The sequence below is a fragment of the Mogibacterium timidum ATCC 33093 genome, from assembly GCF_000525775.1.
In the GTDB taxonomy this organism is placed as follows: domain Bacteria; phylum Bacillota; class Clostridia; order Peptostreptococcales; family Anaerovoracaceae; genus Mogibacterium; species Mogibacterium timidum.
The window spans coordinates 173,015-219,031 of sequence record NZ_JALU01000016.1 but is presented as its reverse complement, the minus strand read 5'-3'; the positions used below and the strand labels follow the sequence as shown (position 1 = coordinate 219,031).

The 46,017-nt window shown below is 46.9% G+C and carries 42 protein-coding genes (1 of these 42 running past the window's edge); 6 read left to right on the top strand and 36 right to left on the bottom strand.

Annotation, left to right across the window (positions count from 1 at the left end; all coding sequences use genetic code 11):
- Positions 1–281: 281 nt before the first annotated feature.
- Together HMPREF0581_RS04660 and HMPREF0581_RS04655 are read right to left on the bottom strand one after the other, a co-directional pair.
- A complete protein-coding gene (locus tag HMPREF0581_RS04660) occupies positions 282–965 on the bottom strand; it encodes a helix-turn-helix transcriptional regulator (RefSeq protein WP_036380732.1) in 684 nt (227 codons plus the stop codon).
- 9 nt (positions 966–974) lie between these two features.
- Entirely contained in the window at positions 975–1,892 is a 918-nt protein-coding gene (locus HMPREF0581_RS04655; protein ID WP_051426937.1) for a YitT family protein, read from the bottom strand.
- Positions 1,893–2,217: 325 nt separating this feature from the next.
- Between HMPREF0581_RS04655 and pepT the strand changes: the two genes are divergently transcribed.
- Entirely contained in the window at positions 2,218–3,429 is a 1,212-nt protein-coding gene (gene pepT / locus HMPREF0581_RS04650) for a peptidase T (RefSeq protein ID WP_036380730.1), read from the top strand.
- Positions 3,430–3,570: 141 nt separating this feature from the next.
- On the opposite strand, the gene HMPREF0581_RS04645 is transcribed toward pepT, so the two are convergent.
- The 15 genes from HMPREF0581_RS04645 to fba form a co-directional block, all read right to left on the bottom strand.
- Complete coding sequence (locus HMPREF0581_RS04645; protein ID WP_036380728.1) at positions 3,571–5,142, bottom strand: phospholipase D-like domain-containing protein; 1,572 nt, start codon at positions 5,140–5,142, stop codon at positions 3,571–3,573.
- 21 nt (positions 5,143–5,163) lie between these two features.
- The gene (gene nrdG / locus HMPREF0581_RS04640) at positions 5,164–5,685 is read right to left on the bottom strand and encodes an anaerobic ribonucleoside-triphosphate reductase activating protein (protein WP_036380726.1); all 522 of its coding nucleotides are present in this window, start codon (positions 5,683–5,685) and stop codon (positions 5,164–5,166) included.
- Between the two features lie 110 nt (positions 5,686–5,795).
- Entirely contained in the window at positions 5,796–6,545 is a 750-nt protein-coding gene (locus HMPREF0581_RS04635) for a M48 family metallopeptidase (protein WP_084645340.1), read from the bottom strand.
- A gap of 27 nt (positions 6,546–6,572) precedes the next feature.
- Positions 6,573–8,744, bottom strand: a complete 2,172-nt coding sequence (gene nrdD, locus HMPREF0581_RS04630; RefSeq protein ID WP_036380722.1) for an anaerobic ribonucleoside-triphosphate reductase — start codon at positions 8,742–8,744, stop codon at positions 6,573–6,575.
- A gap of 563 nt (positions 8,745–9,307) precedes the next feature.
- Positions 9,308–9,949, bottom strand: a complete 642-nt coding sequence (locus HMPREF0581_RS04625; RefSeq protein WP_051426936.1) for a C40 family peptidase — start codon at positions 9,947–9,949, stop codon at positions 9,308–9,310.
- A gap of 98 nt (positions 9,950–10,047) precedes the next feature.
- On the bottom strand, positions 10,048–11,640 hold the full coding sequence (locus HMPREF0581_RS04620; RefSeq protein ID WP_036380720.1) for a DUF438 domain-containing protein: 1,593 nt from the start codon (positions 11,638–11,640) through the stop codon (positions 10,048–10,050).
- A 250-nt stretch (positions 11,641–11,890) separates the two neighbouring features.
- Positions 11,891–14,155 (bottom strand): homoserine O-acetyltransferase MetA, encoded by a 2,265-nt coding sequence (gene metA / locus HMPREF0581_RS04615; protein WP_036380718.1) that lies wholly within the window; start codon positions 14,153–14,155, stop codon positions 11,891–11,893.
- Positions 14,156–14,173: 18 nt separating this feature from the next.
- Positions 14,174–15,160 carry a 50S ribosomal protein L11 methyltransferase gene (prmA, locus tag HMPREF0581_RS04610; protein WP_051426935.1) on the bottom strand — a complete coding sequence of 329 codons (987 nt, stop codon included), beginning with the start codon at positions 15,158–15,160 and terminating at the stop codon, positions 14,174–14,176.
- Positions 15,157–15,981: a deoxyribonuclease IV gene (locus tag HMPREF0581_RS04605; RefSeq protein ID WP_036380716.1), complete on the bottom strand. Its 825-nt coding sequence runs from the start codon at positions 15,979–15,981 to the stop codon at positions 15,157–15,159. The genes prmA and HMPREF0581_RS04605 overlap by 4 nt, the downstream gene beginning before the upstream one ends.
- A gap of 22 nt (positions 15,982–16,003) precedes the next feature.
- Positions 16,004–18,649, bottom strand: a complete 2,646-nt coding sequence (locus HMPREF0581_RS04600) for a translation factor GTPase family protein (protein ID WP_036380714.1) — start codon at positions 18,647–18,649, stop codon at positions 16,004–16,006.
- A gap of 15 nt (positions 18,650–18,664) precedes the next feature.
- The gene (locus tag HMPREF0581_RS04595; RefSeq protein WP_178978436.1) at positions 18,665–19,672 is read right to left on the bottom strand and encodes a serine O-acetyltransferase; all 1,008 of its coding nucleotides are present in this window, start codon (positions 19,670–19,672) and stop codon (positions 18,665–18,667) included.
- Between the two features lie 50 nt (positions 19,673–19,722).
- Positions 19,723–20,205 (bottom strand): zinc-ribbon domain-containing protein, encoded by a 483-nt coding sequence (locus HMPREF0581_RS04590; RefSeq protein WP_169731145.1) that lies wholly within the window; start codon positions 20,203–20,205, stop codon positions 19,723–19,725.
- Positions 20,206–20,314: 109 nt separating this feature from the next.
- On the bottom strand, positions 20,315–21,019 hold the full coding sequence (locus tag HMPREF0581_RS04585; protein ID WP_051426934.1) for an HAD family hydrolase: 705 nt from the start codon (positions 21,017–21,019) through the stop codon (positions 20,315–20,317).
- Positions 21,019–22,395 (bottom strand): nickel pincer cofactor biosynthesis protein LarC, encoded by a 1,377-nt coding sequence (gene larC / locus HMPREF0581_RS04580; RefSeq protein WP_036380708.1) that lies wholly within the window; start codon positions 22,393–22,395, stop codon positions 21,019–21,021. Before larC ends, HMPREF0581_RS04585 begins: the two co-directional genes overlap by 1 nt.
- Positions 22,396–22,526: 131 nt before the next feature.
- Positions 22,527–23,468: a class II fructose-1,6-bisphosphate aldolase gene (gene fba, locus HMPREF0581_RS04575; protein WP_036380707.1), complete on the bottom strand. Its 942-nt coding sequence runs from the start codon at positions 23,466–23,468 to the stop codon at positions 22,527–22,529.
- 156 nt (positions 23,469–23,624) lie between these two features.
- Here fba and HMPREF0581_RS04570 point away from each other — a divergent pair, with 156 nt between their 5' ends.
- The 3 genes from HMPREF0581_RS04570 (at position 23,625) to HMPREF0581_RS04560 (ending at position 25,312) form a co-directional block, all read left to right on the top strand.
- The gene (locus tag HMPREF0581_RS04570; RefSeq protein ID WP_036380705.1) at positions 23,625–24,227 is read left to right on the top strand and encodes a hypothetical protein; all 603 of its coding nucleotides are present in this window, start codon (positions 23,625–23,627) and stop codon (positions 24,225–24,227) included.
- A gap of 76 nt (positions 24,228–24,303) precedes the next feature.
- On the top strand, positions 24,304–24,792 hold the full coding sequence (locus tag HMPREF0581_RS04565; RefSeq protein WP_009644373.1) for a hypothetical protein: 489 nt from the start codon (positions 24,304–24,306) through the stop codon (positions 24,790–24,792).
- A 1-nt stretch (position 24,793) separates the two neighbouring features.
- Positions 24,794–25,312 (top strand): hypothetical protein, encoded by a 519-nt coding sequence (locus HMPREF0581_RS04560; RefSeq protein ID WP_036380703.1) that lies wholly within the window; start codon positions 24,794–24,796, stop codon positions 25,310–25,312.
- Between the two features lie 124 nt (positions 25,313–25,436).
- On the opposite strand, the gene hypB is transcribed toward HMPREF0581_RS04560, so the two are convergent.
- From hypB to HMPREF0581_RS04540, 5 genes are read right to left on the bottom strand one after another with little or no spacing between them, the layout of a single operon-like run.
- On the bottom strand, positions 25,437–26,105 hold the full coding sequence (hypB, locus tag HMPREF0581_RS04555; RefSeq protein ID WP_036380701.1) for a hydrogenase nickel incorporation protein HypB: 669 nt from the start codon (positions 26,103–26,105) through the stop codon (positions 25,437–25,439).
- 1 nt (position 26,106) lies between these two features.
- Positions 26,107–26,457: a hydrogenase maturation nickel metallochaperone HypA gene (locus HMPREF0581_RS04550; RefSeq protein ID WP_036380699.1), complete on the bottom strand. Its 351-nt coding sequence runs from the start codon at positions 26,455–26,457 to the stop codon at positions 26,107–26,109.
- A gap of 8 nt (positions 26,458–26,465) precedes the next feature.
- Positions 26,466–28,877 carry an FAD-dependent oxidoreductase gene (locus tag HMPREF0581_RS04545; RefSeq protein ID WP_084645345.1) on the bottom strand — a complete coding sequence of 804 codons (2,412 nt, stop codon included), beginning with the start codon at positions 28,875–28,877 and terminating at the stop codon, positions 26,466–26,468.
- 5 nt (positions 28,878–28,882) lie between these two features.
- Complete coding sequence (locus HMPREF0581_RS08970) at positions 28,883–29,017, bottom strand: hypothetical protein (RefSeq protein WP_276324510.1); 135 nt, start codon at positions 29,015–29,017, stop codon at positions 28,883–28,885.
- A 45-nt stretch (positions 29,018–29,062) separates the two neighbouring features.
- Entirely contained in the window at positions 29,063–30,100 is a 1,038-nt protein-coding gene (locus tag HMPREF0581_RS04540; protein ID WP_036380697.1) for a DUF5692 family protein, read from the bottom strand.
- A gap of 178 nt (positions 30,101–30,278) precedes the next feature.
- Between HMPREF0581_RS04540 and HMPREF0581_RS04535 the strand changes: the two genes are divergently transcribed.
- Complete coding sequence (locus HMPREF0581_RS04535; protein WP_036380695.1) at positions 30,279–31,193, top strand: LysR family transcriptional regulator; 915 nt, start codon at positions 30,279–30,281, stop codon at positions 31,191–31,193.
- Between the two features lie 45 nt (positions 31,194–31,238).
- On the opposite strand, the gene HMPREF0581_RS04530 is transcribed toward HMPREF0581_RS04535, so the two are convergent.
- On the bottom strand, positions 31,239–32,117 hold the full coding sequence (locus HMPREF0581_RS04530; protein ID WP_009644301.1) for an Asp23/Gls24 family envelope stress response protein: 879 nt from the start codon (positions 32,115–32,117) through the stop codon (positions 31,239–31,241).
- 115 nt (positions 32,118–32,232) lie between these two features.
- Between HMPREF0581_RS04530 and HMPREF0581_RS04525 the strand changes: the two genes are divergently transcribed.
- Complete coding sequence (locus tag HMPREF0581_RS04525) at positions 32,233–32,400, top strand: DUF362 domain-containing protein (protein WP_009644219.1); 168 nt, start codon at positions 32,233–32,235, stop codon at positions 32,398–32,400.
- A gap of 301 nt (positions 32,401–32,701) precedes the next feature.
- Here the strand turns inward: HMPREF0581_RS04525 and HMPREF0581_RS04520 are convergent, their stop codons facing one another.
- From HMPREF0581_RS04520 to ftsH, 13 genes are all read right to left on the bottom strand, one after another.
- Positions 32,702–33,355 carry a redox-sensing transcriptional repressor Rex gene (locus HMPREF0581_RS04520; protein WP_009644335.1) on the bottom strand — a complete coding sequence of 218 codons (654 nt, stop codon included), beginning with the start codon at positions 33,353–33,355 and terminating at the stop codon, positions 32,702–32,704.
- A 36-nt stretch (positions 33,356–33,391) separates the two neighbouring features.
- Positions 33,392–33,619 (bottom strand): acyl carrier protein, encoded by a 228-nt coding sequence (gene acpP / locus HMPREF0581_RS04515; RefSeq protein WP_009644380.1) that lies wholly within the window; start codon positions 33,617–33,619, stop codon positions 33,392–33,394.
- A gap of 67 nt (positions 33,620–33,686) precedes the next feature.
- On the bottom strand, positions 33,687–35,609 hold the full coding sequence (abc-f, locus tag HMPREF0581_RS04510) for a ribosomal protection-like ABC-F family protein (protein WP_036380693.1): 1,923 nt from the start codon (positions 35,607–35,609) through the stop codon (positions 33,687–33,689).
- Between the two features lie 2 nt (positions 35,610–35,611).
- Positions 35,612–36,628: a tRNA (adenosine(37)-N6)-threonylcarbamoyltransferase complex transferase subunit TsaD gene (gene tsaD, locus HMPREF0581_RS04505; RefSeq protein ID WP_036380691.1), complete on the bottom strand. Its 1,017-nt coding sequence runs from the start codon at positions 36,626–36,628 to the stop codon at positions 35,612–35,614.
- The gene (gene rimI / locus HMPREF0581_RS04500) at positions 36,615–37,103 is read right to left on the bottom strand and encodes a ribosomal protein S18-alanine N-acetyltransferase (RefSeq protein ID WP_009644302.1); all 489 of its coding nucleotides are present in this window, start codon (positions 37,101–37,103) and stop codon (positions 36,615–36,617) included. Before rimI ends, tsaD begins: the two co-directional genes overlap by 14 nt.
- The gene (gene tsaB, locus HMPREF0581_RS04495) at positions 37,097–37,840 is read right to left on the bottom strand and encodes a tRNA (adenosine(37)-N6)-threonylcarbamoyltransferase complex dimerization subunit type 1 TsaB (protein ID WP_036380689.1); all 744 of its coding nucleotides are present in this window, start codon (positions 37,838–37,840) and stop codon (positions 37,097–37,099) included. The genes rimI and tsaB overlap by 7 nt, the downstream gene beginning before the upstream one ends.
- On the bottom strand, positions 37,828–38,259 hold the full coding sequence (gene tsaE, locus HMPREF0581_RS04490) for a tRNA (adenosine(37)-N6)-threonylcarbamoyltransferase complex ATPase subunit type 1 TsaE (protein WP_009644314.1): 432 nt from the start codon (positions 38,257–38,259) through the stop codon (positions 37,828–37,830). The genes tsaB and tsaE overlap by 13 nt, the downstream gene beginning before the upstream one ends.
- A gap of 14 nt (positions 38,260–38,273) precedes the next feature.
- Positions 38,274–39,701, bottom strand: a complete 1,428-nt coding sequence (gene pepV, locus HMPREF0581_RS04485) for a dipeptidase PepV (protein WP_051426932.1) — start codon at positions 39,699–39,701, stop codon at positions 38,274–38,276.
- A 106-nt stretch (positions 39,702–39,807) separates the two neighbouring features.
- The gene (locus HMPREF0581_RS04480; protein WP_036380687.1) at positions 39,808–41,091 is read right to left on the bottom strand and encodes an ABC transporter substrate-binding protein; all 1,284 of its coding nucleotides are present in this window, start codon (positions 41,089–41,091) and stop codon (positions 39,808–39,810) included.
- The gene (gene dusB, locus HMPREF0581_RS04475; RefSeq protein ID WP_009644340.1) at positions 41,084–42,049 is read right to left on the bottom strand and encodes a tRNA dihydrouridine synthase DusB; all 966 of its coding nucleotides are present in this window, start codon (positions 42,047–42,049) and stop codon (positions 41,084–41,086) included. The genes HMPREF0581_RS04480 and dusB overlap by 8 nt, the downstream gene beginning before the upstream one ends.
- Before the next feature lie 2 nt (positions 42,050–42,051).
- The gene (locus HMPREF0581_RS04470) at positions 42,052–42,855 is read right to left on the bottom strand and encodes a type III pantothenate kinase (RefSeq protein WP_009644257.1); all 804 of its coding nucleotides are present in this window, start codon (positions 42,853–42,855) and stop codon (positions 42,052–42,054) included.
- A gap of 1 nt (position 42,856) precedes the next feature.
- Positions 42,857–44,428 carry a PucR family transcriptional regulator gene (locus HMPREF0581_RS04465; protein WP_009644338.1) on the bottom strand — a complete coding sequence of 524 codons (1,572 nt, stop codon included), beginning with the start codon at positions 44,426–44,428 and terminating at the stop codon, positions 42,857–42,859.
- A gap of 15 nt (positions 44,429–44,443) precedes the next feature.
- Positions 44,444–46,017 carry the 3' portion of an ATP-dependent zinc metalloprotease FtsH gene (ftsH, locus tag HMPREF0581_RS04460; RefSeq protein WP_036380686.1) on the bottom strand. It continues 553 nt past the right edge of the window, so 1,574 of the gene's 2,127 nt are visible here — the last part of the coding sequence; its start codon lies off the right edge, out of view; its stop codon occupies positions 44,444–44,446.

Here is a 46,017-nt window from a genome sequence, read left to right as displayed (position 1 = left end):
CTATCTTCTTTCAAAAAAGACAAAACCGCTATAGCCATTGAAATTTCAATGGCTATAGCGGTTTTGTAACACGTTTTTTGTCCTATAAGCCTGCTTGTTATATTTAGGTACTCAAAAAGAGCGAGCAGACAAGGTCACTCGCCCATTTCATCAATAAGTTTATTGCTGCGATGCTGAGCGGTTAACCGAGTATCTGCAAGCAAATAATATTTTTTCAACAACACCTTATTACTATAACATATGTTAGCAGAGCTGCTCTGATTCCCTGCTCAGATTAGTCTTTATCTGAGCTTGAGCTCATTGTAAGGCTCTCTGCCTTCTTCGTCTCTGATCTCTCGCAGGTAATTGTACAATGTCGCCTGTGATATAGATAGGGTTTCGCAGATAAAAGGAACAGCTTCCTTCACTGAGAAGACCCCTTGAAACTTGAACTTGCGCAGGAGCATCAGCTTGCCTTCCTTAGTGTTGATATAGCCCGGATCAAGCTGTTTGACCGATTTGATTATCGCATCCTTCATTATATTCTGGATATAGTCCTCATCGTTGAATGAATAAGATGTATCATTCACTGCTGTCTCATCTACATCGCGAATCTTAATTGACTCACTGAGGTAGCTTATTATCTCCTGAATCCTGGATGGATCCTGATTGATGCAAATCATAGCTGCCGGGTTGTTATCCTCATCCATGAACATAAAGTGCGAGGCACGAAGCTTCTTGCCCTGTGCCGACTTGCTGGCATATCCGATAAGGTGTCCTTCTCCATCAGCCAAATTGCTGATAACATCATATACAGTGGGATTAATCCTATAATTCCTCTCCCTTCCTGTAATCTTGCTGTTATGCATGAATACGATTTCTCGCTTCGTTAAATCGTGCAGCACGACCTCCGTGTCATCTCCTAACACCTTAGCAATTCCACTGGCAACCTGTGCCAGTATATCCAAACGTTCTTCCTGAGTCATAGCTTACCTTCACTCCTCTTTCTGCGTGAGCTCAATTCCTTCATGTCGTTCAGTGACCTTAGGTTCGTATTCCTCGTCATTGAACCACGTCGTAAAACCATTGCCGTTCACCTCACTCACGTTGCTGATTGTAATAAATGCCGTACTGTCAATTGCCAGGGCGGCCTGCTTAACCCTGTTGAGATTTCTGTTGCTGACAACACAGAACACCAAATCCTGTGGTGCCTGCATGTATCCGCCTGTGGCATGCATAACTGTCGTGCCGTAGCCGAGCTGCAGCAACTTCTCGTTAATCTTCTCTATATCCTTGCTGAATATCATCAGCTGTACTCCACCCTGCCCCATGACGATGATTTTGTTCATGACAATGCTGTATATAAGTGCATAGAGTATTCCGAGTATGATTCCGTTAGTCTTGGTTACAGGAATCTGAATCAGAAATATGCCTACGTCGATAGCATACATAACGGGAGCAATTTTCACTCCGAGCTTCTTATTCAAAATAATCGGAGGTACATCGATCCCCCCCGTAGAACCGCCAACTCTGAGAATCAGACCCAGTCCAACTCCGTCGATTATCCCGGCACAGACAGATGCGAGCAGAGGATCATTTACAAGATGATGAAGCATCGTTGCCTTCTGGAAAATTCCCAGAAATATAGGGAAAGAAATAGTTCCTATTACAATCGAAGCTGCAAATTTTTTGCCAAGTATCCATGATCCGAGGATAAACAGGATAATGTTTATAACCAGAACGGTTCCCGACACGCTGAGTCCAAAATAATGATTGGTCATACGTCCGACTCCTGTAAGTCCTGATACAACCATATCGTATGGAAGCGCAAAACAAGCAATTGCAAAAGCGCTAAGCGCATTACCAAGGATCATCTGGATAACTTCAAAACCCAGCTTAGATGTCGCTTTCATAATACACCTCCCCGAGCGCATAAGCACCCGTCCATCATTTCTATGCTAGTCAAAACACAGTTACACTCTAAGTAAATTCGTGTGCAAAATGTACGAAAATAAACCGCACACAACAAAATAATATACCATCAGAACCCCGAAATTGTCAATAAATCAACGTGTTTTTTGTTTTCATTTTTTGATTGAAACAATTGACTTATTGTCAACTTTATGCTTAGCCTGTATGTACTATTTTAGTCTCTTGATTATTGGAACGTCGTGTCTTTTATGGTAGTATGGAGCATATATTTGATAATTATATTCGGTTTCACAAGGAGGATCATCCATGAAAGCACATGAAAGATTGCTAAAATACGTTTCGTACCGCACTCCTAGCGACGAGAACAGCGATACATCTCCTTCCAGCCGGTGCCAGTTTGAACTTGCGCACGAGTTGGTTAACGAGCTAAAGGCTCTGGGAGTCGCTGACGCTGAATGCGACGAATATTGCTATGTATACGGGCATATTCCGGCAACTCCGGGCAAGGAAAATGCGACTGCTATCGGATTTTGCGCACACATGGATACAGTAAGTGATTACTGCGACCACGATGCTAATCCACAGATTGTAGAGAATTACGATGGTGAAGCTCTCCCGTTAGGAGACAGCGGTCTTGTTCTTGACCCGGAAGTATTCCCACATCTCAAAGAGCTTAAGGGGCGTACTCTCATCACTACAGACGGCACCACGGTACTCGGGGCAGATGACAAGGCCGGAATTGCTGAGATCATGACCGTAGTAGAGCACATCAACGAATTTGAGCACGGACCAATTTCAATCGCCTTTACACCGGATGAGGAGATAGGAAGAGGAACTGCGCACTTCGATGTTGCGAGATTTGACGCAAAATACGGATATACACTGGATGGTTCTACTGAAGGCGAAGTTCAATATGAGACTTTTAATGCTGCAACGGCTAAGGTGTATTTCAAGGGAGAAAATGTCCATCCCGGTTCAGCCAAGGATGTGATGATTAACGCAGCGCTGGTTGCCATGGAGTTTGACTCGCTCCTTCCCGCCGCCGAGCGTCCGGAGAGAACTGAGGATCACGAGGGCTTCTACCATCTTACCGCTATGAGCGGAACCGTCAGCGACGCAGCTCTCACTTATATAATCAGAGATCACGATGCATCTAAATTTTCCAACAGACAGGACACCATAAAGATGGCAGCTAAATTCCTCAATGAAAGATACGGCGAAGGAACTGTAAAAGTCGAAATTAAAGAGCAGTACAGAAATATGGCTGAAGTGCTCGAAAGCTGCCCTGATGCCGTCGAGAACGCCAAGAAGGCTTGCCACAAGGCCGGGATCGAGCCGATTGTAATCCCTGTACGAGGCGGCACCGATGGCGCTAATCTCAGCTTCATGGGACTGCCTTGTCCTAACATTGGAACAGGCGGACATGCATTCCACGGTCCTTATGAACACATCAGCATTGAAGGTATGGAAAAGGGTGTCGAGGTGATAACCGCATTGATAAAGGAGTTTGCAAAGTAAGCACAATCTATCGGATTTACTTCCTATATTATAATGGTAAATTTCAGAATGCCGATAATTTACTGACTTACCGTTTGCGCTTAGTATTCAAATCGAGAAGGTTAGGCCGGTCCTAACCTTTTTTGCATGCACGTATTTTTACTACATCAGCACTGAAAACAGCCTCAACACCTGCCTAAATATATTGATGGAAATCTTGCCTTCCATATACCTGTCTGTGACGTCAAGACACTTCCCGAACACAGTTTCGAAATCCTGCTTTATATCCCGCACCGCCCGGCAATTGTACATCACCACACCATTTTCGAAGTGATGGTACAGGCTACGATAATCCAGATTAATTGTCCCGCATGTTGCAATTTCGTCATCCGCTACACACTGCTTGGCATGGCAGAATCCCGGCACGTATTCGTATATCTTGACACCATCTCGGGCAAGTCTCATATAATGAGATCTGGTAACAGCATAAGCCGCACGTTTGTCAGGGATCCCCGGCGTGACAATTCGCACGTCGACACCGCGAGCAGCTGCCAGTGTAAGAGCTCTGTTCATCTCATCTGAAATGATCAGATACGGAGTCGTAAACCACACATATCTGTCAGCGTTGTTGATTATGCTGAGGTATACGTTTTCCCCCACATGCTCGTGATCCAACGGCGTATCACCGTATGGCTGAATGCAGCATCCCGGCTCATTGCGGTCGAGCTTGATATCCGGCATATAACACTTATAGCTCGCATCCTTGAGTCCTTGAGTCTTTGTTGCATTCCAAATCTCGAGGAACATCATCGTCAAGTTGTGCACGGCATTGCCTTCGAGCTTAACACCGGAGTCCTTCCAATCACCGTAAGGTCTGGTCAAATTGAAGTACTCGTTGGCCAGGTTGTATCCGCCTGTAAATCCGACCTTACCATCCACTATACATATCTTGCGATGATCACGGTTGTTGAGAAATACATTGGCAATAGGAACAACAGGATTAAACACCCTGCATCTGATACCCAGAGCCTCAAGTCGCTTGATAAAACTGCTGTCTATGAATCCAATACTCCCGACATCATCGTAGATAACACGAACTTCAACCCCATCCGACGCCCGCTCAGCCAGAATTTCCTTAACGCCCGCAAATGCAGCCGAGTCCTCTATAGCGTGATACTCGAGGAATATGAAGTGTTCCGCCTTGCGCATGGCTTCCTTCTGCGCATCAAGCGCCACCCTTGCCTCGCTGTAAAATTCGATATTGGAATCATTATAGACAGGGAAAAATGCATTGTTAGAAACGTATCGGAATATGTTGGCTATTCCAAGATCACTCTCTGCGATTTCATCGATTATCTGTTCGTCATCATGAAGTAAAGGAAAAAGCTCGTTATCAACCTTGAGAAACCTGGCTCTCATCCTCCTCGTCGACCCGCCCAGACCTACCATCAAATATACAGTCACGCCGATAATCGGGTTGAGCAGAATCATCACAACCCAAGGCAGCTTAACTGACGCGCTCGTAGATTTTGTCGATATGCCGATAACGACAACCAACGCGAGGATACGGGAAAGTGCAGCTAAAATAGTGTATTTTTCATTCAATGTAAAAATCAGCGTTGTAATGAGGAGAACCTCAGCCGCAATCGCAATTACCGCAAGCATCAGCCTCCCGATGCTGTTTTTAACCTGTTCCTTCTTTTCATATGTTGCGAATGTCCCGGAAACACTCATCTAGCTCTCCCCCTGCTAACTCTATTCATCCCAGAGTACAATCTTTCCTGCTTCTCTTGTCTTGTTCATATCTATAAGCCTTTGATTTTCAGAGCCTCTAAACCTCAGCTGGATATTTTTGAGCTCCTGCTCAAACCTGCCATCGATAAGCACATCGAGCATGCCGAGCATCTCCTCTGTTACGTCGGTATGGCAGCGAGCTCCCTCCTTCATGAGATCTTCCAGTACAAAACCCGTGAACGCCCAAATCGTCTTGTCCGGATAAGACGCCTTAACTCTCCGCAAAAAAGGCATCAGCACCTGCTGATTCCCCGGTTCAAACGGTTCTCCGCCGAGCACCGTAAGTCCGTTTATATAGCCGGGCCGCATCATCTCAATTATCTTGTCCTCGGTCTTCCTGGTGAACTCCTGTCCATAGTTGAAGTCCCATGTCTGCGGTTGGAAACACCCGGGGCATCTGTTGGTACAGCCCGACACAAACAAGCTGATTCTAACACCTACGCCATTGGCTACATCGCAATCCTTGATTTCTCCGTAATTCATATCCAAGCTCTTTCCAGTCTCTGAACTCCTGCTCATACGATTATATCGCATTAGTTAAACTAATTTAAGTTCTATTTGTTACATTAAGGAATTTTATGTATTATCGCGAGTTACCATTTAGTGGGCAGGCTCCTGAGCTGCTGCCTCCGCAATCTGTATTCCGGCTCAAATCCGGCAACTATTCTCCAAAAGTCCTGCGAGTGGTTTGGCTCTATAAAATGTGCAAATTCGTGCACTACCACATACCTCAGCTCATCATACGGTGCCGTTACCAGCAGAAGGTTGAGCGTAATCTTGCCCAATGCAGGTCTGCATGATCCCCACCTTGATTTCATCTGCCTTATAGTCACATGCGGGAACGGTACGTGATATGTACATCTGAATTCTTCATATACCTCTCGTACGACATTCATAAATATCTGCTCGGCTTCCCCGGCATACCACCGCTTCACCACATCTACTCGAGCACTGACGTTCTCCGGGTCAGGTATTTGCAGGAACAGGTAATCGCCTTCCCTCTTGATGTGCGTTTCGGGACCCATGGATAGTCTGACTGTGAGCTTTTCCCCCAGATAATAGGCATCCTCTCCATCATCGTACAGGCTTCGCTCCGCATGTGAGCTCTGAATCCGCTCTAGCGCATCCATAATAAAAGAACCCTTGCTGATTATAAATCGCTCAATCTCAGCTAAGGGCACTCTATGAGGCGCTGAGACGTATATCGAAGCATCAGGTCTAATCCGCAGATTAATATTTCTCACACTTTTGCGTTCAAGCGTATAGACCATAGCCACACCTGCCACGCGTACAGCATGAGTTTCCTCGTGCACCTTGCCTTTCAAGAATCGTCTCCTTGCCATTATTTATTATCTACCGCAGGGCACATCCTACAGGTGAAGGACTCTGTCCTTGATCTCCTGTGTTCGTCCCTGATTCCAGAACTGTGTTCCGATATATCCGCAGGTTCTTCTAGCCACAGACATCTTGTCCTGGTTGCGGTTCCCACAGTTAGGGCACTCCCATACGAGCTTACCCTCATCATCCTCAACAATCTCAATCTCACCGCTGTAGCCGCACTCCTCGCAGTAATCGCTCTTAGTGTTGAGCTCAGCGTACATGATATTATCGTAGATGTACTTCATGACGTCGAGCACCGCAGGGATGTTGTTCTGCATATTGGGAACCTCGACATAGCTGATAGCTCCGCCCGGCGACAGCTTCTGAAAATCCGATTCGAATTTGAGCTTCTTGAACGCATCAATCTCCTCCTCAACATGGACATGGTAGCTGTTGGTAATGTAGTTCTTGTCTGTAACGTGAGGAATAACTCCAAATCTTCTCTGCAGAGCCTTTGCAAACTTGTAAGTTGTAGATTCCATCGGAGTTCCGTATACAGAGTAGCTGATGTTCTCAGCAGCCTTCCACTCAGCGCACTTGTCGTTGAGCCTCTGCATAACCTTGAGTGCAAATTCTCTTCCCTCTTCAGTTGTGTGGCTCTTGCCTACCATGCGGTAGCACATCTCGCAGAGCCCGGCGTACCCGAGCGAAATTGTCGAATATCCATTGTACAGCAGTTTGTCGATTGTCTCACCCTTCTTGAGTCTGGCAATTGCCCCATACTGCCAAAGGATAGGGGCAACATCCGAAGGTGTTCCGAGAAGTCTCTCGTGACGGAGCCTCAATGCACGATGACACAGCTCCAGTCTGCCATCCAGGATCTCCCAGAACTTATCCATATTGCCATATGATGAACAAGCTGCGTCGACAAGGTTAATCGTTACAACACCCTGATTAAATCTACCGTAGAACTTGTAGCTGCCATCCGGATTCTTCTGGCTCTCTTCCACTGTCAGGAACGATCTGCAGCCCATGCAGGTGTAGACGCTGCCCTTCTTGAGCTCCTTCATGACCTTAGCGGAGATGTAGTCAGGAACAAGTCTCTTAGCCGTACATTCTGCAGCAACCTCTGTCAAATACCAGTAAGGTGCATCCTCGCTAATATTGTCTTCATCAAGCACATAGATGAGCTTAGGGAATGCCGGTGTAATCCATACACCCTTCTCGTTCTTAACTCCCTGCATCCTCTGCTTGAGGACCTCTTCAATACACATAGCTAGGTCGTCTCGTGTTCTGCCTTCGGGAGCCTCCTCGAGATACATGAACATAGTTACAAACGGAGCCTGCCCATTACATGTCATCAGAGTGATAAGCTGGTACTGAATAGTCTGGATCCCACTCTTTATCTCGTCTCTAAGTCTATCCTCAACCACTGTACTGAGAGCTTCTCCGGTTGTAGTAATACCGGCATCCTTGAACTCCTTCTCTACCTTTGCATGAATTTTCTGTCTGCTCACGTCAACAAATGGAGCGAGATGCGCTAGTGAGAAGGACTGTCCACCATACTGGTTGGAAGCAACCTGAGCGATAATCTGTGTAGTGATATTGCAAGCTGTATAGAAGCTGTGAGGCTTCTCAATAAGAGTCTCGCTGATTACCGTTCCGTTCTGCAGCATATCCTCCAGATCGATGAGGTCACAGTTGTGTTCCTTCTGAGCAAAGTAATCAGAATCATGGAAGTGGATTATTCCGGCATCGTGAGCAGCGGAAATCTCCTCCGGAAGAAGAATTCTCTTTGTCAGATCCTTGCTTACCTCTCCCGCCATATAATCTCTCTGAGTGGAGTTGATGATAGGATTCTTGTTGGAATTTTCCTGTTTAGCCTCCTCATTGTTAAGCTCAATGAGGGACAGAATTTTGTCGTCTGTGGTGTTGGATTGGCGAACGAGAGATCTGGTATATCTATATGTGATATATGCCTTAGCCACCTCATACGCACCATGCTGCATGATATGCTCCTCGACCATATCCTGAATCTCTTCTACCGCCGGTGAACGTCCGAGATCCTCGCAAGAGATGATTACACTGTCAGTTATTCTCTTAATCTGCACAGGTGTGAGTCTAACAGCCTCTTCAACAGAATTATTCGCCTTAATAATAGCGTTCTCTATCTTTACCTTGTCAAAGATTACTTCCGAGCCATTTCTCTTGATAACATTCATTGCTTCTCCTTAACCGAATACCCAAACATATTGATTTATGCCAGCTATTTCTTTTAAATTTAATAATTTCCATTCGGCGGAAACACTATATCTTGTTTGCCGCCTTGACATTATATCCCATATAATGGGGATTAGTCAATCAGTTTTACACTATATTATTGGGCGCAATCTCAAGCTTAAAAAGCAGATGTTTCAAGACTTCTGTGCTAATACTTATGAAAACAGTGCTAAAAATTTTATATATTTTTTGTTTTATATATTTACATGCCGACACAAGATATTGGCGGCCATCACACGGGGATGTGCTAAAGTGCTGTATTCAAGAAGACTTCAAGGCTATATACAGGATTGTATATCAGGAATAGCTGCTGAAAATCGCTTGGTGAAGTATACCTTGAGTATTAATATGAGGCCGGAAATTCGGTTCCGTAAGCTGAAAAAATTAAGCCCTCTGCACACGCGGCGCACCTACGGTACCGCCTTGCAGAGGACTTATTTAATCTCATCAGCTTCATCAATATAATGCACACCCATAAACTCAACAATGAATGTGAGTAACGCGGTTATCCAATAATTCTCCGTATAGATAATATGGATCTGCCGCTGTATGTAAGCTTGGTTCCCGGTCTATAGAGGTTTATCTCGCAGACACCATGAGCTCGGTCCATAGCGTGAATGATACGACCATCGCCGGCGTAAATAGCGACATGCAGCTTCTTGCCGCCTCTACCAAAGAATATGATATCACCCGGCTTCATATCATCTGCTGAGACCTCTCTGCCGCCGCAGTTATCGTAAAGAGTGCTAACAGATCCCATCGGCCAATTGTAACCGAAATTCCTGTATATAAGGGTTATGAACGAGGCACAGTCACTACCCTTAGTCAAACTCTGACCGCCTAATACATACGGTCTGCCTATGAACTGTCTGGCATAGGCGATTATCTCATTTCTCTTATCGTCTGCCGCCTTTGCCGCCTTCTCAGCTTCAACAGCATCGATATTAGACCTGGCATAAGTCGCTACATCAGACTGCCTCGTGCTAACTGTCTTGACAGAAATCCTAGCGAGCGGTCTGTCCGACAACAGCTCATTGATAGAACCAGCCTTAACGACAACCGTCGTTACCATCGCTATCATAAGCAAAACTTCGGTAACGACTATTATCTTGATATTCTTGAAAGCTAGTCTGAGCTTAGACATCATACGATAATCTTCCCCTTAATTCAATATATATTCAACTCTTATTAAGGGTTATTATCTCAAAAACTTCACCTATGCATGTGTAGATTGTATAGAGATTTCTATTTGTTCTGTTCCTTATAGTGCTCCTTGATGTCGTCCATAATCTGTACACATTCCAGCGTTCCCACGTATGCACCTTCCGCGTCGCGAACCGCCCTGTAGCTGACGAGAACTTCGCTTCCGCCCTTGTTCATCCACACCTCAACCTTATCCTGCGCCCCCGATTTGAACGAGGATATAATACTGCGAACCATAGGTTCAATCGTAGGCGGATGGCAGGTGTATACTTCACGATCCAGTGAGCTTATCGGCCTCTTGAACAGCTTCTTCTCCCCGTTGTCGTTATAGAACCTGTTCATATCTACGTGATCGACGAAGGTCAACTCCATCGGTATTGTGTTGAACACTGCCTCAATCTGACGCGGCGTCATGTGGCCTCCTGCAAAAATTATTTCATCGTCATTTGCAGCTGCCTCGCTCTTGCCTTTCTTAGCGGCTCTATGTGTATAGTCCTCTTTAGATGCCTTTTCCCACTCTGCAGGCTTGTCCTTGAGCAGGCAATAATCGTATTCCCTGAGATCGCGTCCTACCTCTTCCCACTCTTCAGCCTTGAAGAACTGAACGCATATTGGGAATAAGATATTTGCCTCCTTAAACAGCATCTCATCGGCTCTCTTAACCACCGCCTTGGATCGTTCAAGCCATTCATCATCGGCAAGAGATCCATTTACGACTTGTCGCAGCTCGTCCCTTATCTCATCATCAACCGTCCACATCACATCGGACGGTCCGGTTACATCGTATCTGCTCTTTAATATAGTGTAGAGGATGTCGCCCTTCTTGGCATAATGGATAGAAACTGCACGCAGCTTATCAAGCTCTGCTGTAATGGCTTCACGGGATGCTCCGTCTCCGAAAAGCCGGTTAATCACAGCAATCTGTTCAGCAATGCCTTCGTTTTCCAGCGTTAGTACATTTAGGGGATGTCCCGGTTCCGCAATCAAATCCTGAACCTTGAACTCAGCCTCCTTGCGGTCAGCTGCTCCGTTCATGCGCCTCTTTGCTGCTTGCTGCGATGCGGACACTGCCTTCTCGGCATTTGCAATCTGTTCCTGTTTGGTTGCGCCGTGGAAGAGTGCAGAATGTACATCGCACAGCTTCTGCACCTCCTGATAAGGAACTCCACTCTTTATGAGGTGTTGCTCAGCATTTGCAATCTCCAGTGCATCGACCTCCTTAAAATTCTCTACAAAATCAGTGCGCACTGCCTCGAGATCCTCGCCCTTAGTCAGCCTCTCTACATAGCTGCGAAGAAGAAGCTCTCGCTCGCTGGCGTTTGCAGGCTTTGCAGCCGCCTCTGTCTGACTTGCTGCGCGCGATTTAACAGCAGCTTCTGTTGACTCTGCATGCTCCGACTCCGGTGCGTTGATAATCTCAAAGCCTTTGTCTTCAAACATCGCGATGACAGACGTCATATCAATGCCCTTAATTTTCGAACCCTTTGGTATGGTCATCACCCTGCCCATTGTATTTAGAGCAACCGGATTCGATATATCCCTAAATCCAAGCGTCACCATGATATCTATTACCTCCGGGAACTCTGTCGCCAAATCGTATACACTCTTCTTCATGTCTAAAATCTTTACAGCCATGCCTAATCTCCTCTCGAAATATTTTTATCTTCTACCGTTCACAGACATCCTGTCTGCGAACTACAATCTATCCGGTAATATTTTACTGTATATACATTATACATTAAACGCCTCTAATCTCCGTAACAGATGTTACAGAATTGAAAGATTTACAAAATACACAAAATAATACAAATGGCAGACACAGCATCTCGCCCGGCTGGCGCAATAATGCACCGTTACCACGCAAGATGCTGCATCTGCCGTATCGTTACGATTTTACTACAAAGGCGTTGTAGATAGCCCTGATTGCCCGTTGATAATCGGATTCCGAAACTCCGACCTGCACGCTGATACGTTCAGGGGCGTGATCGATGAACCTGACGTTGACATGTGCATTTGACAGAGCTTCAAATATCTTCATCGCTACAGAGACTTCTCCGGAGATATTTCTACCGACAACTGCAATTGCAGCAATTCCCGTGGAAATCGTTATCTCGTCAGCATCAGTAGCCTCGTGCAGCTTCTCTGTCAGCTCATCCTCGCAGTTAGCAGTGCTTTCGGACTCAACGATGATCGAAAATGAATCGAGTCCGAGCTGCTCGCCCTCAACAGCTATGCTGAATTCTTCTAATATATGCTGAATCCGTTCTCTGTACCGCGGGTCATCGTTGAGCTTTTCTCGTTCGATTAGAATCGATGTATATCCCTTTTTGCCTGTGATGCTGGAAATCTCGAGGACATTTTCATACGAATCAATATTCTTGACAATCAGAGTTCCCGGCTTGTCCGGTTCAAGAGAGCTCTTGATGCTTATAGGAATTCCGCATTGACTTACCGGCCTTACAGCATCCTCGTGCAGTACCTCAGCGCCTCGAAGCGCAAGCTCTCTCAATTCCTTGTATACTATTACAGGTACGCTGAGCGGATGCTTAACAATCCTTGGATCCGCCATCAGCAGCCCGGGCACGTCGGTCCAGTTCTCATAGAGGTCAGCCTTGGCCGCCGCCGCAACAATTGAACCGGTGATATCTGAGCCGCCCCGCGAGAATGTCACGATCTTACCGGTCTTATCGCTGCCATAGAAGCCGGGTAATACAATTCTATCATGCGACTTGATAAGGGCCTGTAAATTCTGTCTCGTCTCATCTGTCAGAAGCTCACCCGACTCGTCAAACGATATCACGTCTGCCGCATCTACGAACTCGTAGCCTAGCTGCTCTGCCATAAGCTGCGCAGAGAGAAATTCGCCTCGGCTAATCAGATAATCTCGTCTTCTACCATTGCTCTCATACGTTTCTATTATATTGTCGAAGATTTCATCTATATTAATTTGGGAATCTAATTCAAACGCCAATGTCTTGAATCTTGTTCTAGCCAGCTCCACCTTGTCCGCAAATCCGGACTGCCCCTCATGCGCTGAGATCAGCAGATCCGTAACCTTGACCTTCTCCCCGCCGTGAACCCCGGGAGCTGATACAACAACGTATTTGCGAGCTTTGTTTTGACGAACTATCTCAGCTGCGTTCCTGATACGCTCTGCAGTTGCCAGTGAAGATCCTCCGAATTTTGCAACCGTGAGCTCCGACCTATTGCGCAGCACCGGAGCCAGATCCTCATTGTGAATCAGCTTGATATCGTAAGGCGTCGATTGATATACAAAGTAGTTCAGCCAGTTGGAGAACAGCAGGCTGCCGGAAGACCTCCAGCGGACGATCGGCGTCTTGGTATCGTCATCGCCCGGAAAGTAATTTGCGGGCTTCTCCGGGTTGAGACCGGCATCCTTGTCCCTCACGTACTCCTTGAGTAGCGTATTCCAATCATACTCTGTGTGGCCGGTAACGAAAATCTGCCTATCGTTGTCGGACTTCACGCAGAACACTCCCGCAGCTTCGGAGGTGGAAAGGATTGAGATACCGGGCGTGTTCTCGATATCCTCTGCTTTTACTGTAGTGTTTCTGGACTGAGGTACATAAAACTCGTCATCAAAACCGCGGAACAGCATGCTGCGTTTAGTTTTGAGCGTATGCTTGAACACTCCGGACAGCTTCTGCGGAAGCTTGTGCTTCCGGATGCCGTAGTGGTAGTAAAGACCTGCCTGCGCACCCCAGCAGATGTGGAAGGTGCTGTGGACGTGAGTCTTGGACCACTCCATTATCTCGCAGAGCTCGTCCCAATAATCGACCTCTTCAAACTCGAGCAGCTCGATAGGCGCGCCCGTGATAATCATTCCGTCGTAGTATTCGTTTCTGATGTCGTTAAACGTCTTGTAAAAAGCAAGCATATGCTCCTGCGATGTGACATGAGGCTTGTGGGTTGCCGTCTGCAACAGCTCCAGCTCCAGCTGTAACGGCGTATTACTGAGCATGCGGGTTATCTGCGTCTCAGTATCGATCTTGGTAGGCATCAAGTTGAGGAGCAGGATGTGCAGAGGACGCACATCCTGCGTCATAGCTCTAGTATCGGTCATTACGAACACGTTTTCATTGGTCAGCGTCTCTATCGCCGGCAAATTATTAGGTACCTTAATCGGCATTGAAATCTCCTCCTGTCCCTATTTCTTCAGCTGAGCAGCGATGCCGCACCATTCGCCCTGTTCAGCAATCTCTAAGCATTTAAATCCGTTTGCCCTTAGCATCTCCAGCACCTTCTCCTCCTGTGAGATGAGAATGCCCGACATGATGTAGATTCCTCCATCATTGAGATGTTTACGGACGTCTGCAGTGAGGCGAATAACGAGATTGGTAAGAAGGTTGGCTACGACTATGTCAGCCTTGTAGTCCAAGCCTTCCGTCAAATCGCCCTGCTTAATCGTCACATTCCGAACATCGTTAAGCTCCAGGTTTTCGTTTGCCGCCGCTACAGCGTCGTTATCTATATCTATCCCCAGCACATCGCTAGCCCCGAGTCTGCTGGCAATGATAGACAATATGCCGGTACCGCAGCCGACATCGATGACCCTAGCGCCTTTCTCTGTATATGCCAAAAGCAGGTCAGCTGAAAGTGAGGTCGTCTCATGCAGACCGGTTCCAAACGCCATCCCGGGGTTGATGCTAATCACCTCACGGCTCTGCTCGAACTCGTCAGCATACTCGTTCATATCTATCCATGGAGGTGCAACTACAAAGTCACTGCCAATACCGGCCGGCCTTATAAACTCCTTCCACCTGTCTTTCCATTCGTCATCATCGCGGACCTCTGCTATGATATCCAAGCTGCCCAGGTCCACCCCTTCGCCGTACACACCGTTGGAAGCATTGGTACACACAGCAGCTACTGCCCTCTTGACGGAAGCAAACACCTCTTTACTCGCATCCTCGCTGTCAGCCGGTGCATACACTACAATGCTCGGCTCCTTGCCGGATTCCTTATCGAAATCCTCCGGCGCAAGATAGTCCGTCTCGCCGAGCATGTCGCTCATGAAAGCCGCGTCAAGCGGATCATTTACCTCTGCTGTATCAATACCCTCGCATATAAGCGCAGCGAGCGTCGGTTCGATTCCTAACTCTGACACCATAATTGTTATCTCGTAATATTTCATCTCAATTTCTCGATCTCCGCTGCATAGCCGGCCAGGCTGTCCTGCGGTGTTTCAAGTATGCATGGGAGCCCTATCACGTTGGGATTATTCACTACGGTCAGCATCGCCTCGAGCCCTATTTCTCCCTCGCCAATCTTCTCGTGTCTGTCCTTCGCGGCTCCCGTCGGGTTCTTGCTGTCATTGATATGCAACGCCTTCAGCCTATCTATGCCTATAATTCTATCAAACTCGTCAAGCACTCCCGCAAAATCATATTTGACATTGTAGCCGGCATCGCTGACATGGCAGGTGTCCAGGCACACGCCAAGCTTATACTTGAGCTCAACTCCGTCGATAATCGCACGTAATTCTTCAAATTTTCTGCCCACTTCACTACCCTTACCAGCCATAGTCTCAAGAAGAATCACCGTTTGCTGATCCTCCCACATGACCTCGTTAAGAGTGTCCACAATCAGCTGAACACCGGCCTCTACACCCTGTCCAACATGACTTTCAGGATGAAAATTATAGTAATTTCCCGGCAGATATTCCATACGCTTCAGATCATCAGCCATGCAAGTGCGTGCAAATTCTCTGACGCTTTCCTTCGCCGAGCACGGATTAAATGTATATGGAGCATGTGCCACGAGCTTTCCGAATTTATTATCCTCCATCAGCTTGATTAACGCTTGAATATCCGCCTCATCGATGGACTTTGCCTTGCCGCCGCGAGGATTTCTGGTAAAGAAAGCAAAAGTATTTGCACCGATCGATAACGCCGCCTTACCCATAGCCTCAAATCCATCTGATGAAGACAGATGACAGCCTAAATATTTCTCCATCCCTATTCCCTCTTTCCTGTTATCAGCTCTTATTATCCGCTAGAAATTCTCTGATCTCCTTAATCGCGATTTCGATATCCATTATAAACTCTCGAGACGATATTCTGAGCGCCCCGTGGCCAAGTGACATCTCCTGCACCAGTGCGTCAGATGACACAACCGTTACACTTTCACTCTTGCCAAGCTCCTTGGTGAGCTCAGCTATATACGCATCGGCAGTCTCATTCTCTTTGGTATAGATGACCTCCGTCCCATTTTCCGTGTGCGAGCGCACCTCGCTGTAAGGTACACGATATGCGTCGAATACAACAGTCATCCTGCAGCCGAGATAGCCGCGATAATTGGCAAGGATATTTACAAGATGCTCGCGTGCAGCACCGATATCCGTGTGTGCAAGCTCCTTCATGTGTGGCTCGGCATTGATCAGGTTGTACCCGTCGACCACAAAATGCGTATCCGGCGAAGCAACTCTATCGAGTCTGTGAAGCGATTGCTTGCGCTCCTCCATCGCCCGGTATTCGGATTCAGAGGGCTTCGCCTTGCGCTTCTTGCCCTTGTCCTTGTCGATACTTCCGTAAGTTCTTTCAAAAATCGCGAGCAGCTCCGCTTCGCTCGCCAGCTTACGTCCGGCCGACATGGTCCCGGCTCTCACATCGGAGCTTTGCCCCGAACAGTTCTCCGCATCAATATCCCTGAGCATTGCTGGAATATGCATATGCTCCTTCACTTGGTCCCATCTGATGATACGACCTGCGCCGTGGCAGCAGAATACCGAGTCACCTGTCTCAAGCTCATCATGATCCGGATCGTAGGCAATCTGTTTGATGATTTCATCCTGATTGTGACAGGTATCATAGCCTGCGAGAACGCAGCTGATGTGCCCCCTTCCGCCGGTATACGATGTCAGCTTGCGCTGATAATCCAGAAGCACGACTGCCGGAGCTCTGCCCTTTAGAATTGACAGTTCACCATCTACCTGCGGTTCACCGAATGAACCCGCACCGTTCTTGATATCTGTCATAGCCATGCCTATATTTGCACCGGGCAGCTTAATCTCAAATTCAAACCATGGCTCAAGTATTCGGCTTTCCGCCAGCAGCAATCCATTTCTCACAGCCCTGTACGTCGCCTGTCTGAAGTCACCACCCTCGGTATGTTTGACATGGGCACGACCTGCAGCAAGAGTTATATGTATATCTGTAACAGGTGCACCGATCAGTGCACCTCTAAAGCTTCTCTCATCCAGATGTGACAGGATGAGGTTCTGCCAGCTTCTGCTAAGCTCATCCTCCGACACCATACTATCAGTAACGATTCCGCTGCCACGTTCACCGGGGCGCATAATCAAATGAACCTCAGCGTAATGCCTGAGTGGCTCAAAATGTCCGACCCCCTCAACTGCACTGCAGATCGTCTCCTTGTAGATGATACCGCCCGACTCAAAGCGGACTTCATATCCGAACCTGCTCATTATCTGAGCCTGCAATATCTCCTGCTGCACATCTCCCATCAGACGAATGTTGACGCCTCTAACAGAATTAGCACTATCTATGTGCAGCTTAGGATCCTCCTCTTCAAGCTGAAGCATATCCGCAACAAACCTGTTTTGATCTATATCATCTGCCGGGATTATCCTGTAAGTGAGAAACGGTTCAATCACGCCATCGCTCATATCTTGAGCTGCCAGCGAGCCGATGCCCGTGCCTGCCTTCGATGAGCTGATACCTGTTACAGCACAGATTTGTCCTGCCGAAGCAGATTGCACCGGTAAGTATTTCTGCCCTGAATAAATCCTTATCTGATTGATCTTTTCAGTTATCGGTTCTCCGCTATCAGTTATGACTGACACACTGTCCTTGACATGAAGCGTTCCGGTAATCACCTTCACAAAGGATAGTCTCTCATCCCGCTGATCCCTCGCTATCTTATATACAAATGCCCCCGGTTCAGCTGCATCCTCCGAGGAATCCGTGTGGAGTTCCGAATATCCGTATGCATATCCAGCTATTGAATCGAGCAGTCTATCTACCCCGTCCTGATGCAGAGCCGAACCGAACAAGCATGGGTATATACTGCATGCTCTGATTGCGTCCTTGATGCTTTGCTCTGACAGTTCCATATTCTCAAGGTAATAATCCGCAAGCTCCGGCGCATACAGAGTTACCTCATCTATGAAGCCCTCATCTTCGGGAGATGGACTGAAATCAACAAAGCCTTCGCCGAGGGTATCAAACAGGCGTTTTATCTGCTCACCTCTATCCGCGATTGCGAGATCCATCTTGTTGATGAACACAAAGGTCGGAATCTCTCGCGCGCGAAGCAGTCTCCACACTGTCTCCGTGTGACTCTGCGGTCCGTCTACACCGCTTACCACAAGTAACGCATAATCAATGACATCCAGAGCTCGCTCCATCTCAGCCGAAAAATCGTCGTGTCCCGGAGTGTCAAGTATGGTGATATTCACGTCCTTCCAATTTAGTTCTGCCTGCTTGGAAAAAACGGTAATGCCCCTGTTCTTCTCTATTTCGTAATTATCTAAGAACGAGTCGCCCTTGTCGACTCGTCCCAGCTTCCTTATTGCACCGGCGGAATAAAGCATAGCCTCGCTGAGCGTTGTCTTGCCCGCATCCACGTGAGCCAATATTCCAATTGTCAGCTGCTTGCTCATGCTCCCTCCCTTGTTCTAGATGATGTAGAACCACTCATCCTGCTTGCGTTCCTTCTCCTCGCCGGCCATGTGTGTCTGCTTGTCATACATCATTTCAAGCGTCTTAATTGTTACAGTCGTGTGCGGATCCACAGATCTTGTTACAAAAGCATTTCCGCCTATAACCGCCCCTTCTCCGATTACCGTCTTGCCGCCGAGAACCGAAGCTCCTGAATACAGCGTTACGTGATCCTCGATAGTTGGATGCCTCTTGGTACCGTGCAGCTTCTGGCCTTCCTTAGTGGATAGCGCACCGATTGTAACGCCCTGATATACCTTGACGTGCTCTCCGATTATCGAAGTGGACCCGATTACAACCCCCGTCGCGTGATCCATACAGAAATACTTTCCGATAGTCGCACCGGGATGGATATCTACGCCGGTTTTTCTGTGAGCATACTCCGTCATAATTCTAGGAATCAGCGGTACGTCCAGCTCGTGTAGCTCATGAGCCAGCCTGTAAATTGCCGTTGCGTACAGCCCGGGATAAGCGAGCACTATCTCGTCCTTGCTATTTGCGGCCGGATCACCCTCAAACGTGGCGATTATATCTGTATTTAGATACGCTCTAACCTTAGGAATCTGCCTAAAAAAGCTCATCACAATCTGCTTGGCTTCATCCTGCCTAACAGCAATACAAGCATCCTCGAACTCCGGATTGTATATCAGCGCCTTCTCAATCTGCTTGCTCATCATGTACATCACATCCTCGAGAATCACCGAGATTTTCTTCTCAACACTATATGTACGATACGATTGCTCACGATAATACCCGGGAAGCAAGACCATCATCAGCTCACGGATGATTTCTTTAATTGCTCTCTGATCCGGAATTTCAGACATCCTGATCGTATCGATATCGCGATTCAGCTTATAGTCCTCTAGAAGCTGCTCAGCCAATTCGCTCATATCCTTATTAATGTCCTCAAAGCTTCTCTTGTCGACGCTCTGGCAAGGCTCTTGCATCATCAAATCTCTGTCCACTTCGTACTCCTCTCTAGATGACTTTGCATCAATACATTCTCAAATATTCGCTACAGCTCCGCGCCGCAATCCATACAGTACATGGCACCCGGCTGAACCTCCATTCCACACACCGGACAGGCTTCAACCTCGGACTTATCGACCACATCCATGATTGCCAGTTCCACTCCGTCCATGAGCTTCTCCGCTATCCTGTCGGCATAGCTTGATATCTTGAAATTCTGTCTGCTAAATCGCACGCTTTCAGCCGTCTGCTGCAATAGTGAAATTACATCGTCGTAATCCGCACCGCTGCGAAACACCAGTACTATAGCACATGGTGACGGTCTCTTGACAACAAGGGCTATCATATGAAGCTTCTCATAATACAGCACGGTATATAGCTGCTGATTGGAATTAATCCTAGCCCCATCGATCGGCACGCCTTGCACATCAAATGCAACCATATAATCGCCGACGAAGCTAAAGGCGCTCACCTTCTGAATCTTCCTTTTGATGACGAGGATGCACTCTCCACTACATTGTACCTTCATAGCTCCCACGATTTCCTCCATTATATGCCTATAGCTCTTCCTGCTTTTAATGATTCAGCAGCAGACTCACGCCTCATGAAGCGGCAGCCTGCTGCTCCGAGCTGCAACGCTATCCTAATATCGCAGCTACCAGCTCATCCATATCAGAGCAAATATGTTCTGCGCCTGCCTGTTCCAGAAAATCCCTGTTTCTAAAGCCCCAGTCTACGCTTATACAAGGTATTCCGGCATTTTGTGCTGTCTCTATATCCACTTCTGTGTCACCGATATAGACCGCATCATCCCGTGAGAGCCCCATCAGTTCAAGTATCCTGAGCGTCGCATCCGGATTTGGTTTGCGCCTGATTCTGTCATCCACTCCCTGCACGAATTCGAACTCTCCCGGGAAATATCTCTCAGCTAATATCACTGCCGCCTCATGCATCTTGTTAGATACGACAGCAGTGCTAATTCCGGCAATCTGAAGCCGCCTGACCGCGGTCGATATACCCTCAAACGGCTTCGTCAGGATATCACAGTGCGCCGGATACCACGCTTCAAAGGAAGCAATGACATTTGCCAGCTCTGACTCGTCACCTTGATATGTTGCTTCCGCCCCTATAGCGTCAATCTCTGCAGCTGTAAGTCCTGCTTCAGCTGCGAGAGCCCTGGCCACAGCTACCCTGACACCGCTTCCAAAAAATCTACAGGTGTCGGCAGCAGTATAATCACACCGATGACCGTTGACCTCAAGTGCGTGATTAATGCTGTCCTTTAAGTCAGCGATAGTATCCAAAATGGTTCCGTCCATGTCAAAAATTGCAGCCTTATACATTATTTCCCTAACTTCCCTAAGCCCTTCTCAAACGCTGCACGCACCGACTTCATCGAGACGCCGAGCTCTGCAGCCTTCTCTCTCATGCTCTCATACTCCGGATATGTGTACTCGCAGCCACCTGCTGTGCACACCTTCTTGGCCTCAATTGGACCAAGTTCTGTATTAACAGCAACCTTTGATCTCACGAGCTCTTCACGCTGCACCGGATAGTATCTGATGCCTATGGTTGTAGTCTCCTCGAATATTATTTCAGAGAGCCCGGACCTGTCCCCGGTCCTGCATATGACCTCCAGCCTGTACGCCGGTCTGTTCTTCTTCATAAAAATGGGCGCATACGACACGTCGAGAGCCCCTGCTCTCATGAGTTTCTCCATCACATACCCGAGCTCTTCACCGGTCGAATCATCGATGTTGGAATTTATGACCATTATGTCGTTGTTATGTGCTGCGCCGCCGGCTTCCATCACCTCGCCGAGGATGACTCTGAGCGTGTTAGGACCACCTATTTCACGGCTGCCGACACCGACTCCGATTTCTGAAATATTCATCTCCGGCATCAGCCCGTATTGCTCCGCAAAGGTGGAGATAATTGCCGCACCAGTCGGAGTAACAAGCTCGGTAGGAATATCAATCTGCTTAAACCTAACCTGCTCACTTTTGTAGATTGCAGATGTTGCCGGCACAGGAACGCTCAGCACACCGTGTGCACATCTGATAGTACCGTGACCATCTGAAACGACACTGGAAATCACATGGTTAGGCTGAATGTAGTCCATCAGAATAGCGACGCTTATGATATCCACAATGGAATCGAGAGCGCCGACCTCGTGGAAATGCACTTCATCTATAGGCCTGCCATGCACCGTTGCCTCCGCAGCAGCAACCTTGTGGAACATGGAATTTGCAAGCTGCTTAGCTCCATCCGTGATACCGCTCTGTTCGATTATCAGCCTTATATCACCATACGTCCTGTGCTCGTGTTCGTGGTGATGTCCGTGATCATGAATGTGGTCATGGTGATGTTCGTGATCATGCGAATGGCGGTGATGTTCATGATGTTCTTCGTGTTCATGAATGTGAGGATGCTCATGATCATGGTCATGATGCACCTGACTGCGATCATGCGGTCTCATTCCCATCATCTCATCCGGTAGTGCATCGACAGGAGTGTTGGTGCCTGTCTTGAGCACCTCCACATAAGTGCCGTTTATCCCATATGAATCACGCTTAACAACCTTGAGATCATATCCTCGGACTCCAAGCTTATCGAGCTCTGTTCTCAGGTACTGTTCTCCATCACACACTTCTAGAAGTGCTCCGATAGTCATATTGCCGCTGATGCCATTCGCGCAATCAAAATAAAGTGTCTTCATGTATACCTCTTGATGTTATATTGAATATTATATATTTAATTTAATGCAACAAAAATGTCTACCTCTATAATAATAGAGCATTGCGCCGGGCGCAATGCTCTAAATCTCACCACATTAAAGTTTTGCTCAAATTACAGTGCCTTTCCTGCACAGCCGAGAACATCTACGAGCTTATGTCTAACCAGTTCCTTGATATTAGCCCTAGCCGGCTTTAAATACTGTCTGGGGTCGAACTCCGACGGGAACTCCACCAGATGCTTTCTAACGGAACCCGTCATCGCCAACCTGAGATCCGAATCGATGTTGATTTTGCACACTGCGGAGCGTGCAGCCTCTCTGAGTTGATCCTCCGGAACGCCAAGCGCATCCTTCATAGCGCCACCATATGTGTTAATCATCCGGACGAATTCCTGTGGAACAGAGGATGCCCCATGAAGCACTATCGGGAATCCCGGCAGCTTCTTCTCGCATTCGTGAAGAACATCAAAGCGAAGCTGTGGCTTAGTACCCGGTTTGAATTTGAAAGCGCCGTGACTGGTTCCGATTGCAATTGCAAGCGAATCACAGCCGGTTCTGCGTACAAATTCCTCAACCTCTTCAGGACGCGTATACGACGAGTCCTCAGACGAAACATTTACGTCATCCTCTATGCCAGCCAGAGTGCCGAGCTCTGCTTCAACTACAACGCCATACTTGTGAGCATAATCTACAACCTGCTTGGTAATCTCTATGTTCTCCTCAAAATGCTTCGAAGAAGCATCAATCATAACCGAAGTAAAACCGCCGTCTATGCAAGACTTACAAGTCTCAAAATCAGGACCGTGATCGAGGTGCAGAGAAATCGGGATATCCGGGCAATCCAGAACTGCTGCCTCAACCAGCTTCATCAGGTAGGTGTGGCTGGCATAAGCGCGCGCCCCCTTTGATACCTGCAGGATTACAGGAGCATTTTCCTCCCTGCAAGCCTCAGTGATTCCCTGAACGATTTCCATATTATTGACATTGAAAGCTCCGATAGCATAGCCTCCATCATATGCCTTCTTAAACATTTCTGTAGTAGTTACTAGAGCCATTGCTAACCTTCCTTTCTCCGGATCTCATACCTAACATCCGTAGACAATATAGTTGCTTAATATTATAACATACGAATTTAGTATTAAAAACTAGTACAGCAAACTAAAGTATGATAGAATGATTTGAAAATTTTTTTATTCAAGAAAGGATTCGGTATGACAGAACAGAGTATTGCTAAAAAAGGTATCCTTCTCGATACTATACTAATCATTGCTACGATTATCGCCTTTGCTGTAATTAGAATTACTAATAGAACACTTGTTACAGGATCGTATTCAGGCAACTACATGGCGGCCTATAACACGCAGAGATTCACTTTCATCGCGCTTATAGTCGTATCAATCGCTGTTATGATAGGTGCGATTATCCTGCTCATCAAAAGTAGCAAAAAGTCGACAGGCTTTGTCCTTTTAATTATATCTGCCATTGTTACATTAGTGCTTGCATTCCTCGGACTTGTGCTCGGCATCATTACATGGATTCTCTGCGGTGTATCAATCAGTCAGCTCAGAAAGCTTCAGGGCGAGAGCGAGTTCGAGAGCAGCGTTGAGAGCAACCTTGATTTCGGCGCAGTTGCAGACCTCAAGAAGGCTGCCGCAGCAAAGACTGCAGAAACTGCTGAGACCGCAGAAGCGTCTGCTGCAACTGAAAGTACTGCAACCGCTAACGCTGAAACTGTTGTAGATGTTGATTACGAGGTTAAGACGGAAGCTCCTGATGCATCCGTTCAGAACGAAACTCCCGGCACCGAAGCGTAAATAACATCAAACACACAAATACAAATGTATGGGGCAGCGCAAGCTGCCTTATTTCACAGATTAAGACACGACACCCATGAATAACATTGAAACAAAATACTATTCCAAACATGAACAGACAAGATCAATACGGCGTTATGTCTACACTTATATAGGTTTCGCCATCACGCGTACAATCCTGTATATCGTATTTGCACTTACTATAAGCGACGATTTATCACTCAACGACGCTTATTTCTACTACTCGGATATCTCCGTGCTATTTAAACTGGTTATATTTGGAATTCTCTACCTTATATTGTTTATAGCATCGATATCACTTCTTGCCGGCTGCACGCACTATATCTCAGATATGGATGAAGACTCCGACATCAAAAAGCGCTGGGGGCTATATCTGTTTCCGATGATCCTCGATGTAATTGCCGGACTGATTTTTGCAAGTGTAACCCTGCTGCAAGTCACAGCGTCCATCGTCGGTATTATAATTTGCCTGGCAGAGATAGGAATGTTTGTGTGGCTTCTCCGCACATCTGCTGCTGACAATACTCGTAAAGGAGATCATTAATATGGAAGAAATACATGGAGCGGTAAACATCAAAGCTCCTGTGGAAGTCGTTCAGGTAGCTCTTAAAGGGCTTCTCGGCTACAAGGGAATTGAGACACCCGAGAGTTATTCGTTTGACCGATACAGGATTAAACAGTTCACGAAGACGCCGGAAGGAAAGAATCTTTCCAATCTGTTGATCAATTTTAAGACGCTTGAGCTGGATCTCGCATCCACCTCAAGTGAAACTACAGAGCTAAACTACAAATTTGAGACGCGAGGCTTGAAATCGCCTATCCCGATTATGCTGCTCGCAGAGAGTGCTATCCTATTAGTGATCGGAATAATCGTGCAGCTTATGACACCGATATTTGCAATATCAGTGATTTCCTACGTATTTGCGATACTGCTCGCAGTACTGGTGTTTGCTGTGTTCGTTCCTTCCGGCGGAAAGCTCGAAAAGAATCTACACAAGATGTTCCTGCCCAGACTCGACAAGTATATAGACATTGTGAAGGATCATTTGAATGAACAACCGTAATCGTGTGCTTTAACCCGTGTATATTTATAACAAATAAGCAGCGACTCAAGACTTATAGAAACTGTTTCAAGCTTTAAGTTGCTGCTCTTTTTATTCCAAATCCCGTTTCGGCGCTGTGATTCAACTAGCGATTCCACACCTCAACTTCTCCCTTTAGCCACTCCTCGAGCTCAGCGAAGCCTTCTCCGGTCGCAGCTGATACCGTAAAAATCTTGATGTCCGGATTTCTCATCAAGGCATATTCCTTGACTTTTTCCATATCGAAGTCAAAGTAGGGAAGCACATCCACCTTGTTTATTACGAGAGCCTTGCATACTTCATACATGAGAGGATATTTGAGCGGCTTATCGTGCCCTTCGGGTACTGAAAGAATGGACATGTTGAATACTGCACCAGTATCAAATTCAGCAGGACACACCAGGTTACCGACATTCTCGAGCACCAACAGATCAAACTGCTCCGATTCAATCTCATCCAATCCCTGTTCTGTCATTCCCGCATCGAGATGGCACATACCGCCTGTGTGAATCTGAATAGACCTTGCTCCGGCCTCGGCAATTGCCTCAGCGTCAACAGTCGAATCGATATCCGCCTCCATGACACCTATGCTGAGCTCACCACTCATGTCCTTGATTAGCCTGCGCAGAGTCGTCGTCTTGCCTGCTCCGGGCGATGACATGAGGTTGATCAAGCAGGTTTTCTGATCCTTGAGCTTATTTCTGATCCTGTCAGCCTCTCTGTCGTTGTTCGCAAAAACGCTTTCCTTTACCTCAATTACTCTAACCTTGTCCATCTCACACCTCCGGTACTTCTATCTCCTTAATCAAGAACTCATTGCCACGTATCAAATACGTACGACCACTACCGCAGCACGGGCAAGCTCTGCCGAATTCGACCGTCCCATACTCCTTGCCACAAGCTTCACAGTAAGTTACAGCCGGGATAGTCTCGATGCAAAGCTCGCAGTTTTTAAGAAAATCATGCTTGACAGCCGCCCATTTCCAGCAATCTTGCAGATATGAGGGAATAACGGTTGATACTTCACCAAGCTCGACCACAACCTTAGATATGTCCTGTACATCGTTATCAGCAGCCACCGCTTTGAGCTCATCGATCATATGGAATACTACTCCTAATTCATGCATGCTGTAGTCTAACCTTTCTTGCCTGAAAATTTCACACGTATAGCCTGTTTAGCTGCATATGGTAAGATGTGTTTCATCTTTTCTTCGCTTGGAGTCATCTTGGAGCACTCCGGATGTTCGCGGTGAATAGCGATAGCATCAAATGCACATTTTGTAGTGCATACGCCGCATCCGATACACTTGTTCTCATCCACAAACGAGGCTCCGCACGATAGACAGCGAGCTGTCTCCCTCTGTACCTGCTCTCTTGTAAATGCAATCCTTTCATCCTTGAACGTCTTTGACAATGCTTGGTTATATCCTATTCTCTGCCTTGGCGTATTGTCAAAGGTCTCCTCATTCACCTTCATATTCTTCTTATCGAACTCTATAAACTCTCTGCGATTGCGTCCGAGGGTTAAACTGGAGTGTGGTTGGACAAATCTGTGAAGCGATACGGCACCTTCCTTGCCCGCAGCAATTGCATCGATGGCAAATTTCTGGCCTGTGTAAACATCGCCCCCGACAAATATATCCGGTTCCGCCGTCTGATAAGTTACAGGATCCGCCTTAGCCGTTCCATTCACGTTAAACTCGACCTTTGTTCCTTCCAGCAGCTGCTTCCAGTCAACCTTCTGGCCTATGCAGTACAGTACTGTAGTACATTCCACATCTGCAGTTACTTCGTCGTCGAATATTGGGGCAAATCTTCCATCGTCATCTCTAACACTTAGGCATTTTCTAAAGGATATTCCTGCACATGCACCATCATGTTTCGACACAGAGACAGGCCCCCATCCGCCGTGGATATTCACTCCATCGCGTTCACATTCGCCTCTGTCCTCTACACCACAAGGCATATCTTCATATGCTTCCAGCGAATACATGTCTACCGATTCAGCGCCCAATCTAACAGCTGTTCTGGCAACATCACATGCAATATTGCCACCTCCGATTACGACCACCTTGCCACTGAGTTTAACGTCCTCTCCTACATTAACCTTGCGCATAAAGTCGATACCCGCCATGACACTATTTGCGTCTGAACCCGGAATCTCAAGACTTCCTCCAGACTGTAATCCTATTGCAACATAGAAGCCCTTGTACCCCTGCTCTCTGAGTTCAGAAACAGTTACATCCTTGCCCACTTCTATCCCGCATCTGAATTCGACACCGAGCTCATGCAGTACATTGATCTCTGCTTCTATTACGTCCTTCTCCAGCCTGAAGCTTGGAATTCCGTTCATGAGCATACCGCCGGTTCTGTGTTCTTTCTCGAACACCGTCGGCTTATATCCTTTGACTGCCAGATAGTACGCACAGCTGAGTCCGGCCGGACCGCCACCTATAATTGCAATTTTTTCTTCAAATTCTCCTCGAACCTTTGGGATGACCTTGCTTGGGACGAATCTCGTCTCGCTGTCCAAATCCTGCTGAGCTATGAAGCGCTTTACCTCATCAATCGCTACAGCTTGATCAACAGTACCTCTGGTACATGCGTCTTCACATCTCCTGTTGCAAATTCTGCCGCAAACTGCAGGGAAAGGATTGTCCCTCTTAATCAACTCAAGAGCTTCAGTATACTTTCCTTGAGCCGCCAGCTTCAAATAACCCTGAACAGCTATGTGTGCAGGACATGCGGTCTTACATGGTGACGTTCCTGTATCATAACAATTAATTCGATTATTGTCCTTATAATCAAGATCCCATTTTTCTCTGCCCCATTTTTCCAGAGATGGCAAAGACGACTTGGGATACTGCACGTCGGTACCATCCGCCTTACATAGCTTCTGTCCGAGCTTAACAGCTCCTGCGGGGCAATGCTCAACGCAGCGTCCGCATGCAACACACTTATCTTTCTCCACTCTTGCAACGTATGCAGAACGTGACATATTAGGGGTATTGAAGAGCAAAGATGTACGGAGTGCATAACATACATTTACGTTACAGTTACATATAGCGAAAATCTTCTGATCACCGTCTATATTTGTAATCTGGTGTACGAACCCGTTGTCTTCCGCCTTCTTAAATATAGCAAGTGCTTCTTCCTTAGTTATGTAGCGTCCGCCCTTCTTGGTCTCTACTACGTAATCAGCCATATCTCCGACAGCTATACACCAATCATTAAAATCATCAGCACAGCCTTCATCGTAAGTGCGATTAGACTTACGACATGAACAAGGACTCGCTGCATACTTCCCTTCGTATTTTTTCAGCCAGTGCGAAATGTGCTCTACCGATACAGATTTCTCCTCCACAGATATTGCCTGCTCTACGGGGATTACGTGCATCCCTATACCCGCTCCGCCCGGAGGTACAATCTTGGTAACATTTTCAAGCGGCAGGAATGTCATCCTTTCGAACAGCCTGCCGAGCTCCGGATGCTCTGCCATATTGGTTTCATGCATTGCTGCAAATTCGCCAATTCCCGGCACAAACATAGGCACTAGATACCTCTTCTTGTGCTCCGGATTTGTTCCATCAAGATCTTCGCGAGCTTAGCTATAGGCTCGCGAAGCGGTCCGTCATCCTTTACACAGTCCGGTCTCATGTTGCCGGCAATCTTGTCATAATCTATCATACTGTTCTCCTGTCATCCTGTAATTATATGATCGAATATTCTACCTTAGGCGGCTCTCAGCATAGCCTCTTCAAAGTCGTGTGTGCCGCTGAATACCTCGTGCTTGTATGGATTAATTCCCTGTGCCTTGGCTCTCTTGATGATATAGGCTAATGCTGCCAGATTTACCAGAATAGATGCGACAGCCACAATGCCTCCGGCCCTCGGATCGACTGCAGTTGGATGAACACCACTCTTCATAAACCCATCGGCATATAGGCTTGGGATAACCGAGAAATTGCTGTAATCCTGGAACATTGGGAACACCTGCGCAAACATGCACCATGTTGCCAGTGTATTTGCACGATTCTGAATCCATCCGCCTTTGTTCCAGAATATTGCTGCAAACGTAGGTGCGAGCAGCAATGCAAAACCGCAGTACCAAGAGTGGGTAGGCAGATTAAGATATGTGTATTCGAAGTTCCATACGTCATAAGCAACGATAAATACCCATGTCATATCCGGCCATAGCATGTCATCACGCTTTTTGGATTGATAGATTCCCCACCAACCGGTCATACAGAATATGTTGATAAGTCCTGCTATTCCATTTGCGACGTTCCACCAGCCACCGTAAAGCCACACGCCCTCGGAAGACAACCACCATCTCGACCCTGTATTTGCAAGAGCCACTGATCCTCTGATCGCACTCTCAAAGTCACTACATACGGCGATGATGATGTTGATAGCAACAATTACAAACGGGAACACCTTGAACCACTCCGTCTTACCGATGCCCTTCTTATATTTAAGCATCATGAACCCGATACAGCCTGCTGTTGCTGCATACAGCTTCGCATAGTGGAACCAGCTAGTCATGTGGACGTAAGTTGGGTTGTTAAGAGCCCAAGATGCGCCATGAGCGGCTCCTACGTAAATAGCAATAAAATAAACTGTCAGCGCTGCCGGCAGTGCAAGAAAGAAGAAATACCCGCCAAGCTTGGATCTTCTCTCGATTTCATTAGTGATAATTAATCCGGCAAAAACCAGCACCCATCCGATTACCTGATAGAACGAATGCTCGCCATAAACTTGAAATAACATACAGCGCCTCCTTATTATAGTAATTCAGCCAGTAATTGATGACTCGATATCTCAACAGATTTTAATGTTTGATATCTTTTTATCAATTATAGTTCTCATTTACATTGTGCGGCAATTCAAAATGTGCTAATATTTATTCCACAATGGCATAAGCACTTGAAGTCCAAGGAGACCGACTATGAATACGGATTACATCATAGAATTTGTAAGTTTGGCAAATAATCTCAGTTTCAGCAAGACTGCCGAGGAGTTATTCATCTCTCAATCCTCATTGTCAAAACACATACGCTCTATGGAAAAAGAGCTTGGTACACCACTATTTATTCGAACCACGCGTTCGATAGAGCTCACGGATCAGGGTCGACTATTTCTGCCATACGCAAAACAAATTGCTGAATTGTGCGCTTCATATACCAATGAGCTTAAAGCATTTTCCGGAGAAGGCAGCAACACCCTTACCTTAGGAGTTATTTCCAATCCACAATACTACAATTTTGCAAGCTACATGATTGGATTCATGGTAACTGAACCGGAAATCAACCTGAGCCTCATAGAAGCAGATGAACTCGGTCTGCTTGAAATGTATAATAAGCGGAAATTCAATCTGTTTACAGCCTTCCCACCCAGCCCTCGGACCGGTGATTACGAATTCTTGCCTATGGTGGAAACGAGATTCGTTGCGCTGCTTAACAATTCACATCCTTTGGCAAATAGGGAAAGCATCTCCCTCAAAGATCTATCGGGTGAGAAGATGTTGATACCCGGCAGGAATTCAACGCTCCAGACAATAATCAAAGATGCCATGCTCTCTGAAGGACTCGCATTTAATCCAACATATGAGGGCAGTTCAATTGGGAGCATTGACCTCCTCAAGACCGGGAAGGGAGCATCTCTTCATTCTGTTGAGTTTGCCAACAATATGCCTGATGATGCCAACATATGTGCAATACCGATTAACCCGCCGCTGAAGTTCATATACGGTATAGCACATAGACCAATCGATGAATTATCAACCAGCGAAAAAAAATATTTGAACTATCTCGAACAATTTTCGCTTGGCAAAGGCAAGAAGCCTGTCAGCACAAGCATGTGACAGAAAAGAGCCTCGAGGGGCTCATACTCCTATGAGAACAGCTTCTTAATTATTGTGCCTTCGTTCAATATTCTCTTTTCTTTTCCGCAACCCTCCGGTAATCTCCCTGTCCAGAACAAGCTCCTTAATATTGAGGTCTACGCGCTTGACCTGAAACGAAGTCATACTCTCAACGCTTCGCTTGACATCTCGCTGCAGATTGATGCAAGACCGCATGCAGTCAACTGTCTTGCGTATCTTGAGATCGAGCACAATAACGAAGCTTCCTGTCCTGCTATTGTTATAATAATTGGTCACCTTGATATTGCGCCCGTACTGCCGGGAAACAATTCGGATGATATCCCTGACCACATTCTCATTAATCGTATAATTTCCGTTGAAGCTGTACTGCGGCATCACGACAGTTTTCTCGTAACCGTCGGTCTCATCGTTGCTGAGCGTCAGGTTCCTGATAAATCTCTGAGGATTCATGAAATATCCTGCAAAATCGCGCTTCAAGTCTCCCATCGGTGCCGGAATCACGTGTTCCCCGTGATTATTCCGGCGGTCAGAGGCTATCCTCCTCTCACCGGCACTGGTAAAATCTTCTATATACAGCCTCTTGACAGCTCTGGGGAGCTCCAGCGTATCTGTAATGATATCTACCATGCGGTCTGAGGTGCCCAAAACGAGTATCCTCTTAATCTTTAGAGCTTTAATCTTCTTCTGCACGTCATTTCTCTGATCTTCATAGTTAAAGAGTGCTGTACGCATCGCCTTGGCTCTGGATTCACATTTCTTGGCAGAACTGCCGGCTACTATTTTATTTCTGTATATCAAAAGGCCATCATCAATGATGGCTGGTACACCGTTTTCCTTGGCAACTCTGATAGCTTGATAGCTCTTTCCTGTTCCACTTTTTCCTGTAAATGAATAAACCTTCATACCTTATAAGACCGTTGAAAACTTTATAAAAAGTTAACTTTATCAAACCTATTGTATCATGTTACAATGCAAACGTAGAAAGACAAATGACGTTTTAGACATAGGAGGATTTATTATGGCTTATAAGATTAGCGAAGATTGCATCAGCTGCGGTGCATGTGCAGATGGTTGCCCGGTAGAGGCTATTTCAGAGGGCACACCTTACGTAATCAATGCAGATGCTTGCATTGACTGCGGAGCTTGTGCAGATGTATGCCCTGTAGGCGCACCTTCACAGGAGTAATCCCTAGGGGATGAACCAAAGGTAGAATATTTCCCCCTGCGTGATGCGCAGGGGATTTTCTTTTTGCCTAGACGGTCTTTCTTCTGCATAAAATTACCGGAATTAACTACCAACACGTTTTATCCTATAATCCTTCTATAGCTCCAACGCGTTTTGTCCTATAACTCCGATCCTAATCTAACAGGCTATGCCGACGGTTTATTGATTCACCTCGCTATCGCTCGGCAAATCCACTGCTACAGCAGATACAAGAAAACGACTGTGGCACTGCCACAGCCGCAATTTTCTTAAGCGCCGAAAACTACTTGTCAGATTCTTCGAGCTCATTGCTTCTGATCATAAACGATAACGTATGCAAGCTGTCGCTCAGATGAACATTTTCAACCGCAACGTGCTCCGGTACGTCGAGATCGAGCGGAGCAAAGTTCCAGATGCCTTCTATTCCCGCATCGACAAGGACATTTGTAACCTTCTGCGCATTCTCACGATTTACACAGATAATCGCGATATCAATATTGTTCTCCTTAACGAAATCGCTCATCTCAGAAAAATCGCGAACAAGCACATCATTGATGCTTAGTCCAACAAGCTTAGGATTAACATCGAAAAGTCCTACGATATTGAATCCAATCTTGTAATAATAAGTGTAGTTCGTGATTGCCTGACCAAGATTACCAATACCAACTACGATCGTCTTATACTCACGGTCAAGTCCTAAAATCCTGTTAATCTCATTGAACAGAGAATCAACAGTATAACCATAGCCCTGCTGGCCGAAGCCACCAAATGTATTGAGATCCTGTCTAATCTGAGATGCAGTATAACCAATAAGCTCACTTAATTCATTAGAAGATATCTTCTTGACCCCCTGCTTGCGTAGTTCGTTTAAATATCTTCTATACCTTGGTAATCTGCGAATAATCGCATTCGATACCTTTGTGTTGCTGCTTTTCATAAATACTTCCACCCCAATTTGACAATTTTCATATTATTACTTATGTGAATCTACGTACTCAACCAGATCCTTTACGGTCTCAAACTTCTCAGCATCTTCGTCCGGAATATCGAGTCCATATGCTTCCTCAACACCGAGAATAATCTCTACAGCGTCGAGCGAATCTGCTTCGAGATCCTTCATCAGGTTAGTGTCCATCTGAACCATATCAGCATCTACACCAAGCTGCTCGACTACAAGATCTCTAACTGTATCAAAAGTCATAGCGTAACCTCCTTTTGAAATTCAAGGTTAATTATAAATTATACAATTGATACTTGCAAGTTTTTTATCAATCCTGTAACATCAGCCATTCGTCATACACGCCTTCTAGCTCGGCCTTGAGCGCATCTGCTCTATCTCCTGCCTCCCGCAGATAGAATACATCGGTGCCGTGCTCCGGCTTGCACATCTCTGTCTCAATTTCATCTATCTTGGCCTCGAGATCATGAATGACACCCTCCAGCTCGACAATTTTGCGGGCTCTACGGCGTTCTTCAGCCTCCTGCTCCTTGCGCAGCCTGCGTTCCTCTTCTGCACTTAGCGCGGAAGTCTGCGTGGTAGATGAAGGTTCATTTATATTAGGATCCTGCTCCTCCTGATCCAGCCGGGCACTCTTCTCCAGATAATAGTCAAACTTGCCCTTGTATTCCCTGATGCCGTCCCGTCTAAGTTCGAGAATCCTGTCCGGAATTTTGCTAAGCAGATAACGATCATGAGACACAATCAGCACGGTGCCCTTGAACTCCATGATGGCCGATTCGACGATTTCCTTGGATTCGATGTCCAGATGATTCGTCGGTTCGTCGAAAATTAAAGTGTTGGCACCGGACAGCATCAGCTTGAGCAGCGACAATCTGGCCTTTTCACCGCCCGAAAGCGAGGAAACGCTCTTAAACACATCGTCACCTCTAAACAGGAACCTGCCCAGAATATTGCGCATCTCTGTATCGGTGTACAGGTGATAAGCGTTTTTTATCTCACCTAGCACTGTCTCGGTGTCGTCGAGCAGGAGCTGCCCTTGATCGTAATATCCAAAATCGACATTATGCCCTATCTTGAGATACCCGTCATCAGCCTCCTCTTCTCCCATGATGATGCGCATAAGAGTTGTCTTGCCAACTCCGTTTTCGCCGATAAAGCAGATTTTCTCGCCGCTCTTGACATCGAATTTGACGTTCTCAAATAGCTGCTTATCACCAAAGCTCTTGGACAACGCCTCTGTCATGATTACGTCCTTGCCGCTCTGAAAGTCGGCATCGAACGAAAGCTCTAGCTCTGCCTGCTTGAGCTCCGGCCTATCGAGCACGTCTAGGTGCTTAAGTCGTTTTTCTCTTGACCGGGCACGTTTTACCAGATGCTCCGTGTTATGCTGCTTGAATCGGCGGATGATCTCCTCCTGACGGGCTATTTCCTTCTGCTGTTTCTCATACTCACGGCGCATCACCTCTTCACGTTCATCGCGCTTCACAAGGTACTCTGAGTAATTTCCACGGTAATCCACGAGGTGAGTTCTGCGCATGTCGAAGATGCGACTGACAATACGGTCCAGAAAATATCTATCGTGAGATACGGCTATAATCGTCCTCTTGTAGCTTCTGAGGAACGACTCAAGCCACGCCAGCATCTTGAGATCGAGATGATTGGTCGGCTCGTCGAGCATCAGTATATCCGGCTTCCTCAGCACCATGCACGCAAGCGCCAGACGTGTCCTCTCTCCACCCGAGAGCATGCTTATCTCCTTGTCATGAGTCTCAGGATCAAATCCCATGCTCGCCAGTACTCCTGTAAGCTCGCTCTTATAAGTATACCCTCCCGCCAAATTATACTCGTCCATCAGATGAGTGTACGTCTCCAGATTCTGATCGAACCCGGGATTGCCAGTATCGGAGATAGCCTTTTCCAGTCTGGAAATTTCCTCTTCCATCTCGTGGAAATGCGTAAAGGTCTTGGCCGCTTCTTCAAGAACTGTCCCCTCTGAGAAGAAATGATTTTTCTGCTTGAGATACCCGACGACGTAGCCGCTGCGCACAAAAACGCTGCCGCTTGTCGGTTCATTCTCACCGGAAATGATGCCGAGAAGCGTAGTTTTGCCGGCTCCATTCGGACCGACAATGCCGACTCTATCACCTTTATTGATGGAAAACGAAATATCCTCCAGGATGATGTCAGTTCCATATGACTTGCATATATCTTTTGCGGACATTACAAGCATAGCTAAAACTCCAGTCCGGGACACGCGTCCAGCGACATATCCGCGAACTCTCCTTTCTTCATCTGATAATATGCAGAGCAGGCAATCATCGCACCGTTATCAGTGCACAGTATCTGCGCCGGCTTGAGAATCTCGATCCCCTTCTCAGCGCCCTTGTGCTCCAGCAGCTCTCTCAACCTGCTGTTAGCTGCAACTCCTCCTGCTACGACAACCTTATTGCTGTCGTACTCTACCGCAGCAGCTATAGACTTATCGGCAATAACCTCCATTATGGACTCCTGAAATGATGCCGCAAGGTCCGGTACATTAATCTCGCGTCCCGCCTGTCTCTCGTTGTTGATATAGTTGAGCACCTGAGTCTTGAGACCGCTAAAGCTAAAATCATAGCTGCCATCCTCGAGGTACACTCTTTTAAACTCTATTGCACGCTTGTCACCTTCACGAGCCGCCTTATCTATCTTAGGTCCTCCCGGGTATCCCAGACCTACAACTCGGGCAACCTTATCCATAGCCTCTCCGGCTGCATCATCGCGCGTCGCGCCGAGTATCTTGCACTCGTTGTAATCATTGACCTTAATAATATTTGTATGGCCGCCGGAAACCACCAGTCCGATAAAGGGTGGCTCCAGCTCCTTGTACTCCAGATAATTTGAGGCGATATGACCATGCATGTGATTAACCCCGACAAGAGGAATGCCCTTGGCCCAAGCCATAGCCTTTGCTGTTGCCACACCTACAAGAAGTGCTCCGACAAGTCCCGGCCCGTACGCGACACCAATCAAATCCACCTCATCAATCGTGATTCCGGCCTCATCCAGAGCCTGCTCAATTACACCGTTGATATTCTCCAGATGACGCCTCGAAGCTATCTCAGGTACAACACCTCCGAATTTCGTATGAATCGCAATTTGCGACGATATGACATTTGCAAGCACCTCGCGGCCGTCCGCCACTATACCAACCGCAGTCTCGTCACAGCTAGATTCTATTCCCAGTGTAATATGCTTATTCTGATGCATAATCACCTGTCTCCCTCTTCATAATCAACGCGTCCTCGCCATTGTCGAGATAGTATCCCGGACGCACGCCGCACTCTGTAAATCCGCATTTTTTGTAAAGCCATATTGCCGGTTCGTTGCTCGCCCTAACCTCGAGGTTGATGGTGTAGACGCCGCCTGCCTCGAGCCTCCTGATCATAGACATGATAACAGCCTTTCCGATGCCGCGTCTGCGAAATTCCCCGCTCACAGCTATGCTGTTGAGATCTGCTTCATCCAAAACCGTCCATATATCCGCATATCCTGCAAATTCACCGTCATACTCCGCTGCCAGCACCATCGAGTTGTCGTTCTCCACGATATCGTAGTGCAGCGCATCCTTGCTCCAAGGTATGGCAAAGGTAGCTACATCGAGAGCATATATTGCATCCAGATCTTCAGCCTCTGCTGTTCTCACCAGAACGTGTGAAGCCTCGTTACAAACCGCATCTAACATTGGGGTTTACCTATCTTGCTGCTCAGCGTTCCTGACTCAAGGCGCATCTCTGCCTCGCTCTTTCTCATATAGTTAGGGATGAGCTTTTCGTAATTCACGACCGCACCTGCACGAAACCGCCTCAGTGCCAGCCTTGCAATCGGTGCGGCATCCTGATATCGCCAATCTACCGGCGCGAGTACAAAAGCTCCTGCATTACGAATCTCGGTTTCATACGCATCGATGCCGTCACCGACAAATACAAGCTCCGAATCAGTGACCTCCATCTGCTTAACCGCATTGAGAAATTCATCTATCATATATTGACGCTCCTCAATCACAGCCTTATAACCTTTGCCGGCTCGGACAAACAGGGCTCCATATAGCTGCCCCCTTCTAGCGTTGATGATAGGTGCAAAATACCTGACCGTCGACTCAACATGCTCATCCGCCAGAGCTGCCATTCCCTCGAGAGAAGATACCGCAACACAAGGTAATTCGAGCACCTCAGCTATGGCTCTCGCAGTAGATACACCAATCCTTATGCCGGTAAATGATCCCGGACCTATCGAGGCTGCAACTGCGCTCAGCTTGTCAGGGATAATTGCTTCGTCCTGCAGACACTGATCAACAAGCACCATCACATCCTGTAAGTGATTCATCTCCTCATTAGAGCTTCGCGATACAGCCTTAGCAGCTCCATCAATAAGAGCAACTGACCCATATTTTCCTGTAGTCTCAATACTTAGAATATACATCTGTAAATTCTCTCCCCTTGATTTTCGCCGTACTTGATAATTATCACCTTTGCCTTGTCAGGAATGACATCGGCGACCAGGTCAGCCCATTCGACGACGCACACGCCGTTTGAATAGAAATATTCATCAGCGCCGATATCCAGCAGATCATCCCCACCGGACAATCTGTAGACATCAAAATGGAAGAGCGGCAATCTACCGCTCTTGTACTCTTTGACAATATTGAAGGTTGGACTGTCGATATTTTCCGTAACTCCCAGACCTTTGGCGATATACTTTGTCAAAGCTGTCTTGCCTGTACCGAGCGCCCCGATGAGGGCAACTATATCGCCCGGCTTCAGCTCTGAAGCCAGATTCAGTCCAAACTCTTCAGTAGCTTGCTCATTTTTAATATGTACAATCCGTTCTTGATCACTCATACGTTGTTCTAACCCTACCTACAGCAGAGATTGTATACGGTAGCCGCAAAGATATTTGCCATCCTGCTATATGAATCGAGCGAAATCCTCTCGTCAGTCATGTGCATTCTGTCCTCTTCCCAAGGAAACAGTGCTCCGAATGCAAGAACTCTGTTGAAGTGCTTTGCATAAGTTCCTCCACCGATTACGATAGGCTCGCTATCCTTATCTCCTGAATACTCCTTGTATGCAGCCATTAGAGTCTTGACAAAATCGTCCTCAGGATCGATATAGATAGACTTCTCATCCATGACCTTGACGATGCCCTGATTAGCGCCCAGTACGCTCTCAATCCCCGCATAAACCTCCGTACTGTCAAAAGTAACCGGAATTCTGATGTTTATCTCCATCGTAGCTACTTCATCGTTAATCTCCATAGTACCCACGTTCACAATCAGCTTGCCTGATTTATCATCTTCAAGCTTGCACCCCAATCTCTCACCGTTGAGGTCAAACCCAATGTGGTCATTGTAAAAATCTATGAATTCTGTTACGTCATCACCTGCAAATTTCAGCTTTCCGAGGAATTCCATCAGAATACTGACAGCATTTAGTCCTTTTTCAGGAATTGATCCATGAGCTGCGAGTCCATGAGCCTCGACAGCTAACGATGTACCTGTCTTTTTGGCAGAGATATCATATCCGCTCTCCTCTGCATACCTCTTAACCCGCTCTGAAATCTCATCATATTTTGTTCTATCCTCGGAAGCGAGCACAGCTCTTGCCTGAGCAGGTACTGCATTTGCAGCCAAGCCGCCATGCAGCTTGCTGATAACCAATCCTTCCTTGGGAGTATGCTTCTTGAGCTTCTGAGCTATATCAAAAGAAAGAATTCCTTTCTCTCCGTTGATAACCGGAAAGTTAGCATCTGGAGTAATTCCAAAATCAGGAAGGCTTGCAACATCTCTGTAATGCTCAACACTCTCCGTTCCATGCTCTTCATCCAGTCCGACAATTATCTTTATGTTCTTCTTAGGCGTAATTCCTGCATCCTTGATCGCCTTAATAGCGAACAGTCCGGCCATAACCGGGCCCTTGTCATCAGATGTTCCACGGCCGTACATATATCCATCCTCAATAACAGGATTGAAAGGACCGTACATCCAGTCATCAGCTGCCGGAACGACATCAAGATGTCCGATAATACCAAATGTTTCGTCTCCGGGATCACCGGGGAACACTATCTCCCCTGCATAGTTATCATAGTTGTGAACTTCAAAGCCCATGCGCTTGCCAAGCTCAAGGAAATGTACGAGCGCATCCTGCACCCCTTTTCCAAATGGATACACCTCTCCGTCCGGAGTTCTTACGGCATCAGACATGGCGCTGTTGATTCTTACCGAATTGGCGAGCTCTTCAATCATTTCAGAATTTAACTTCTCTAAATTCTCAATGTAACCCATTTCTCTTGACCCTATTCCCTTTACTTGAATTACCAGCCCGCAGTTATCTTCTATTTTCAGCCTGATAATAACACGTGTATCTTTTGTATTTCCCCGCTTACAGAGTTTACTTTATCTTCTCCATCGTCTGTGCCACGGTCGTATCGTTCGTTACGTACAGCGAAATAATATTTCCTTTCTTAATAGTTGAAAGGTTTACCGACTTGACCGGATTTCCGTCCTTGTCGAATGAGAACACTCCGGTTACCCCCCGCACATCCGATAGCTTTGACAAAGCCTTCCGGATATCATCCGGCTTGGTCGAATTGGCCTTGTTGATTGCATTAATCGCAATCAAATATGAATCATAACCAAGAGCAGCGTTGCTAGTCGGTTCATTATCATCACCGTACTTGTTGGCATACTCAATCAGGAATCTCTGAGTTTCAGCAGTGATTGACTTGGTAGTAGTCTTGCCGGCACTAAATACTGAATCTGACGGAAACACCACCTTTATATTAGGATGTTTCTTCATCATCCGGGTAAAATCATAGTCATTCCATGTTGAATTCCCGACAAAGGTTATATTGCCTTCAAGTTTTTCCTTTTCGACAGTCTTAAAGAACAGGTCTGCCTTTTCTGTTCCAAACGGAATAAATACCACGTCTGCACCGGATTTTTTAATCTTCTTCACCAGCTTCTTGTATCCGGCAAAATCAATGTTTATATCCTCCTTATAAACTATCGACGATGTAGGTTCTGATTGCGCATCACCTGCTGCAGCTGTCTCAAGTTCACTGAGTTTGGAATTAAAGCCCTTTAAAAGTGCTGTGTTTGAGCTGTCGTTTCTGATTGAAATTGTCGCTATCTTGCGAGAATTGAGTACGCTATATGCATATTCAGCAAGTCCTGCACCTCTCTGCGATTCAGTTATTGAAGCCCTAAAATAATACTTGTTGTTCTCTGTAATCAGCGGATTTGCCGCAGAAGGAGTAATTGCCGGAATCTTGGCCTTCTCAATGTACGGCGAAGCTACCATAGAGTTGGCCTCTCCGGCACTTCCGATAATCACAGTCGGCTTCATCTTGATGAGGTTCTGAATTGCAGTCTTAGCTGAATTGATATCCGACTGATTGTCGACCCTGACGAGGTTAATCTTGATTCCATTTACATTACCGTATATCGAATTTGCCAGCTCGATACCTCTAATCTCTTCCTCTCCCTGCTCCTTGAACTCACCCGAGCTGGGCTCATAGATACCGATATTGATAGTGTTGGTATCTCCGACAACCTTCTTGTCTATGTAAGTCTTTTTAAAATTGTCAAAGGTCGTGCAGCCGCTCAGCACTACTGCCAGTAGCAGCAGTAGCATCATCGCTGATGCCGCCTTAAATCTCTTGTTCCTAATCAATTCTCAAAGCCTCTTTCATATCTGCCTGTGTTTCAATAGTATTAATCTTACCGCGCAGCCTTGAAGCGCCCTTGATGCCCTTTGTATACCACGCTACAAATTTTCGCATCTCCCTGACCGCCGAGTACTCGTCCTTGAGTTCAACCAGTGCATCAAGATGTCTTATCATCATATCACTTATCTCACTGACGGTCGGATTCGCCGGAATTTCATCTCCGCGAAGTGCCGCATTAAGCTCTCTAAAAATCCAAGGATTGCCCATCGCACCTCTTGCAACCATGACAAAATCACAACCTGTCTCCTCCATCATGCGGACGCCATCCTTGCCATTAAATACATCGCCGTTTCCTATCACGGGGACGGACACGGCTTCCTTGACCGTCCTGATTATATCCCAGTCAGCGCTTCCCGTATAGAATTGCTGACGAGTCCTGCCATGCACGGCCACCGCAGCAGCTCCGGCACTCGAAATAGCCTTTGCAACCTCACGGGCGTTGATCGAAGCAGCGTCAAAGCCCTTTCTAATCTTGACGGTTACCGGCTTATCCGAGTTCTTTACCACAGCATATACCACGTCATATACCAGTTCAGGATCCTTCATCAGCGCCGCCCCATCTCCGTTCTTAACTACCTTGGGAACGGGGCAGCCCATATTGATATCAATGATAACATTTGGATGCGAATTGAGCATACATGCAGCCTCCGCCATCACCTCCGGCTCACTGCCAAATATCTGAACGGCAGTCGGCCCTGCGTCTTCCGGAATATACAGAAGAGCTGGAGTCTTCCTATCTCTGTAGAAGAGACCCTTTGCACTCACCATCTCTGTGCAAGTCATAGCAGCGCCCTGCTCAGTGCACAGCATGCGCATGACTGCGTCGGTGACGCCCGCAAGCGGCGCCAACAAGAAAGGGTTATGCAGCTCTACACCGCCTATAACGTATCTGCTATCTGACATTATTAACGTTTCTTTCTCTGTGATTTGTTTTTCTCATAAATCAGAACCAGTCCATCAAGTGTCAGTCTCTTCTCCACGACATCAATGCAGTTAATTCCATTCTCTACCATGGTAGCCATGCCACCGGTTGCGATAACCTTGATATCATCGTAGTTCTTGCCGTAATGCGTTACAAGTTCCTTCTTCATGCCTCCAACGATATATTCTGTAAGTCCCATGTGTCCGTACACGAGACCTGACTGCATACTCTCGATGGTATTCTTGCAAATCATGTTGCCGGGAGCCTCAAGATCTACGTTGGGCAGCTTTGCAGTCTGCTCAAAAAGCGCCTTTGCGGAAATCTTGATTCCGGGCGCAATCGTGCCGCCAAGGTACTCTCCGTCCTCGGTGATAGCGCAGAACGTCGTAGCCGTCCCGAAATCGATGACAATAAGCGGTCCATCATATGCGTGATGTGCAGCAACTGCATTTACAATTCTATCAGAGCCAATCTGTCTGGGATCGTCACACTTAATCTTGAGCCCCGTCTTAACACCAGTCTCAACAACTAGCGGTGACACGTGCAGATACTTGAAGCACATATGCTGCAAGGCAAAAAGCAGCGAAGGCACGACCGAGGAAATAATCACATCGTCGATGTCGGATGGGTCAAGGCCCTCATGTCTAAACATCTGCTCGACTAGAATCCCATATTCGTCTGCACTTCGCCTACTATCAGTGGCAAGTCGCCAGCTGGTAATGAGCTTCGACTTGCTAAATACGCCTATTACTATATTTGTATTCCCTACATCTACAGCCAGAAGCATTTTAGCGATCCTCCATTCTCCTTAGCGCCAGTGCCATGGTAAGACCGGGAATAATTCTATTGCCGGTCAGCTCCGCTCCGAGAATCTCGTTGATTCGCTTTAGTCTGTATTGAACTGTGTTGTTATGAATACTCATAAATTCAGCAGTTTTGTTGCTGTTCATGCCCGCATCAAGCACAAATGTCTCCAGCGTCTCCAGCAGCAATCTTCCCTTGTTGAGCGATACCTCTCTCTCGAAAGGCTCGAGCAGATCGAGATAAATCTTTTTGAGCACGTTGCTCTGCATCTGGATGTTGATACAGTTACAAACCATCGACATTTCATACTTGGTAAACACCCTCTTATACGGGAATACCGCTTCGACGTCATTCCAAGTCTCATTTATCATCTTAAAGCCTTCAATTGCACTATCCAGCTCTTCGATGCCGGTCGAGTGGAAGATTCTCACATCCTTGCGACCCTCCTTGAGATCATCGTACATCTTGAGGCAGTCGTTCTTAAGCTGCATGCCCTTGTCTTCGCCTGTGTCGGCGTAAATCATACCGTAGTATTCATTGCCTTCAATCAAAGGCAGTATTCCAAAGCCCTTTTCAGCCTTATACTTCTCGAGAATATCCTGCGAAGTGCTGTTGTTTATTCCATTTGCATAAAACACGCTGATGAACTGCTTATTTTTGAGTCCGGCCTCATCGATCAGAGTGTAGCAGAACGTCAAATCACCTCTTATAGCAGATTTGATAAACTCTGCCCTCGAGTCTCTTTCAGGCGTGTACTTCCACATACCCATTGCAAGCTCAATAATCTCAGCGAGCTTCTTAATCTCCGTCGCCGAGTAGTTATCTTCGTTGTCGACAATCATCAGAATGTGCTTCTCATTGTTGATATCAATGGTACCCCAGTAAGTGATGACATCGTTGATATTGACCTGTGTGAACATCGAAGAGTGAGATACATCTCTCTTCTTGGCTTGAACTATCGCGTTGTCTATAGTCTCCTCATGACGAGTCTCGATAGTCAGAATCGGGTTGAATTCTGTGGTCATAAGGATAGCCTGATAATCGTTATTGATGGCAGCTTCCTTGAGGGCGCTCTGGAAGTTGCTGTGCTTCTCAAAATTGAGAAGATGATAGATAGTGTTGTTAAGAATATTGTCGCTGTAATTATGTCCGTACAGAATCTTATCCAGAACCTGTTCCATCACAGCAGCGTATGTAATCTCCTTATCATCCGGAACGACAACGATGAGGAGTCCGTTGTCCTCGGCTGTCTTTATAACCTTAGGATCAACGGCTCTAACACCCTCTTCGTTGAGGAAAATTACGAGTGTGGCGATTGCCTTTTTGCCGAAGCCTACCACTATACGGCACTGAGCATCGATATCATCCTTGCAATTCCAGAAATGGGTCAGAACCATCTGTTCTTTAATTCCGTTACGTTCGATTCCCTTTTCATAATCAATCTCGTCGAAAACTGAGAGCGTGCGCACCCTTCGATCCATCTTTCTCTTGCATGAAATTACGGTGCTGCCTTTAAAAGCATCCAAATTAAGGCAATCTTCTACGGTTATCCTCATAATCTTGCTCCTCAATTACTGCTGATCAGAATCCTTGTGCTCATCAGCAGCTTCAGTATCTGTCTTCACTTCGTCATCTGTTGTAGCTTCAGTTGTACATTCTTCCTCTTCAGCGGCTTCAGGCTGCTTTTCAGAATCCTCCGTACCTTCTGCAAAAGTCGATTCCTCAAACTTCAGATCCCCGACCAGCACAGACTGTAACTCCTTGAGTCTTTCCTCCGCCTCAGCGCGTCTCTGCTCCTCAATCTTCTCACTCTCCTTAGCCTCAGCCTCGTTCATCTCAGCGATTTCCTCCTCACGAGCCTTTACATTGTCAGCTAACTCCTCCGGAGTAACCTTCCCATCGTACAGGTCGTTGAACTGCTCACCATCCAGAGTCTCCACAAGCAGCAGAGCCTGAGCAACCCTCTCAAAGGCCTCGTCATGCTCCTTGAGAATTGCGGTTGTGTCTATGTAACAGCTCTCCAGGATGTGCTTGATCTCGTTATCGATTTCAGACGCTGTCTCTTCGGAATAGTTCTGTCTGGTGGACAGGTCCTTTCCCAGAAAAACCTCCTCGTTAGAGCTAAAGCTTACAGGTCCCAGCTTCTTGCTGAATCCGTATTTGGTAATCATCTGTCTGGCAATTCCTGTTGCGCGCTCCAAATCGTTGCTTGCACCAGTGCTGATATCATCGAGCTTAAGCTCCTCCGCAACTCTTCCGCCAAGCATATGCTTAATCATATTTACCATATCTCCCTTAGTCATGAAGAACTTCTCGTCTTCAGGCAATGACATGGTGAATCCACCTGCCATACCTCTAGGGATAATTGTAATCTGATGAACCGGATCCGATTTAGGAAGCGACTTCATCACGATTGCGTGTCCGGCCTCATGGTATGCTGTCAGCTTTCGCTCAGACTCTGAGATAACCCTGGACTTCTTAGCCGGTCCGGCCATAACCTTGGTTGTAGCCTCCTCTATCTCATCCATTCTGATCTTGGTTCCGTTACGTCTGGCGGTCAGCAGTGCTGCCTCGTTGACAAGGTTCTCGATATCCGCCGGTGAGAAGCCCGGTGTTCTCCTTGCCAATACCTCAAGCGTAACGTCATCCGCAAGAGGCTTGTTCTTGGTATGAACCCTGAATATTTCCTCTCTTGCCTTTACATCCGGCATACCAATAACAATCTGTCTATCAAATCTGCCCGGACGCAGCAGAGCCGGATCCAGCACATCAGGTCTATTAGTTGCGGCAAGGATAATGATGCCGGCGTTGCCGTCAAATCCATCCATCTCCACAAGCAGCTGGTTCAGAGTCTGCTCACGCTCATCGTTACCGCCACCGAGGCCGGCACCTCTCTTACGGCCTACCGCATCAATTTCATCGATAAAGATGATACAAGGTGCATTCTTCTTAGCCTGTTCAAACAAATCCCTGACACGGGATGCACCAACTCCGACGAACATCTCGACGAAGTCAGATCCTGAAATGGTGAAGAACGGCACACCGGCTTCGCCGGCCGTAGCTCGCGAAATGTAAGTCTTACCTGTACCGGGACTGCCTACGAGCAGGACTCCCTTCGGAATCCTTGCTCCTAAATTGGAATATT

Bases quoted from the DNA above. Each gene is read 5' to 3' on its own strand.
- tsaB (WP_036380689.1), bottom strand. From the start codon at position 37,840: ATGTATATTCTAAGTATTGAGACTACAGGAAAATATGGGTCAGTTGCT.
- acpP (WP_009644380.1), bottom strand. From the start codon at position 33,619: ATGACTTTTGATACAGTTAGAGATCTTGTAGTCGAGCAGCTTGGTGTA.
- HMPREF0581_RS04470 (WP_009644257.1), bottom strand. From the start codon at position 42,855: ATGCTTCTGGCTGTAGATGTAGGGAATACAAATATAGTAATAGGCGTA.
- HMPREF0581_RS04550 (WP_036380699.1), bottom strand. From the start codon at position 26,457: ATGCATGAATTAGGAGTAGTATTCCATATGATCGATGAGCTCAAAGCG.
- HMPREF0581_RS04655 (WP_051426937.1), bottom strand. From the start codon at position 1,892: ATGAAAGCGACATCTAAGCTGGGTTTTGAAGTTATCCAGATGATCCTT.
- HMPREF0581_RS04530 (WP_009644301.1), bottom strand. From the start codon at position 32,117: ATGAAGGTTTATTCATTTACAGGAAAAAGTGGAACAGGAAAGAGCTAT.
- HMPREF0581_RS04660 (WP_036380732.1), bottom strand. From the start codon at position 965: ATGACTCAGGAAGAACGTTTGGATATACTGGCACAGGTTGCCAGTGGA.
- HMPREF0581_RS08970 (WP_276324510.1), bottom strand. From the start codon at position 29,017: ATGATAGATTATGACAAGATTGCCGGCAACATGAGACCGGACTGTGTA.
- HMPREF0581_RS04620 (WP_036380720.1), bottom strand. From the start codon at position 11,640: ATGGCTGTAAAGATTTTAGACATGAAGAAGAGTGTATACGATTTGGCG.
- HMPREF0581_RS04520 (WP_009644335.1), bottom strand. From the start codon at position 33,355: ATGAAAAGCAGCAACACAAAGGTATCGAATGCGATTATTCGCAGATTA.
- HMPREF0581_RS04585 (WP_051426934.1), bottom strand. From the start codon at position 21,019: ATGTATAAGGCTGCAATTTTTGACATGGACGGAACCATTTTGGATACT.
- HMPREF0581_RS04545 (WP_084645345.1), bottom strand. From the start codon at position 28,877: ATGTTTGTGCCGGGAATTGGCGAATTTGCAGCAATGCATGAAACCAAT.
- HMPREF0581_RS04525 (WP_009644219.1), top strand. From the start codon at position 32,233: ATGGCTTATAAGATTAGCGAAGATTGCATCAGCTGCGGTGCATGTGCA.
- HMPREF0581_RS04570 (WP_036380705.1), top strand. From the start codon at position 23,625: ATGACAGAACAGAGTATTGCTAAAAAAGGTATCCTTCTCGATACTATA.
- abc-f (WP_036380693.1), bottom strand. From the start codon at position 35,609: ATGCTTGTAATGTCCGCAAAAGATATATGCAAGTCATATGGAACTGAC.
- hypB (WP_036380701.1), bottom strand. From the start codon at position 26,105: ATGGACAAGGTTAGAGTAATTGAGGTAAAGGAAAGCGTTTTTGCGAAC.
- nrdG (WP_036380726.1), bottom strand. From the start codon at position 5,685: ATGAATTACGGAGAAATCAAGGATTGCGATGTAGCCAATGGCGTAGGT.
- HMPREF0581_RS04645 (WP_036380728.1), bottom strand. From the start codon at position 5,142: ATGAGTGTTTCCGGGACATTCGCAACATATGAAAAGAAGGAACAGGTT.
- HMPREF0581_RS04535 (WP_036380695.1), top strand. From the start codon at position 30,279: ATGAATACGGATTACATCATAGAATTTGTAAGTTTGGCAAATAATCTC.
- rimI (WP_009644302.1), bottom strand. From the start codon at position 37,103: ATGTTAGATGCGGTTTGTAACGAGGCTTCACACGTTCTGGTGAGAACA.
- HMPREF0581_RS04625 (WP_051426936.1), bottom strand. From the start codon at position 9,949: ATGATGTCTAAGCTCAGACTAGCTTTCAAGAATATCAAGATAATAGTC.
- HMPREF0581_RS04465 (WP_009644338.1), bottom strand. From the start codon at position 44,428: ATGAGGATAACCGTAGAAGATTGCCTTAATTTGGATGCTTTTAAAGGC.
- larC (WP_036380708.1), bottom strand. From the start codon at position 22,395: ATGAAGACACTTTATTTTGATTGCGCGAATGGCATCAGCGGCAATATG.
- HMPREF0581_RS04560 (WP_036380703.1), top strand. From the start codon at position 24,794: ATGGAAGAAATACATGGAGCGGTAAACATCAAAGCTCCTGTGGAAGTC.
- HMPREF0581_RS04540 (WP_036380697.1), bottom strand. From the start codon at position 30,100: ATGTTATTTCAAGTTTATGGCGAGCATTCGTTCTATCAGGTAATCGGA.
- HMPREF0581_RS04635 (WP_084645340.1), bottom strand. From the start codon at position 6,545: ATGGCAAGGAGACGATTCTTGAAAGGCAAGGTGCACGAGGAAACTCAT.
- tsaD (WP_036380691.1), bottom strand. From the start codon at position 36,628: ATGCATCAGAATAAGCATATTACACTGGGAATAGAATCTAGCTGTGAC.
- dusB (WP_009644340.1), bottom strand. From the start codon at position 42,049: ATGTCAGATAGCAGATACGTTATAGGCGGTGTAGAGCTGCATAACCCT.
- HMPREF0581_RS04605 (WP_036380716.1), bottom strand. From the start codon at position 15,981: ATGGAGAAATATTTAGGCTGTCATCTGTCTTCATCAGATGGATTTGAG.
- HMPREF0581_RS04565 (WP_009644373.1), top strand. From the start codon at position 24,304: ATGAATAACATTGAAACAAAATACTATTCCAAACATGAACAGACAAGA.
- prmA (WP_051426935.1), bottom strand. From the start codon at position 15,160: ATGAAATATTACGAGATAACAATTATGGTGTCAGAGTTAGGAATCGAA.
- pepT (WP_036380730.1), top strand. From the start codon at position 2,218: ATGAAAGCACATGAAAGATTGCTAAAATACGTTTCGTACCGCACTCCT.
- HMPREF0581_RS04600 (WP_036380714.1), bottom strand. From the start codon at position 18,649: ATGAGCAAGCAGCTGACAATTGGAATATTGGCTCACGTGGATGCGGGC.
- fba (WP_036380707.1), bottom strand. From the start codon at position 23,468: ATGGCTCTAGTAACTACTACAGAAATGTTTAAGAAGGCATATGATGGA.
- nrdD (WP_036380722.1), bottom strand. From the start codon at position 8,744: ATGAATGTTATCAAGAGAAATGGCTCGGAAGTAATCTTTGACAAGGTA.
- tsaE (WP_009644314.1), bottom strand. From the start codon at position 38,259: ATGAGTGATCAAGAACGGATTGTACATATTAAAAATGAGCAAGCTACT.
- HMPREF0581_RS04590 (WP_169731145.1), bottom strand. From the start codon at position 20,205: ATGAAGGTACAATGTAGTGGAGAGTGCATCCTCGTCATCAAAAGGAAG.
- pepV (WP_051426932.1), bottom strand. From the start codon at position 39,701: ATGGGTTACATTGAGAATTTAGAGAAGTTAAATTCTGAAATGATTGAA.
- metA (WP_036380718.1), bottom strand. From the start codon at position 14,155: ATGCCGATTAAGGTACCTAATAATTTGCCGGCGATAGAGACGCTGACC.